Below are 57,671 nucleotides of genomic sequence, written 5' to 3' on the forward strand. Positions count from 1 at the left end.
GCGGCCACCGGACCAGCGACCATGCCACCAGCAAACGCCACACCAGCAATACCCAGCACGCTCTTACGGAAGATCGTGTTCATGATGAAAGCTCCATTCGGGGGTTGGCACACACACCGCTAGGGGGAAGCGGACGCGTGCAAGCACCGTCAGGCGCCCAAAGACAAGGGGATGAAGAGAGAAGATCCAGCCGCGTGGGGCGAGGGGCCACGTCGCGCCGCCGGAACCATGTACAACGACCGACCGGCCCGCGTCATTCCGGATCGCGTCACCCGCCTCGACGGGCCGCCCTCCACGGTCGCTCACCCGTGTTCAACGACCCCCGGCCACCCGCAATTCCATCCCCCACGACCCAGAAACCGGACACACCACCCACCGATCCCGGCTCGCCCTCGCTCCACCAAGCTGCCCGCCCACCGACAAAACCGGACCTAGGCCAGCCTGCCGCCAGATCTTGGAGATTTTCCGTCAGCAGCTGACGGAAAATCTCCAAGATCTACACGGTCCCTTCGAGCGCGAGCAGTCAGCGAGGGATAAGTCGGGCAAATCGGGTCTAGCGCGCTTTGGTGGGAGACAAGCGTGCCAATCGCAACAAGCCGCAGCCGGGCAGCCGGTCCGGGGCGTGGGTTGGGCAGCGGGTCGGGACGTGAGTCTGGGAAGCGAATTCGACGGCCGATCCGGGCACGCGGGGACGCAGCCGCAATGACTGGCGGCGATCGCCGAAATAGCCAGCGGCCGGGGACAACTGTCCCCGGCCGCTGTCCGAGTACGTGCGGCGGTTACTGCTTGAGCATGTTGTCCAGCAGCAGCGCGCAGCGGATCACGCCGAGGTGGCTGTACGCCTGCGGGTGGTTGCCCAGGCCACGTTCGGCAAGCGGGTCGTACTGCTCGGGGAGCAGCCCGGTGGGGCCGGCCGTGTCGATCATCTGAAGGAAGAGTTCCTCAGCGTCGGTGCGCCGCCCGGTGCGCAGGTACGCCTCGATCAGCCACGACGTGCAGATGTGGAAGCCGCCCTCGCGGCCGGGCAGGCCGTCGTCCCAGTGGTAGCGGTAGACGACCGGACCGCTACGCAGGTCCGCCTCGATCTTCAACACGGTCGACAGGAAGCGGGGGTCGTCGCCGGGCAACAGACCGGAGATCCCGATCCACAGCGACGAGGCGTCCATGTCCTCGTCGCCGTACGCGACGCTGTACGCCTCGGCGTGCTCGTGCCAGCCGTTCTCCAGCACGTTGGCGCCGATCCGGTCGCGCAGCTCCACCCATTCCGGGCGGTCCTCGCCGCCGTGCTGGCGCACCACCTGCAGCGCCCGGTCGACGGTCATCCAGCACATCACCTTCGAGAAGATGTGGTGCCGGGGTGGCAGGCGGGCCTCCCAGATGCCGTGATCCGGCTCGTGCCAGCGGCGACGGACCGCCTCGACCATGTTCTCCAGCACTCGCCACTCCTCGGCGCGCACCGAGCCGCGGGCGTCGGCGGTGGCGGCGATCAGGTCGGCGATCGGTCCGAAGACGTCTAGCTGAAGCTGGTGGTTGGCGAGGTTGCCGACGCGTACCGGCCGGGAGCCGGCGTAACCGGGCAGGGTGTCGATGACCGCCTCGGCACCCAGCTCGAAGCCGTCGACCGTGTAGAGCGGGTGCAGCCGCTCGGGGTGCCCGCCGGTGCGCTCCACACAGCCGTCCACCCAGCGCAGGAACGCCTCGGCCTCGCTGATCGACCCCAGGTCGACCAGGGCGCGGGCGGTCATCGCGGCATCGCGCAGCCAGCAGTAGCGGTAGTCCCAGTTGCGGACGCCGCCCAGCTCCTCCGGCAGGGAGGTGGTCGCCGCCGCCAGGATCGAACCGGTCGCCTCATGACACAGGCCGCGCAGCGTCAGCGCGCTGCGGGCGACCAGGTCGCGGGCGGTGGTCGGCAGCCGTAGCGAGGCAACCCAGTCCTTCCAGGGCCGCTCCGCAGCGGCCTGCCGCTCGTGGATGGCCAGCCGGTGGTGTTCCAGGCTGTGCGTACCGAAGCGCAGTTCCAGTACCACCTGCCCGCCGAGCGCGGCGAGGTCGACCACCGCGCGGGCGCTCTGGTAGCCGCCGTCGTTGCCGACCTCCCACTGCACGCCGGGGGAGTAGAGGGCGAGCGGCTCGTTGGAGCCGAGTACCAGCAGGCCGTCGCCGAGCGGCTGGAGCTGCACCGCGACCTGGGCGAACTCCGGCCGGGGTGCGAACTCCAGCCGGACCCGACCGGTACCGGTGAGCACCCGGATCAGGGTGGAGTCGCCGGCGATGATGGCCGGGCCGTCTGGGGTGGCCCGGGGGTCGGGCTTGTCGAGCCAGTCGGTGACGGTCAGACCGGACCAACGGGTCTCCACGGTCATGGTGCCCGAACGGTAACGCTGACCCAGTGGGATGCCGCCGCGCTCGGGAGCGATGCTGAAGTGCCCGGCCGGGCTGCCGCCGACCAGGTCGGCGAAGATGGCGGCAGAGTCGGGCTTCGGGTGACAGAGCCAGCTCACCTTGGCGTCGGGCGTGAGCAGGGCGACCGTCCGCCCGTTGGCCAGCATCGAGTGACGCTCGATCGGCACCGCGCGCTCGCCGAACAGCCAGTGCCGGCGGGTCTCCAGGAGCAGACCCAGCGCGCGAGCTGCCTCGATCGGCTCGGCCACCCGGTAGTGGGCCTGGGTGTCGCCTGGCCCGATCTTGATGCCGAGGTCTGGACCGCTGAGGTTGCCGAAGGCGTTCTCGTCGGTGACGTCGTCGCCGATGAAGAGCACCGCGCTGGCGGAGAGCTGGGTGCGGAGCTGGTCGACCGCGGTGCCCTTGTGGGTGGCCACCACGGAGAGCTCGACCACCTCCTTGCCCTGCGTGACGGTGACGTCCGGCCACTTCGCGGGGCCGTTGCGGACCGCGTCGATGGCGGCGGCGGCGACCTGGGGATCCACCCCCCGGGTGTGTACGGCGACGCTGGCCGGTTTGCGTTCCAGGCGTACCCCGGGATGGGCCGTGGCGATGTCGCGCAGCGCGTCCCGCAGTCGGGTGCGTACCGCGATCAACTCGGGCGAGAGCCGCTCGACGAAGCCGATGTCGAACTCGGAGCCGTGGCTGCCGACGAGGTGGACCTCGCTGGGTAGCCGGGAGAGCGCGGCCAGGTCGCGTAGTGCGCGGCCGGAGACGACCGCCACGGTGGTCTGCGGCAGTGCCGCCAGCGCGCGCACCGCCGCCACCGACTCCGGCAGCGGTACGGCCTTGCTCGGGTCCTCGACGATCGGCGCGAGGGTGCCGTCGTAGTCACAGGCGACCAGCAGCTGGGGCACCCGGGCGATGCGCCCGATGGCGGCGCGCAGCTCGGGGTCCAAGGTGCCGGCGGCGGGCATGACTATCTCGTTGGTGGCGGCGTTCACGCCGCCTCCATGTCGGGGACACCGAGTTCGGTGAGGAAGGACTTCGCCCAGTGCCCCACATCGTGGGTGCGCAGATGGCGTTGCATGGTACGCATACGGCGACGAGCCTCCGGCTTCTCCACATGCACGGCCCGTAGCAGAGCGTCCTTGACCGCGTCGGGGTCGTGCGGGTTGCACAGGAACGCCTGACGCAGCTCGGTGGCTGCGCCGGCGAACTCACTGAGTACGAGTGCGCCCCCGTGGTCTGCCCTCGACGCAACGTATTCCTTCGCCACGAGGTTCATTCCGTCTCGCAGCGGGGTAACCATCATCACGTCGGCGGCGGCGTACATCGCAGCCAGTTCGGTCCGACTGTACGACTGATGCAGATAATGCACCGCTGGGACGCCGACCCGGCCGAATTCGCCATTAATCCGACCAACCTCGCGCTCGACCTTGACGCGAAGTGCCTGGTAGTGCTCTACCCGCTCGCGGCTCGGCGTGGCGACCTGCACCATAACTGCATCCGGCACTGTCAACTTTCCGTCAGCCAGCAACTCGCGGAAGGCCTTGAGGCGCAGTTCGATGCCCTTGGTGTAGTCGAGCCGGTCGACGCCGAGGATGATGGTCCGCGGATTGCCCAGCTCCTCGCGGATCTCCTTGGCCCGGGCCTGGATTGCCGAGTCGGCGGCCAGCCGCTCCATCTCCTGGGTGTCGATGGAGATCGGGAAGGCGCCGGCTTTGACCTGGCGGCCGTCCACCTGGATCATCTGCCCCTCGTAGCGCAGGCCGAGCAGGTGCCGGGCCAACCGGACGAAGTTCTGCGCGGCCAGTCGCTGCTGGAACCCGACCAGGTCGGCGCCGAGCAGGCCACGCAGGATCTCGGCGCGGAACGGCATCTGCATGAACAACTCGATCGGCGGGAACGGGATGTGCAGGAAGAAGCCGATCCGCAGGTCGGGGCGCAGTTCCCGGAGCATCGCCGGCACCAGCTGCAGCTGGTAGTCCTGGACCCACACCGTGGCCCCCTCGGCCGCGACCTCCGCCGCGGCCTCCGCGAAGCGGGCGTTGACCAGGCGGTACGCCTCCCGCCAGCGTCGCTTGTAGGCGGGTGTCTCGACGGCGTCGTGGTAGAGCGGCCAGATCGTGGCGTTTGACTGGCCCTCGTAGTAGCGCTCCAGCTCCTCGGCGCTCAACGGCACCGGGTGCAGCCGGATGCCCTCCAGGTCGAACGGGTCGGGGGCGGCGCCGGTGCCGCCGGCCCAGCCGACCCAGGTGCCCTGGTGCTCGGCGAGGACGGGATGCAGCGCGGTTACCAGCCCGCCCGGGCTGCGTCGCCACTGCCGTCCCTCGGGTGTGCTCACCTCGTCGACCGGCAGTCGGTTCGCCACTACGACAAAGGAGCTACGGACGGTCACGATCGGCCACCTCCGGGTGCTTACGGGTCCACCGCGATGAGCGTACTGAGCGTAGCTGCGGCGTCTGTTTCCCTGTGCCGGTCTCACCTACCCGTCCCGAAACCGCCGAACCGCAGACGTGATCATGTTGACAGGTCAGCCGTCCGCGCCGGCGTCCGGGGGCGGCGCGGTCTGCCGGGGGTACGGCCGGGCGGGGCGATGTGGTCGCGGCCCGGCGTACCTGTCAGGATTGACGATGGCGTGCGCGCGGCCGGCTCCCGGCCGGCGGCGACGGGCGGCGGGGGCGGTGACCTGGCCCGCGCCCGCACCACGCGAATCAGCGATCGACACCGACGGAGGAGCCCGCACCGTGGCCCAGTACATCTACGTCCTGGAGAAGGCGCGCAAGGCGCACGGCGACAAGGTCGTGCTCGACAACGTGACGCTGAGCTTCCTGCCGGGGGCCAAGATCGGTGTGGTCGGCCCGAACGGCGCCGGTAAGTCCAGCCTCCTCAAGATCATGGCAGGGCTGGACCGGCCGAGCAACGGCGAGGCCCGGCTGATGCCCGGCTACACCGTGGGCATGCTCGCGCAGGAGCCCCCGCTCAACGACGCCAAGACCGTGCTCGGCAACGTCGAGGAGGCGGTGGCCGAGACGAAGGCGAAGCTGGAGCGGTTCAACAAGGTCGCCGAGCAGATGGCGACGGACTACTCCGACGAGCTGATGGAGGAGATGGGCCGACTCCAGGAGGAGCTGGACCACGCCGACGCGTGGGACGTCGACTCCAAGCTCGAACTGGCCATGGACGCGCTGCGCTGCCCGCCGCCGGACGCCGATGTCACCCAGCTCTCCGGTGGTGAACGTCGCCGGGTCGCGCTCTGCAAGCTGCTGTTGGAGGCCCCCGACCTGCTGCTGCTCGACGAGCCCACCAACCACCTGGACGCGGAGAGCGTGCAGTGGCTGGAGCAGCACCTGGCCAAGTACGCCGGCACCGTCATCGCCATCACCCACGACCGGTACTTCCTGGACAACGTGGCCGGCTGGATCCTGGAGCTGGACCGGGGCCGCGCCGTCGGGTACGAGGGCAACTACTCCACCTACCTGGAGAAGAAGGCCGCCCGGCTGGCCGTGGAGGGCCGCCGCGACGCCAAGATGAAGAAGCGCCTCTCCGAGGAGCTGGAGTGGGTCCGCTCCAACGCCAAGGCCCGGCAGACGAAGTCCAAGGCCCGCCTGGACCGGTACGACGAGATGGCCACCGAGGCGGAGAAGACCCGGAAGCTGGACTTCGAGGAGATCCAGATCCCGCCGGGCCCGCGCCTGGGCAACACGGTCATCGAGGCGCACAGCCTGGCCAAGGGCTTCGACGACCGGATCCTGATCGACAACCTGTCGTTCTCGCTGCCGCGCAACGGCATCGTCGGCATTATCGGCCCGAACGGCGTCGGCAAGACCACCCTCTTCAAGACCATCGTCGGGCTGGAGGAGCCGACCGCCGGCCAGGTCCGCGTCGGGGACACGGTCTCGCTGTCGTACGTCGACCAGAACCGGCAGGGCCTCGACGGTGACAAGACGGTCTGGGAGGTCGTCTCCGACGGCCTCGACTACCTCATGGTGGGCAAGGTCGAGATGCCGTCCCGGGCGTACATCGCCGCGTTCGGCTTCAAGGGGCCGGACCAGCAGAAGCCGACCAAGGTGCTCTCCGGCGGTGAGCGCAACCGGCTCAACCTCGCGCTGACGCTCAAGATCGGCGGGAACGTCATCCTGCTCGACGAGCCGACCAACGACCTGGACGTGGAGACCCTGTCCAGCCTGGAGAACGCGTTGCTGGAGTTCCCCGGCTGTGCCGTGGTGATCTCCCACGACCGGATGTTCCTGGACCGGGTCGCCACGCACATCCTGGCGTGGGAGGGCACCGACGAGAACCCGGCTCAGTGGTTCTGGTTCGAGGGCAACTTCGAGGCGTACGAGAAGAACAAGATCGACCGGCTCGGCGCCGAGGCGGCCCGCCCGCACCGGGTGACGTACCGCAAGCTGACCCGCGACTGACCGGAGTCGATTCCCGTGGCTGACCGGTTTGTCTATCACTGCACCCTGCGGTGGTCCGACCTGGACGCGTACGGGCATGTCAACAATGCCCGCTTCCTCACCCTCTACGAGGAGGCCCGGGTCGCGTTGATGTTCGTCGGTGCGCGAGCGCAGGGGGTCGACTCGTTCGCCGAGGGCGTGGTGATCCGCCGGCACGAGATCGACTACCTGCGCCCGGTCGACTACGCCCTGGATCGGGCCACCGAGGACGCGGCGCCCACCGTGCGGATCGAGCTGTGGGTGGAGCAGTTGCGGGCCGCGTCGTTCGTTGTCGGCTACGAGATGTTCGACGGCGATCTGCTGATCAGCCGGGCCCGCTCGATACTGGTCCCGTTCGACCTGACCCGGCAGGTGCCCCGGCGGGTCAGTGGCGCGGAGCGCGCGTTCCTCCTCGGGTACGCATCGGACGGCGGGGTGCCGGCATGACCGAGCACGGTGTCGAGCACGGCATCTCCGGGGTCGCCGACGCCGGCGCCTTCCTGGCCCGGCTCGTCCGGCTGGAGCCGTCCGCGCTGGTCCGGCTCCGTCCGGCGGGTACGTCCGCCCGTACCGCCCTCTGGGCGCGGCTGCCATGGGGGGTGCTGGTGGTGCGCACGGTGGCCGGCGCGGGCGCTGGCGACGTCACCGTGGCCGCCGGGCGGTTGCTCGCCGAACTGGCGGCCGGCGGTGCGGCACTGCCTGCCCGCCTTGACGCGCAGTGGCGGTGGGCGCTGCCGCCCGCCGCGAGTCGTCGGGTGGAGACGCTGCCGGGCGCGCAGGTACGGCGGCTGGCCGAGGCGGCGGCGGGCACGTTGCGGGAGGCGGCTGAGCACGGGGTCGGCGGCCGGGCGGTCGGGCAGCGCGCGCTGCGGGACGCCCTGCTGGACCACGTGGCGGTGGTGGTCACCCCCGACGAGGAGCCTGACCGTCCGGTGGAGGTGACCCAGCGGATGGTGCAGGGTCTGGTTCGGATGGGTTTCCTCGGCATGCTCGCGGATTCGCCGGATCAGGGTGGAGTCCAGGTTCGTGCGGCTGGCCGATGGGTCGGTCTGGTGGGACCGTATGGAGCCGTTTGGTCGCAGAAGGCCACGGATCTTGCCGTTCGGCCCGCCGTGGCTCATGCGAACGGATGACCTCCGGTCATCCTTCTGGACTGGTGCTGCCGTTGGGGGGGTGCCTCCTCCCGGCTGTCCGGGTACCGTCCATCCTCGGATCCAACCCACCGTAGGCGACTGGATCCGCTGGGGAGTGAGGTGCGCGAGCGATGCCGTGGTGGTCATGGCGCCCCGGTCCCGCCAGTGGCGGCGACCCGGAAACTCGAAGCAGGATCACGGTGGAGGGTGCCGTCCGGGTCGGACCGCCGGCCCCCCGCCAGCCCGGGGACGACTGCCCGGGCGGGGAGCATCCGTTGATCGCAGACATGCCGGCCACCGTCGAACAGGTGACCCTGCGTCGCATCTGCGACGCGCTCGACCTGCTTGACGTTCGTTACCTCGCTGACGGGGACGGCAACCTACTGGCCATGTGGGAGCGGCACGCCGTGCTGGTCACGCTGGAGGGGCCGGAGGACGAGATCCTCGTGCTGCGGGCCAGACCGCACGCGACCGTGCCTCCCGACTGGGCGGACCGGGCCTACCGGGTGGTCAACGAGTGGAACCACACCCGGCGCTTCTGCAAGGCGTACGTGGGTGACGCCACCGAGCGCGGTCAGTTGCCGATCTACGCCGAGCTGCAGGTCCCGCTCGCCGCGGGCGCCCACGACGCGCTCCTGGTCGAACTGCTCGACTGCGGCGCTGCCGTGGCCACCAGCTTCGTCGACTGGCTGCACGACGAGGGTGCCCTGCTCTGACGCCGGACGGGCGTTTCAGCGGCCGTGGAGACGATCAGCGATCCGGTCCGGCCAGTCGGTCGGACCGGAAACGTCACGCCGGCGCTCCCGGGTCCTCCACGGCGTTGACCATGAAGTAGGCCGCCCGCTCCAGGTAGTTCCAGAGCTCGGTGTCGAGCGTCGGGGGCAGGTCGAGACTGTCGACCGCGCGGCGCATGTTGCGCAGCCAGGCGTCCCGTTCGGCGGCGCCGATCCGGAACGGGGCGTGCCGCATCCGCAGCCGGGGGTGTCCCCGTTGGGCCGAGTAGGTGTTGGGACCGCCCCAGTACTGCATGAGGAAGAGCCGCATCCGGTCGGCGGCCGGAGCCAGGTCCTCCTCGGGATACATCGGGCGCAGCAGTGGGTCGGCGGCGATGCCGGCGTAGAACTCGTCGACCAGTTTGCGGAACGTGGGCTCGCCGCCGACGGCGTCGAAGAACGTGACCGCCTCGCCGCGGCCTTCGGACTCACCTGCGGGATTCACCGTTCCATCCTGCCAGGCGTCGAGGGGCCGTTGCCCGGCCGGGACGCGGCGGATGAGAGTGGTTCAGGTCACCGGGTGCCGCGGTCGGCCCGGACCCAGGTGTCCGGCTTCCGGGGGCGTCGTGGGACGGCGCCTCGGCGGCGCGTGGCCGGAATTGGCCCGGGCGGCCTCGATGGAGGCGGTCACGGTCTGCTGGTCGGGCCAGCGCAGCGCGACGAGTGACATCAGCACCACGCCGGCGGCGCTCCACACCCCGACCACGATCGGGATCGGGAAACGCTCGGAGAGCAGCCCGGTCACCAGTACCGCCGCACCCTGGATGACCTGGACACCGGTGGCCATGACACCGAAGGCCCGGGCCCGGAAGCCGTCCGGAAGGGCCTGGACGAAGAGGCCGTTGGCCACCGGCAGCATGCCGGCGACCGCGAACCCGCAGGTGGCGGCGAGCAGCGCCACCACCACCGGCGGCGGGTCGAGCAGCGCGGGCACCAGGCTGAGCGGAGCGACCACGGCCAACGGCCGCAGCAGGAGCAGTCGGCGGGCCGGTGCCACGGTTCGTCCGATCAGCAGCCCGCCGAGGATGAACCCGACCGGGGTGGCCGCCATGATGACGGCCTGCGCCAGCCCGGGGTCCATGCTCTCGCCGGCGTGTTCGTTCGCCCAGGCGGCGGCCAGCCCCTCGGGCACGATCGAGAAGAGCATGGCGCTGAAGACCAGGATGGCGATCGCCCGTAGCACCGGGGTGTAGAAGACCATCCGGAACCCGGCGGCGGTCTCCCGCAGCAGGTGGCTGCGGTGCTCGCTGGCCATCGCCGGTGGCCGGTCGCCGACGCCGAGCCGGACGAGCGCGGCCGACAATGCGAACGCGCCCGCGTTCATCAGCAGCGCGGCGGTGGGGTTGACCGTCGCCACGGCGGCACCGAGGAGATAGCCGACGACCTGGGCGGCCTGCCCCACGCTGGCGTTGACCGAGAGCCCGAGCACGAGTCGGTCTCCGGGCAGGATGAGTGGCAGCAGCGCGGATCGCGCGGCCTGGCTGGGTGGATTCGCCAGGGTGGTGGCGAACAGCAGTGCCAGGATCACCGGCACCGGCATCCCCGGGATGGCGACGAGCAGCATCAGCGCCATCCGGACGAGATCACAGACGACCATGACCTGCCGGTAGCGGTGCCGCTCGGCGATGGTGGCCAGCAGCGGCCCGCCGACCAGCCAGGGCAGGTAGCTGACCGCGAAGGCGGCGGCCGACAGTGCGACGGACTGGGTCTCCCGGTAGACCAGGAGGGTGACCGCGGCCTTGGCGACGTAGTCACCGATCCAGGTCAGCGTGCTGGCGGCGAAGACGGCGCGGTACTCACTCTGGGCGAAAACCTCACGGAAGGTGGCCGGGCCTTCCGGAGAAGGTCGCTCGTCGGACACCATCGCCTCCATCGTCCCGGTGGCGGGCCACTCGTGATGGCTGCCCGGAACCATCGTCAGGTCTGCGGATCAGCGAGGACGTGACGCGCTTGAGAGCGCGTGCACCGGATTCTGCCCGATCGTCTGACATCTAGCTAGGGCGAACGGTTGGTGGGTCGCATCTCCGACTGAACGAACGGACGATACCCGAGGGGCCGCTCGGCCGCGACCCCCGCCCGTCGGATCAGGTGGCCCCGCCCTGACCGGTCTCGGCCTCCGAACGAGTAGGTGCCCCGGGGTAGATGCGGCCGGTCGCGATCCGCGCCGTGATCCCCGAGTTCTCCAGGGCCTCGGCGAGCCGGCGGCGTAGCTCCCGGGCCACCGCGAACTGCCCGTCGGCGGTGGTCTTGACCACGGTCCGGATCAGGGTGCCCTCCACCGTGACCTGCTCGACGCCGAGCACCTCCGGCGGCTCCACGATCGACGGCGCCAGTTGCGGGTCCGCGGTGAGCGAGGCGGCGGCGGTACGCAGCACCGCCGTGGCCTCCTCGGTGCCGGCGAACCCGATCGGCAGGTCGACCACCACCAACGCCCAGCCCTGGCTCTTGTTGCCCACCCGGATGATCTCGCCGTTGCGGAGGTACCAGAGCACGCCCCGCCCGTCGCGGACGGTGGTGACCCGCAGCCCGACCGCCTCGACCACGCCGCTCGCCTCGCCGAGGTCGACGTTGTCGCCGACCCCGTACTGATCCTCGATCAGCATGAACAGGCCCGCGAGCAGGTCCTTGACCAGGCTCTGCGCGCCGAAGCCGAGAGCCACGCCGGCGATCCCCGCGCTGGCCAGCAGCGGCGCCAGGTCGAAGCTGAGCTCCTTGAGCACCATCAGCAACGCGATGCCGAAGATGAACGCGGTGCTCATGCTGCGCAGCACCGAGCCGATCGCCTCGGCACGCTGCCGGCGCCGCTCCGGGACGAACTCACCGGGTTGGCTGGCGGCGCTCGGAATCCGCTCGCGCAGCGGGCGGAGCATGGTCGGTACGCCGGCGTCGCTGGTGGTCCGCACCAGCCGGCGGATCGTGCGGTGCACCAGCCATCGGGCCGCCACCGCGAGCAGCAGGATCACGATGATCCGCAGCGGCTTGACCAGGATCCAGAAGCTGCCCTCGGCGAACCACACCGAGTCCGTGTACTTCCAGACGACGTCACACAGGAACTCGTCCAGGCACGCCGGGCTGGGTGTGTCTTCCGGTTCCGCCTCCGGGCTCGGCGGGGCGGGGGTCGGGCTGAGGCTGCTCACGGTCACCCTGATTTCGTACCGCAACCGCCCGGCGGTCCCGCCGCCGACCCACCGGACGCCGTCGCCGTCGGCCGCCTGCCGCCGGAAAAGCTCGCGCGGGTACCCAGGATTAGTGCGTGCATTCGCCGGTCCGATCAGGGACTATTGGCGCAACGGACGTCGGTGATCCGGCCGGCGTCGACATGGTGCACGGCTGTGCCCGGCACCGGTCGGCGATGGCGAATGGGGGAAGCCGCTAGACCGGGAGGGTGACGCGATGCCTGACATACGACCCACGGTGGGCTCCGGCGCGCTGGTCCTCAACGCCACCTACGAGCCGCTGTGTGTCGTGTCGGTACGCCGTGCCGCGATCCTCGTGCTCTCCGCCAAAGCGGTCTGCGTCGCCGACGGCGAAGGCATCCTGCACAGCGCCCGCAACGCGCTGCCGGTGCCCTCGGTCGTCCGGCTCACCCGATTCGTCCGGGTACCGTACCGCACCCACGTGGGCCTGTCCCGGCGGGCGATCTTCGCCCGGGACGGCTGGCGCTGCGCCTACTGCCGCGGACCGGCCGAGACCATCGACCACGTCTTCCCGCGCAGCCGGGGTGGCCGGCACGCCTGGGAGAACGTGGTCGCCGCCTGCGCCAGGTGCAACCACACCAAGGGCGACAAGACCCCGGCCGAGCTGGGCTGGCGACTGCACTCGCCGCCCTCGGCGCCCAAGGGAATCGCCTGGCGGGTACTCGGCCACCGGGCGCCTGACCCGCGTTGGGTGGACTGGCTCGACCTGCGGGAATCCGAAGCCGCCTGACGTCAGCACCCGCCCCCGGCGCATCAGCCCGCAGCGGGTCTCAGCCCTCAGCGGGCCTCGACCAGCGAGGCGAACACCACCACGTTGTCCGCGTAGCCGGTCTCGCCGCCCACCCAGGGCCCACCGCAGGTGATCAGCCGTAGCTGGGGCCGGCTGAAGTCGCCGAAGACCTCGTCCGCCGGCAGTTGCTCCTTGTCGTACCGGTCGGTCCGGTCGACCTCGAAGACCGCCACCGAGCCGTCGGAGCGGGCCACTTCGACATGGTCTCCGGCGCGTAGGTCCCGCAGGTGTTGGAAGACCGCCGGCCCGCTGGTGGTGTCGACGTGCCCCACGATGACGGCCGGCCCGTACTGCCCGGGGGTGGGGCCCTGGTCGTACCAGCCGGCCTCCTGGGCCCGCTCGGCTGGTGGGGCGGCGATGCTGCCGTCCGGGGCGATGCCCACGTTGTGCACCGGCGCCGCCAGGTCGATCTTGTTGATCTCGATGCTGACCGGCTCGCTCGCCTCCAACAGCGGGAAGTCCTTCGGCGGCGGCGCCAGCCCGGCGATGAACCGGTCCGGCAGCAGACTCAGCCCGGTCATCCGCTCGACGCCGAGCATCGTCACGATCAGTAGCATCAGCGCGCCGATCACCAGGACCGGCAGCCCCGGGCTGGCGCGGGCCCGCCGTCGGGTCCCCGCCGTCCAGGACTGACGGGGTCTCGGTCGCAGTGGCGCGGCCGACGGGTCGGGCGTGGCGACGCTGGCCGACCCGATCTGCGCGGTGACCCGGCCCAGCCGGCCCGCCGCCGAGGCCACCACCCGGCACCAGGCGCGCAGCCTACGGCGGGCGGTGGCCCGGGGCGGGCCCGGACCCGGTTCCGGCGTGGGGACGCGGTAGCCGGTCATGGTGTCGGTGGGTCAGGAGCCGGTCCGACGTCGGCTGCTCACCAGCCCGAACACGACCATCGCCGCCACCGTGGCGGCGCCGCCGAGCAGCAGCATCGACCCCGTGCTGCGACTCGCCGTGCCACCACCACCGGTCGCCGGGCCCTTGGTGGGCTGGTCCATGTTCAGCACGCTCAGCGTGGTGCTGGCCGTCTGGTCGTTGTCGCAGCGCAGGTGCACCGGATAGTCGCCGGCGGGCTTGTTGCCCGGCACAGTGACCGAACCGGTGAGGAGCCCGTTGTCGGGCCGCAGGAAGACCCGGTTGAAGGCGTCCGACGTCACCTCGGCCTGGCGGTTGTTGGCGTTGTCGCAGCTCGCGCGGATCTGCACCCGGGAGCCGGCCTGGACACTGTTCGGCGTCACCTCGACGAAAGTGTTCTCGCCCGCTCGGGCGGGTGCGGCGCCGATCAGGACGAACGCGGCGATCAGGACGAACGCCCCGAGCAGCCGGACGACGGTCGACGGCGAATGGAGTACGCCTGCGTGCGTTCGCAAACCCCGCATGATTCTCCCTCCCGGCACCGGTGAAACCGGTCCTGCTGGGGCGACCCGCGGTGCTTTCCCCCTGCTACCGGCGCTAACCCGGCGAGGGTTTGTTAAGAGGGGGCCCTTGCTCTACCTGAGGCGTTAACAGGGGGCCCTTCCTTCGTGAGCGGGGTGAGGGGCTGCCAGCCGAGTGGGGTGGACAGCACCATCGTGCTCGACGGCTGGCCGTACGGGGCGAGTCGGTCGATGACGCTCTCGAACTCCCCGATCGAGCCGGCCGAGACCTTGAGCATGCTGCACGCGTCGCCGGTGATCCGGTGGATCTCCAGGATCTCCGGCCACCCGGCGACCTCCGGGTCGTGCAGGATGCACCGGGCGCCGTAGCAGGACATCCGGATCAGCGCGACCACGGTGCGGCCGGCCCGGGCGAGGTCGACGTGGGCGTGGTAGCCGGTGATCACCCCGGTCTCCTCCAGTCGGCGTACCCGCTCGGCCACCGCCGGTGGGGAGAGATGCACCCGCCGGGACAGCTCGCTGAACGACAACCGCGCGTCGGCCTGCAACTCGCGCAGCAGGGCCCAGTCCATCTCATCCACGCCTGGACCTTACGCGCGGTAGGCCGATCCCGGCCAGCGGCTTCCGTTCCGCAGGTCGATCGGCTGAAGCGCCGTTGAACAGGCATTCCTTCCGGCCGCCCCAGCAGGAGATCATGACTGGATGGCAGCCAGGAAGGAGTGGACGCATGGAGCAGACTGAACTGCGCCCCGGGACTCGGGCGGCGGTGCGTCCGGCCACGCCACGGCAGCGGGCGGCCCGCGCCGCGCGAAACGGCGGCGAGCCGACCCTGGAGTTCGCCGAGCGGGTGCCGTACGACGCCTATGTGCAGGCCAGCACGTTGCACGGGCTACAGCAGCCGCTGAGCAGCGACCCGGGCGAGATGTCCTTCCTGATGGTCAGCCAGATCATGGAGCTGTACTTCGGGTTGACCTGCCACGAGCTGCGCGAGACGTCCCGGCTGCTGCGCGCCGACCGGGTCTGGGAGGCGCTGGCTCCGCTACGCCGGGCCGCGCTGCACCTGGAGGGGCTCAACGCCGCCTGGCGGGGCCTGCGCTGGATGACCCCGGCCGACTTCAACCGCTTCCGCAACCTGCTCGGCGAGGGCTCGGGCTTCCAGTCGGCCATGTACCGGCAGCTGGAGTTCCTGCTCGGATTGCGGGACCCGGCACTGATCCGGCCGTTCCGCCGGCAGACCGAGGTGCACACCGAACTCACCGACGCCCTGGCCACGCCGAGCGTCTGGGACGAGGTGATCGCCCTGCTCGCCCGGCACGGCCACGACCTGCCCGCCGAACTGCTGGAGCGGGACGTGGCAGCCGAGCACGAGACGCATCCCGCCGTCGAGGCGGCCTGGGTGCGGATCTACGCCGACACCGGCCCGGAGAACCAGCTGCGGCTGCTCGGCGAGGCACTGACCGAGGTGGCTGAGCAGTTCGGCGACTGGCGGCACCACCACATCAAGGCGGTGCAGCGCACTATGGGTGCCAAAGTCGGCAGCGGTGGCTCCGCCGGGTTGGCATGGCTGCAACGCAGCATGGCCCGGGTGGTGTTCCCCGAGCTCTGGTCGGCCCGTACCGCGATGTGAGGCGAGAGTGACGATGAGCAATACCGGCGCTGAGCCGACCCGCCCCGGCGAGGCCGAAGCCGTCCGCCTGGACGCCACCGACCCGGGGCACCGGCACCTGTTCCACCTGCCGCCGGCCGACGGCGGCCGCTACCCCGAGGCCGCGTACCTGGCCGGCAACTCGCTCGGACTGCAACCGAGGGCCACCCGTGGCGAGCTGCTGGCCGATCTGGACGCCTGGAGCCGGCTCGGTGTCGAGGGGCACCTGGAGGCGGACCGACCCTGGCTGCCGTACCACGAGTTGCTGACGGCGCCGGCCGCGCGACTGGTCGGCGCCCTGCCCACCGAGACCGTGGTGATGAACTCGCTGACGGTCAACCTGCACCTGCTGATGGTCAGCTTCTATCGGCCGGTCGGCGAGCGGAACCGGATCGTCATCGAGGACAGCGCCTTCCCGTCGGACAGCTACGCGGTGCGCAGCCAGGCGCGGTTCCACGGCCTCAACCCGGACCGCGCCGTCGTCCGGCTCACGCCGCGTCCTGGCGAGGACACCCTGCGGACCGAGGACGTCACCGCGTTCCTGGCGACCGAGGGGCACACCGTCGCGCTGGTACTGCTCGGCGGCGTCAACTACCTCACCGGCGAGCTGATGGACATCCCGGCGATCACCGCCGCCGGGCGGGCCGCCGGCGCGGTCGTCGGTTGGGACCTGGCGCACGCGGCGGGCAACGTCGTGCTGTCGCTGCACGACTGGGACGTCGACTTCGCCGCCTGGTGCTCGTACAAGTACCTCAACTCGGGCCCGGGCGCGCTCGCCGGGGTGTTCGTGCACGAACGGCACCACGGCGACGAGGCGCTGCCCCGCTTCGAGGGCTGGTGGAGCACGGCGGCGACGACCCGGTTCGAGATGGCCCCGGTCAGCCGGCCGCCGGCCACCGTCGATGCGTGGCAGATCTCCAACCCACCGATCTTCGCGATGGGCCCGGTCCGCACCTCGTTGGAGCTGTTCGACTCGGTCGGCATGCCGGCGCTACGCGAGCGCAGCCTGCGCCTCACCGGCTATCTGGAGCGACTGCTGGACGAGGTGACCGTTGGTCGGCCGCTGACGGTCATCACCCCGCGCGAGCCACACCGGCGCGGCAGCCAGCTCTCGGTACGCATCGGTGCGGGCAGCGCCAACGAGCTGACCAAGCGGCTGCGGCACGAGCACGGGGTGATCGCCGACGCCCGGGAACCGGACGTCGTCCGGTTCGCCCCGGTGCCGCTGTACTCGACGTACCACGATTGCTGGCGGGTAGCCGACGCGCTGGCCGCGACGGTTTCGGTTGCGGAGGTGCCCCGGTGACGCAGGAGCGGGACGAGATCGCCGTGGTGGGCGCCGGGCTGGCCGGCTGCCTGCTGGCCTGTTTCCTGGCCCGGCGGGGACATCGGGTGGCGCTGTACGAGCGGCGGCCGGACCCGCGCGCCGGGACGACCGAGCGGGGCCGCTCGATCAACCTGGCGCTCTCCGAGCGCGGCCTGGACGCGCTGCGCCGCATCGGGCTCGACGAGCAGGTGATGGTCGACGCGCTGCCGATGCGTGGCCGGATGGTGCATCCCGTGGTGGGTGAGCCGGGCTTCCAGTCGTACAGCGTCTCCGGCGACCGGGCGATCAACTCGATCAGCCGGGGCGCGTTGAACAACGCGCTGCTGGCGGCCGCCGACAAGCTGCCCGGGGTGCGGATCGCCTTCGACCACCGGCTGGTCGGGCTCGACCCGGCGGCCGGGACGATGACGTTCGAGACCCCGCGGGGCACGGTCACGGCGGGCGCGCAGGTGGTGCTCGGCACCGACGGCGCCGGTTCGGCGGTACGCGGACAGCTGCTCGAACACGGCCTGCTCACCGAGAGCGTCGACTTCCTCGACTACGGCTACAAGGAGCTGACCATCCCGCCGCTCGGCGGTGAGTTCGCGCTCGACCCCGGCGCGTTGCACATCTGGCCGCGCGGCACCTCGATGATGATCGCCCTGCCCAATCCCGACCGTTCCTTCACCTGCACCCTGTTCTGGCCCACCCACGGCACCACCAGCTTCGCCTCGCTGGGCAGTCCGGCGGCGATCGAGCGGCACTTCGCGCAGCACTACCCGGACCTGCTGCCGCTCGCCCCCGACCTGGTCGACGACTACCAGCACAACCCGGTCGGGGTGCTCGGCACCGTGCGGTGCGACCCGTGGCAGGTCGACGGGCGGGTGGGCCTGCTCGGCGACGCGGCGCACGCCATCGTGCCGTTCTACGGCCAGGGCGCCAACTGCGCCTTCGAGGACGTGGTGGAGCTGGATCGCTGCCTGGACGAGTGCGCCGACGACTGGTCGACGGCGCTGCCGCTGTTCCAGCAGCGCCGGCAGGACAACGCCGAGGCGATCGCCCGGATGGCGTTGGCCAACTTCGTGGAGATGCGGGACAAGGTCGCCTCGCCGGTCTTCCGGACCCGCAAGCGGATCGAGCACGCCCTGGAACGCGCGCTGCCCGACCGGTACGTCTCCCAGTACGAGCTGGTCTCCTTCTCCACCGTGCCCTACGCGCAGGTGCGCCGCCGGGTCCGCCGCCAGTACCAGGTGCTCGGTGTGGTGGCGGCCGGTGTGGTGGCGGCGTTGGCCGGCGCGGCGGTGGCGCTCGGGCGGGGGAGGCGCGGATGACGCTCTGGGATCCACGGCTGATGGCCGGGCAGGCACCGGACGGACCGGGTCTGTTGCGCAACTTCGTCGGCGGTGAGTTCGTCGATGCCGGCACCCGCTTCACCAAACGCTCACCGGTCACCGGCGAGCCGGTCTTCGAGGTGGTCGAGGCCAGCCGCACCACGGTGGACGACGCGGTGACCGCCGCCCGGTCGGCGCTACGCGGGCCGTGGGGCCGGATGGGGGAGCGGGAGCGCGCCGAGGTGCTGCGCCGGGTCGCCGACGAGCTGGAACGCCGCTTCGACGACCTGGTCACCGCCGAGGTCGCCGACACCGGCAAGGCCATCTCGCAGGCCCGTACCCTCGACATCCCGCGCGGTGCGGCCAATTTCCGGGCCTTCGCGGAGATCGTGGCGACCACGCCGACGGAGTCGTTCACCACGGTCGTTCCGGGCGGTGGACGGGCGTTGAACTACGCGGTACGCAAACCGGTCGGTGTCCTCGCGGTGATCGTGCCGTGGAACCTGCCGCTGCTGCTGCTCACCTGGAAGGTCGCCCCAGCCCTGGCCTGCGGCAACGCGGTGGTGGTCAAGCCCAGCGAGGAGACCCCCGCCTCGGCGACCCTGCTCGCCGAGGTGATGGCCGCGGCCGGAGTGCCCGACGGGGTGTTCAACCTGGTGCACGGCTTCGGCCCGGACTCGGCCGGCGAGTTCCTCACCCGGCATCCGGGCGTCGACGCGATCACCTTCACCGGCGAGTCCGCCACCGGCGCCGCCATCATGCGGGCCGCCGCCGACGGGGTGAAGGCGGTCAGCTTCGAGCTGGGCGGCAAGAACGCCGGGCTGGTCTTCGCCGACGCCGACCTGGACGCCGCGGTGGCCGGGTCGGTCCGCTCCAGCTTCACCAACGGCGGCCAGGTGTGCCTGTGCACCGAACGGATCTACGTGCAGCGGCCGGTGTTCGAGGAGTTCACCGCCCGGCTCGCCGAGCGCGCCGCCGAGCTGGCGTACGGCTGGCCGGCCGACGAGGCGACGGTGAACATGCCGCTGATCTCGCAGGCCCACCGGAGCAAGGTCCTCGGGCACTACGACCTGGCTCGGGCGCAGGGGGCGCAGGTGCTCGCCGGCGGCGGCGCGCCGCGCTTCGACGATGCCCGCGACGGCGGCGCGTACGTCCAGCCGACGGTGCTGACCGGGCTCGGCCCCGACGCCCGTACGAACCGGGAGGAGATCTTCGGCCCGGTGGTGCACGTGGCCCCGTTCGACGACGAGGACGAGGCGTACGCGCTGGCCAACGGCACCGAGTACGGCCTGGCGGCGGCGGTCTGGACCCGCGACGTGGGACGGGCGCACCGGGCCGGCGCGCGGCTGGACGCCGGCATCGTCTGGGTCAACACCTGGTTCCTGCGCGACCTGCGCACCCCGTTCGGCGGGGTGAAGGCCTCCGGCATCGGCCGCGAGGGCGGCGTGCACTCGCTCGACTTCTACTCCGAACTCACAAACGTCTGCGTGGACCTGTCATGATCGATTTTGAGTCGGCGGCCCAGGAGCTGACCGAGGCTCGGGAGACCGGCAAGCCCTGCCCGCCGCTGCGGGGCCGGCTGATCCCGGCGGGGGACGTCGGGTCCGCGTACCGGGTGCAGCAGCTTCAGGTCCGCGAGTGGCTGGCGGCCGGGCAACGCCGGGTGGGCGCGAAGATCGGGCTGACCTCCCGGGTGGTACAGGAGAGCTTCGGCGTCTACGAGCCGGACTTCGGGGTGCTCACCGACGCCATGGCGGTGCCCGACGGCGTCGAGGTCGACCTCGACCGGTTGCGGCAACCCCGGGTGGAGGCGGAGATCGCCTTCGTGCTCGGCACCGACCTGCCCGACGACCGGGTCACCACGGTCGACCTGCTGCGCGCGGTCGACCACCTGCTGCCGGCCATCGAGATCGTCGACTCGCGGGTGGCCGACTGGGACATCTCCATCGTGGACACCGTGGCGGACAACGCATCCAGCGGGCTGTTCGTGCTCGGCACCACGCCCCGCCGGCCGGCCGAGGTGGACCTGCGACTGGCCGGCATGGTGCTGGAACGGGCCGGCGAGCCGGTGTCGGTCGGCGCCGGGGCGGCCTGCCTCGGCAATCCGCTGCACGCGTTGGCCTGGTTGGCCGGCACGATGGCCCGTGCCGGTGACCCGCTGCGCGCCGGTGACCTGGTGCTCTCCGGCGCGCTCGGACCGATGGTGGCGGTGACGCCGGGCGCGGCCTACGAGGCCCGCATCTCCGGCCTCGGCTCGGTCCGGACCTGCTTCTCCCGACCGGAGGATTCCTGATGAGCACGGGTGTGGCGGTCATCGGGTCGGGCAACATCGGCACCGATTTGATGATCAAGGTGCTCCGGCTGTCGGACTCCCTGCGGATGGTCGCGATGGCCGGCATCGATCCGGACTCCGACGGGCTCGCCCGGGCCCGCCGGCTCGGCGTGGCGACCACGGCGCACGGGGTGGACGGGCTGGTCGCGATGCCCGAGTTCGCCGACGTGGCGCTGGTCTTCGACGCCACCTCGGCCGGCGCGCACCGGCACAACGACGCGGTGCTGCGCGCCCACGGGCGTACGGTCGTCGACCTGACCCCGGCAGCCATCGGCCCGTACGTGGTGCCGCCGGTCAACCTGGACGAGCATCTGAGCGAGACGAACCTGAACATGGTCACCTGCGGTGGGCAGGCGACCGTGCCGATCGTGGCCGCGGTACGCCGGGTCACCCCGGTCGCGTACGGCGAGATCGTCGCCTCGATCGCCTCGCGCTCGGCCGGCCCGGGGACCCGGGCCAACATCGACGAGTTCACCGAGACCACCGCCCGGGCGATCGAGGTGGTCGGCGGCGCCGACCGGGGTAAGGCGATCATCGTGCTCAACCCGGCCGACCCGCCGCTGTTGATGCGGGACACGGTCTACTGCCTCTGCCCGGACGCCGACGCCGATCGCAGCGCCATCGCCGCCTCGGTGGCGGAGATGGTGGCGACCGTGCAGGAGTACGTCCCTGGCTACCGCCTCAAGCAGGACGTGCAGTTCGACCGGGTGGACACCTACGTGCCGTCGCTGGGTGGCCGCCTGACCGGGCTGCAGGTGTCGGTCTTCCTGGAGGTCTCCGGGGCCGGCCACTACCTGCCCGCGTACGCCGGGAACCTGGACATCATGACCTCGGCCGCGCTGCGCACCGCGGAGCGGTTGGTCGCCCACCGAAAGGCGATGCTTCCATGACCGAGCTGTACATCCAGGATGTGACGCTGCGCGACGGCATGCACGCCATCGCCCACCGCTACACCGTCGACCAGGTCCGTACGATCGCCGCGGCGCTGGACGCGGCCGGGGTCGCCGCGATCGAGGTGGCGCACGGCGACGGCCTCGCCGGCTCCAGCGTCAACTACGGCCACGGCGCGGCCAGCGACGCCGAGTGGATCTCGGCGGCGGCCGAGGTGATGACGAACGCGAAGCTCACCACCCTGCTGCTGCCCGGCATCGGCACCATCGCCGACCTGAAGGCGGCCAGGGCGCTCGGGGTGACCAGCGTCCGGGTCGCCACCCACTGCACCGAGGCGGACATCTCCGCCCAGCACATCGCGTGGGCCCGCGAGCACGACATGGACGTGGCCGGTTTCCTGATGATGTCCCACATGAACGATCCGGCCGGGCTGGCCGCCCAGGCCCGGCTGATGGAGTCCTACGGCGCGCACTGCGTCTACGTCACCGACTCCGGCGGCCGGCTGCTGATGTCCGACGTCGCGCAGCGGGTCGACGCGTACCGGCAGGTGCTGGAGCCGACCACGCAGATCGGCATCCACGCCCACCACAACCTCTCGCTCGGTGTCGCCAACAGCGTGGTCGCCGTCGAGCACGGCCGGGTCGCCGGCGCCGCTCCGGTCGGCTCCGCAGCCGGCCGGACGGTCCGGGTGGACGCCTCCCTGGCCGGCATGGGCGCCGGCGCCGGCAACGCGCCGCTGGAGGTCTTCGTCGCGGTCGCCGAGCTGCACGGCTGGAAGCACGGCTGCGACGTCTTCGCGCTGATGGACGCCGCCGACGACGTCGTCCGCCCGTTGCAGGACCGGCCCGTCCAGGTCGACCGGGAAACCCTCTCCCTCGGGTACGCGGGGGTCTACTCCAGCTTCCTGCGGCACGCCGAACGCGCCTCGGAGCGTTACGGAGTGGACGTCCGCTCGATCCTGGTCGAGCTGGGTCGACGGCGGATGGTCGGCGGGCAGGAGGACATGATCGTGGACGTGGCGTTGGACCTCGCGGGCAGGGGAGAGTCATGATCGGGCCGGACATCGCGGGGATCGCGGGCACGCTGGGCACGGCGGCCGACACGGCCACCGCGGTACCGCAACTCGCCGCCGAGACCGGCCTCGACGTCGACGCCGCGTACGCGGTGCAGGCCGCCCTGGTGCAGCGTCGGCTGGACCGGGGGGAGCGGCTGGTCGGGCTCAAGATGGGGCTCACCAGCAAGGCCAAGATGGCCCAGGTCGGGGTGGACGAGGTCATCTGGGGTCGGCTCACCGACGTCATGCGGGTGCCCGACGGTGGCGCGGTGGACGTGGCCGGCTTCATCCACCCCCGGGTCGAACCGGAGGTGGCGTTCCTGCTGGACCGGCTCCCCGAGCCCGGTGAGCCGGTCGGCGACTTCACCGACGCGGTGCGCGCGGTCGCCCCGGCGATCGAGTTGATCGACTCCCGGTACGCGAACTTCACCTTCTCCCTGCCGGACGTGATCGCCGACAACACCTCGGCCGGCGCGTTCGTCGTCGGGCCGTGGTCGCCGGTGCCGGACGGGCTGGACAACCTGGGTGTGCTGCTGGAGATCGACGGGCGGGTGGCACAGGTCGGCTCGACAGCGGCGATCCTCGGTGACCCGCGCCGGGCACTCGACGAGGGCATCCGGCTGGCGGGGCGGCACGGGGTCCGGCTGCGCGAAGGCTGGGTCTTCCTGGCCGGCGCGGCGACGGCGGCAGTTCCGCTGCGTCGTGGCGCTCATGTGCGGGCGGTGGTCGAGAAGCTCGGTACCGCTTCGCTGCGGGCGCTGTCGTGAACGGTGGTGACGGGGCCCGGGTGGTCGCGGGGAAGGCGGTGCCGCGGGGGGCGTTTCCGCACGTGAAGGTGGCCGGCGGCTTCGTCTTCGTGTCGGGTACGTCGTCGCGGCGGCCGGACAACACGTTCGCCGGTGTGTCGGTGGACGAGTTCGGGACCACCGATCTGGACATCCGGGCGCAGACGCGGGCGGTGATCGAGAACCTCGCTGATCTGCTGCGGTCGGTGGGTGCCGAGCTGACCGACCTCGTCCAGGTCACCAGTTACCTGGTCAACATGAATGACTTCGGCGGGTACAACGAGGTGTGGGCGGAGTTCTTCGACGGGACCGGGCCGACCCGTACCACCGTCGCCGTGCACCAGCTGCCGCACCCGCACCTGCTGATCGAGATGCAGGCCGTCGCCCTGCGCCCAGAAGGAGGCCAGTCGTGAGTGAGATCGCCGAGCCGTTCAGCTTCCCCGGGTGGATCGCAGAGAACCAGCACCTGTTGAAGCCGCCGGTGGGCAACAAGGAGATGCTGCCGGGCTCCGACGACTTCATCGTGATGGTGGTCGGTGGGCCGAACCAGCGCACCGACTTCCACGTCGACCCGTACGAGGAGTTCTTCTACCAGGTCAAGGGCAACATGCACATCAACCTGATGCTGCCGGAGGGGCCGCGTACGGTGCACGTGCGCGAGGGGCAGATGTGGATGCTGCCGCGTAACACCCCGCACTCGCCGCAGCGGCCGGAGGCCGGCTCGATCGGAATGGTGATCGAGCGGGTACGCGAGGAGGGGACGCTGGAGAAGTTCCAGTGGTACTGCCCCGAGTGCGGACACCGGGTGCACGAGGTGGAGTTGCAGGTCCGCGACATCGCCGCCGACCTGCCCCCGGTCTTCGGCGAGTTCTACGCCGACGAGGCCGCACGCACCTGCGCCAACTGCGGCACCCTGCACCCGGGCAAGGGCTGATGACGGATCCGGTCGCCGCAGCGCCGGCAGGACCCTCGCCGGTGGTGGATGTGCACACGCACCTCGTACCCAAGGGGTGGCCGGATCTGGCCGCGGCGTGCGGCGGCTCCGGCTGGCCCTGGTTGCGGATCGACTCGGAGCGGGCAGCCATGATCATGGTTGGCGAGACCGAGTTCCGGCCGGTCGGTGCGCAGTGTTGGGACGCGGACACCCGGCTGGCGGAGATGGCCGCCGACGGCGTCGACGTGCAGGTGGTCTCGCCCACACCGGTCTTCTTCAGCTACGACCGCCCGGCCGACCAGGCGGCGAAGGTGGCCCGGATCTTCAACGACCTGACCCTGGAGGTCACCGCGGCCGGCGGCGACCGGCTGCTGCCGTTCTGCCAGGTGCCGTTGCAGGACCCGGACGCGGCCTGCGCCGAGCTGGACCGCTGCCTGGCGGCCGGCCACCTCGGCGTGGAGATCGGCAACCACGTGGGTGACCGGGACCTGGACGACGCCGGCATCGTGACGTTCCTGACCCACTGTGCCGAGGTCGGTGCCCCGGTCTTCGTCCATCCGTGGGACATGGCCGGCGGACCCCGCCTCGACCGCTGGATGGCCCGGTGGCTGACCGGAATGCCCGCCGAGACCCACCTGTCGGTGCTGGCGATGATCCTCGGTGGGGTCTTCGACCGGGTGCCGGAGACGTTACGGATCTGCTTCGCCCACGGCGGCGGCAGCTTCCCGTTCTGGCTCGGCCGTGCCGACAACGCCTGGCACCGGCGAGGTGATCTGGTACGCGGCGATTCCGCCGCCCCACCCAGCTCCTACGTCGACCGGTTCTCCGTCGACTCGGTGGTCTTCGCACCCCCGGCGCTGCGGCTGCTGGTCGACACCATGGGCGCCGACCGGGTGCTGCTGGGCAGCGACTACCCGTACCCGCTGGGCGAGCGCCCGGTCGGCCGGGTGGTCCATGAGGCCGACTTCCTCACCGACGCCCAGCGCAACCTGCTGCTCGGCGGCAACGCCCTACGGTTCCTCGGGCAGATGTCACCAGGGCGGCAGTAGCCGCCGGGTACGCGGCGACCGTTCCTGACGCCGCGCCGCTCGTGTCGACGCGGCAGCGAGTTGCCTGAGCGGGCAGGATGGCGACATGGCCGAGCCGCACGACCTGACCGCGCTGGAGCAGGCCGCCGCGCTCGCCCGTGGCGAGCTGTCCAGCCTGGACCTGGTCGAGCATCACCTGCGGCGGGTCGACGCGCTCGGTGACACCGTCGGTGCCTTCGTGACCGTCACCGCGGAGCTGGCTCGCGAGGCCGCGCGGGCCGCCGACACGACACCGGCCGATCAGCGCGGTCCGCTGCACGGCGTACCGACGGCCATCAAGGACCTGACGTTGACCGCCGGCGTACGCACCACCTTCGGCTCGGCCGCGTTCGCGGACTTCGTGCCGCCGGTCGACGCCGACGTGGTGCGATTCATCCGGGCGGCCGGACTGGTCAGTCTCGGCAAGACCACCACCTCCGAGCTGGGCTGCTCGCTCTACTGCGAGACGACGGTGGCCCCGCCGGCCCGCAACCCGTGGGAGTTGGCGTACACCGCGGGTGGTTCCAGCGGCGGCGCGGCGGCGGCCGTGGCGGCGGGGCTGGTGCCGGTGGCGCAGGGCTCCGACGGCGGCGGCTCGCTGCGCATCCCGGCGTCGCTGTGCGGCCTGATCGGGTACAAGCCCAGCCGTGGGGTGGTCTCCGGCGGTCCGCTCGGCTTCGGCGCCTTCGGCCTGCCGACCAGCGGCCCGATCGGCCGGACCGTCGCCGACGTGGCCGCGCTGCTGGACGTGCTGGCCGAGCCGGTACCCGGCGAACCGTACCTGCCGCCCCTGCCGCCACCGGGCGGCTACCTGGGCGCGGCCCGGGCCGCCGACCCCGGGCGGCTGCGGATCGGCCGGTTCACCACCCCGATGCTCGCCGACGAACCGGTCCATCCGGACTGCGTCGCCGCGGTGGACCGGGCCGCCGCCCTGCTCACCGCCGCCGGCCACGAGGTCATCGAGGTGCCGGCGCCGCTCGGCCCCCAGGTCTGGCCACTGTTCGAGATCGTCTGGCACGTCCTCGCGCTCGCGCCCGTGCCGCCGCAGCGGGAGGCCGAACTGCTGCCGCTGACCCGCTTCCTGCGCGCCCGGGCCGCCGGCATCTCCGCCGGCACGCTGACCGCGACGCTGGGCGAGATCCAGGCCCAGGTACGCCTCGGTGCGCGCCGCACCGCCGGCTGCGACCTGCTGCTCTGCCCCACCCTGGCAGCTCCACAGGCCCCGGTCGGCTGGTTCACCCAGGGACGGACCCCGGAGGAGGACTTCGACCGGCAACGTCGATTCTCCCCGTACTGCGCCGTCTTCAACGTCACGGGCGAACCGTCCGTCTCGCTGCCGGTGGGGGTGACCGCCGAGGGACTGCCGGTCGGCGTGTTGCTCACCGCTCGGTACGGCGACGACGCGAGACTGATCGCGACCGCTGCGCAACTGGAGCGCTCCAGTGGCGGATGGGATCAGCACCCCGCAATCTGGCGGAGCGTCGCCTCCGCTAACGTGAATGGCAGTGGAGTCGGGAGGTCACCGTGGTGATCGGCCACCCGACCCGGTCGAAGGTTTCTCTTTCCGCCTGGGGGCGTTGGGATTGTCTGTAACCGACACGTTGCTGGTCTTCGTCGGCATCCCGGCAGCCGTCGTGCTGGTGATCGCCGGCCTCGTCTACGCGGGCAGCCGCGGCGGTGGTGGCGGCGGTGCCAAGCGGTACCGGCCCGGCCGACCGTTCAGCTTCACACCGGTGTGGTTCCTCGGCCGTCCCGAGGAGTTGGCCGACTCCGCCGGTACCGCGCTGTCGGTGGGGGCACAGGCGCCCGCACTGACCAGCCACAAGCAGGAACAGGCCGGCGTCGAGGCACCGGCTGGTGGAACCGGAGGCGCAAGTGACCGTTGGTGAGAAGCAGGCCGAGGCCGGGACGGACACGCCGCCCGACGTGCTCGACGGGCCGTTCTCGACCCGTCAGCTGCTGCGCATCGACGAGGCGCTCCGGTTGGCCGACCGGACGACCGGCCTGGTCTTCTCGGTCTTCGTGGGCGGCCTCGACGAGCCGATCCGGGAGCACGCGGAGCGGCTGCACCGGCAGCTCGCCGAGCCCGACCGTTCGGTGCTCATCGCGGTCTCGCCGAACCAGCGGCAGCTGGAGATCGTGACCGGCCGGTACGCCCGCAAGCGCGTCCCGGACACGTACGCCAAGATCGCCGCGCTGTCGATGGTGGCCTCGTTCGGCGGCGGCGACCTCGCCGGCGGGGTCATCCAGGGGCTCGACCAGCTCTCCCGGTACGCCGGCAAGGGCTGAGCGTCTCGATCACGACAGAGCCCGGCCCCGACGCGAGGGGTCGGGCTTTCTCGTGCGGAGATCAGCGTGGCCAGACGGACGGGTCGATCCGCATCGACCACGGCTCGGTTGCCCACGCCCCGGCGGCGACGACACCGGCCCGGGAGCGTCGCGTGTCCACGACGCCCCCGGGCCGGTTGGTCCTGCGTCAGGCGCTGCGCGCGTCCCGGGCCCGGGCGGCGAGCGCCCGGACCACCCCGTCGCGGCCCTCGGCGACCAGCCGCCGCAACGGCCCCGGGTGACCCTCCTGCGCCAGCCAGGCGTCGGTGGCCTCGACCGTGTCGTCCTCGACCAGGTACGCCGGGTACATCAACATGGCGAACTCCTGTGCCGGCTCGCTGTCCCGGCTGGCCCACACCTGCCCGACGGCGGTGAAGTACCGATCCCGGTAGGGCGTGATCAACTCGACCTGCGTCGGGTGGCTGAAGCCCTGCAGCAACGCCCGGTGCCGCCAGTTCGGCAGCGCCTCCGGGCCGGTCAGCTGGGCCCAGACCGTGGCCTTGTTCTCCGCGGTCGGCACCAGCGCGTGCCCGAACGCGGCCTCCCGCTCACCGCTGGAGGTCTTGTCCGTGGCCAGCTCGGCCTCGATCTCCGCAGCGCCGGCCACCCCGTTGGCCACCAGCGCCTGCAACACGCTCCAGCGCAGCTCGGTGTCGACGGTCAGCCCGGCCGTCACCTCGGTGCCGTTCAGCCAGCCCCGCAGGACCGCCAGGTCCTCGCTGGAACGGGCCGCGGAGACGTACGCCCGGGCCCAGGCCAGCTGGAAGCCGCTGCCCGGCTCGGCCGCGGCGAGCGCGGTCTTCGCGGCGCGGGCCAACTCGGCCCAGCCGGTCGGTGCCCACTGCGGGTCGGCGTAGAAGGTGAGCGCGCTACTGACCTGGCGCAGCGTCGCGGTGACCAGATTGATGTCCGTCTCAGCCGGTAGCCCGGCGAGCACCAGCGCCACGTAGTCACGGGTGGCCAGCTCGGCGTCGCGGGTCATGTCCCAGGCGGCGGTCCAGCACAACGCCCGCGCCAGCGACGAGTCGAAGCCCGAGATGTGCTGCACCACCGTCGCCATCGACCGCTCGTCCAACCGCAGCTTGGCGTAGGTGAAGTCGTCGTCGTTGAGCAGCAGCACGTCGGCCGCGGGCACCCCGACGAGTTCGGTCAGCTCGGTCAGCTCACCGTCCACGTCGACCTCGTACCGTTCGCGGCGCACCAGCCGGCCGTCGGTGAGGTCGTAGAGGCCCACACCGATGCGGTGGGTACGCAGCGTCGGGTACCCGTCCGGCGCCTCCTGCCGGACCAGCACCTGCTGGTACGCGCCGTCCGCGCCGATGGTCAGCTCCGGCCGCAGCGTGTTGACCTGGGCGGTCTCCAGCCACTGCGACGCGAAGGTGGTCAACTTGCGACCGGAGGCGGTCTCCAGCTCCGAGAGCAGGTCGTCGAAGGTGGCGTTGCCCCAGGCGTGCCGGGCGAAGTAGGCCCGCAGACCGGCCAGGAAAGGCTCCTCACCGACGTACGCGACCAACTGCTTGAGCACGCTGGCGCCCTTGGCGTACGTGATGCCGTCGAAGTTGACCTCGACCGCCTCCAGGTCGGGCATCTCGCAGTAGACCGGGTGGGTGGAGGAGAGCTGGTCCTGCCGGTAACCCCAGTTCTTCCGGATGGACAGGAAGGTCGTCCACGCCTCGGTGAACCGGGTGGCGTGCGTGTTGCACCAGTGGCTGGCCCACTCGGCGAACGACTCGTTCAGCCACAGGTCGTTCCACCAGCGCATGGTGACCAGGTTGCCGAACCACATGTGTGCCAGCTCGTGCAGGACAGTGTTCGCCCGCTGCTCGTACTCGAAGTCGGTGACCTGCGACCGGAACAGATAGTGCGACTCGGCGTGCGTCACACAACCGAAGTTCTCCATCGCGCCGGCGTTGAAGTCCGGCACCCAGAGCTGGTCGTACTTGGGCAGCGGGTAGCGCACCCCGAACTGCGCGTGGAAGAAGTCGAAGCCCTGCGTGGTGACCAGGTTCAGGTCCTCGGAGTCGAGGTACTGCGCCATGCTCGTCCGGCAGAAGTAACCCAGGTCGATGCCGTCGTGGACGTACCTGACCTCGTGGTACGGCCCGGCGCAGAGCGCGGTGATGTAGGTGCTCATCCGCGCCGAGGTGGTGAAGTGGACGGTCTTGTGGCCCTCGCCGGCCGCCTCCTCCCGCTCCACCGGCATGTTGGAGATCACCTTCCAGTGCTCCGGGACGGTGGCGTGCCAGGTGTAGACGCTCTTCAGGTCCGGCTGGTCGAAGCAGGCGAACACGCGCTGGGCGTCGGCCGTCTCGAACTGGCTGTAGAGGTAGGTCTCACCGTCGACCGGGTCCACTGAGCGGTGCAGACCCTGCCCCGAGTTGGAGTACGCGAAGTCAGCGTCGACGACCAGCGTGTTCTCGCCGGCCAGTCCGGTCAGCGTCAGCCCCTTCTCGGCCGAGAAGTCGGCCAGGTCGACCGGGGCGCCGTTGAGCGTCGCCGAGCGTACCGAGTCGGCCGCCACCTCGATGAACGTGCTGGCTCCCGGCTCGGTGCAGCGGAAGCGCACCTCGGTCGTCGACCGGAAGGTACGGCCGTCGGCCGCGTGAACCGCGCTGGACAGATCCAGACTGATGTCGTACCCGGTCACGTCGAGCAGGCGGGCCCGCTCGGTCGCCTCGACCTGTGTCAGGTTGCGCACTCCCGGCACTATTCGTCTCCATCCCACTCTCGCCGTACGTCACGGTCGCGGTGTCCGTCGACCGTTCGTGACGGTCGGTCCCGGCCTGAGTCTTCCATGTGCAGGGTGGCGGCGGTGGGCGAGGTCACGGGTCGATCCTCGCCCGGGCCCGGCCGAGCGGAGTAAGGATCAGAGGTAGGCCGGCTGATGCGGCGCCACCGTTTCGAGGGGATCCCACCGTGAATGAGCGTGTCAACGTCGACATGTGGTTCGACCCGATCTGTCCGTGGGCCTGGCTCACCTCCCGCTGGCTGCTGGAGGTGGAACAGGTCCGCGAGGTCGACGTCCGCTTCCACGTGATGAGCCTGTCGGTGCTCAACGAGGGGCGGGACCTGTCGCCGGAGTACCAGGAACTCATGCGGACCGGGTGGGGGCCGGTGCGAATCTGCGTCGCCGTGCAGGAGCGCCACGGCCCGGACGCGGTCCGGGCGCTCTACACGGCCCTGGGTACCCGGATCCACCTCGGCAAGGAGCAGCGTGGCCCGGAGCTGTACGTCGCCGCCCTGACCGACGCCGGCCTGGACCCGGCACTGGCCGACGCGGCCGACGACACCAGTCTCGACCCGGCGCTGCGGGCCAGCCACGAGGCCGGCATGCGCCCGGTCGGCACCGACGTCGGCACCCCGGTCATCCACGCTCCCGGTCCCGGGGGCCGGCAGGTCGCCTTCTTCGGGCCGGTGGTCACTCCGGCACCCAGGGGCGAGGCCGCCGGTCGTCTCTGGGACGGCGTCCTGTTGGTCGCCGGCACGCCCGGCTTCTTCGAGCTCAAGCGCACCCGCGACCTCGACCCCATCTTCGACTGAGGTGTAAGGAAGGGCCCCTTCTTAACGCCTCACGCATAGCACGGGCCCCCTGTTAACAAAACGCTCCGGGCTCGGCGCGCTCCGGCGACCCGTCCGGTGTCGTGCGTGGCGTCTGTCGTCCGTGGCGTCACCGGTGCCTCCGCGACCTCGTTTGACCGGGTGTCCGCAGCGAACCGGCGGGCCGAAACTGTGCCCGCTGGCCGTAGTCCGCAGTTCGTGGAGGCAGCCAGATGGCCAAGCATCGTGCGCCCGGTGACGACCTTCGGCGTCGGGAGGAGGGGCCTGCTGTCGCCGCGTACCGGCCGGTGGGTGAGCGTCGCGGGCCAACACCTCGGAAGGACTGGCCCGAGAACCGGTTCGTACCCCGTCGGGACCTGTCCGACGGCCGGCCAGCGCCCCGACAGGACCGTTCCCCGAAAGCGCCCGGCAGTTCGGCCCGGTCGCGCGTTGTGGTGGGTGTCGCCCGGGTGCCGGTCACGTCACTGCTGACGCCACCCGGACAGGAACTGCGCGGCCCGCATCCGTCGTCGGCCGACCTCCCCGCTGTGCTGCCCGCGCCCGCCGGCCGCCACCGGCAGGTGGGCGGGTACGACCGTTAACAAGGGGCCCCTGCTCTACCGCCGGCGTTAACAAGGGCCCCCTCCTTTCATCTGGTGGACGAGGTGCGGGTCCGACGGCGGTGCCGGACCCGGCGCCGGTAGCGTCATCGGACATGACGGTCGTGCACCCGATCACCCGGGCCTGGATCACCACTGGCGGCACTGGCGCGCAGAACTACGACGAGTTCGCCGACGACGCGGAGATCACCGCGATCATCGACGCGAACCCGCACAGCGCCCTTGGCATCGAGATGCCGCACAAGGCTCCGGAAAGCCTCGGCAGGTCCTTCCTCGACGCCCTGCCGGACGCGGTGAGCCGACTGGCGGAGGCCAAGGCCGACGGCAGCTACACCCCGGCGGAGCAGGTGGTGGTGCTGTACCGGATCAGCGCCCCCGGCGAGGAGCCGGCGTACGGGCTGTTCGCCATGGTCGACACCGACCAGATCTCCACCCGGGCCGACGAGCCGGGCCTGGTCATCCGCAACGAGGACGTCTTCATCGCCAAGGTTCGCGAGCGGGTCGCCCTGGCCGAGGCGCTGGGGCACCTCCTCTCACCCGTACTGCTGCTGCAGACCGGGCGTGGCGACGAGTTGCACGCCGCCCTCGCGGTGGCCACCGACGCGGCCGGCGCTCCCGCCGCCACCGACATCGACCAGTCCGGCCGTACGCACGCGATCTGGCTGGTCGGTCCCGGTGCCCAGCAGGACGAGCTGACCGCGCTGGCCGGCGGTGGCGAGCTGGTGGTGGCCGACGGCAACCACCGCAGCCTGGCCGCGCAGACCGGTGGCCTGTCGCACTTCCTGGCGGTCGTCACCACGCCCGCCTCGGTGGCGATCCAGCCCTACAACCGTCTGGTCAGCGAGCTGACCACCACGCCGGAGGAGTTGCTCGACCGGCTCCGCGAAACGGGTGCGCAGGTGAGCGGCGTCGCCGGCCCGGCCGAGGTGCCGACCGCCGGCGGCACCGTCGTGCTCCAACTCCCCGGCCAGGCGTACGCGGTGACGCTGCCGCACACCGGCGCGAGCCGCCTGGAGAACCTCGACCACGCCCTGGTCGAACGGCTGCTGCTGCGGGACGCCCTCGGTCTGGATCCGGGCGACAAGCGGATCACCTACGTCGGCGGTGACTACCCGGCGAGCTGGTTGACCGGTGAGGTCGAGGCCGGGCGGGCCGAGCTGGCGATCCTGGTCGCGCCGGTGACTGTGGACGACTTCGTCGCGGTGAACCTGGCCCGGGAGAAGATGCCCCGCAAGAGCACCTGGTTCACCCCGAAGGCACGCGGCGGCCTGGTGGTCGCCGAGCTGCCCGACCGGCCGTGACCTGCGGCCCGTCCCGTCCGGTGCCGCCCCGGCGGTGTCCGGCGGGACGGGCCTGACAGACTGCCCGGTATGCGCGTCTACCTGGGATCCGATCACGCCGGTTTCGAGCTGAAGGTGCACCTGGCCAACCACCTCGCCAAGCAGGGGTACGAGGTGGTCGACATCGGCCCGCACGCATACGACCCGGAGGATGACTACCCCGCCTTCTGCCTGCACGCCGGCACCCGTGTGGTGGCCGATCCGGGCAGCCTGGGCGTGGTCATCGGTGGTTCGGGCAACGGCGAGCAGATCGCCGCGAACAAGGTGGCCGGGGTGCGGGCGGCGCTGGCCTGGAGCGTGGAGACCGCCCAGCTCGGCCGTCAGCACAACGACGCCAACGTGGTTGCCGTCGGTGCCCGCCAGCACACCCTCGACGAGGCCGCCGCCATCGTCGACGCGTTCCTGACCACCTCGTTCTCCGGCAGCGAGCGGCACGCCCGCCGCATCGCGCAGGTGGCCGAGTACGAGCGCACCCGGCAGCTACCCGAACTGCCCTGACCCACCCGGCCCGGCTCGACCCACCGGGCCCGGGCCGCGGCACAGGTCAGCGGCGGGGCAACTCCTCGCGCGGGGTCCAGTTCCGGCGCACGATCACGATCCGCGCCGCCGCCTCGGCGAGATCCTCGTCCGTCGGCCGGGCGGCGTCCCGGGCCCGCATCGCCGCGGTCACGCTCACCTGTGACGAGCCGGAGCCGACCAGCCCGCGCAGCCCGCGCTCACCATCCTCGGCGGGACTGCCGCGTCGGCCGCGGGGCGCATCGCCCCCGTCGGGTACTCCCGCCGTGGCCGCCGTCGAACCCCCACCGGCGGCCTCGTGGCCGCCGTGGTGCCGGTTCCGCCGTCGCCGCCGCTCCGCATCCGCCACCCCCCGACCGTACCCCCCACCCGTCCGCCGGCAGCCGTCGATCATGCAGTTGTGGTTGCCGTTATGCGCCTTATGGACCTTTTGTTAGGTGCCACAACTGCATGATCGACGAGTGCGGAGGGTCAGAAGATCTCCAGGGCGGAGGCGGCGCGGTGCCAGGGGAAGGCGGGGGCGGCGGTGGTGAGGGCGCCGGGGCGTAGCTCATGGAGTCGGCCGGCGTCGGCGAGCGCGACCAGCCCGGTTCCGCCGAGGAAGAGTTCGCCGAGGCAGCGTACGTCGCAGGCCAGGTCGGCCGGTCCACTCGCCGGGGTGCAGCTGGCCTCCGTCGGCCCACCGCGCAGCCGCCATCGACCGGTGTTCTCCGGCAGCAGCGGATCGGTCACCTCGATGACCACGTCGATGTCGGTGGCGTAGCGCCGGGCGGCGAGCGCGGCCGGTACGTCGACCACCCGCACCCACAGCGCGTCGACCACTCGGGCGCTGAGCCGGCGTGGCTCGTTCACCATCCGCAGCAGCGGCTCGTCCACCGCCGCGCGCATCCAGGACAGCTGCCGGGTCAGGTCGAGCGAGAGCAGCATCCGCCAGATCGCGCGGTACGCCACCGGACTGGTCGCCACCACCTCGTCGACGGTGGCCAGGCCCTTGGGGCCGGCGTCGTCCCACTCGGCCTTGGTGCGGAACAGGCCGTAGCCGTCCACGCCGTCGGGTCCCTCGTGCAGCACCGCCCGCCGCTCGGTGGCGCCACCGCGCTGGGCCTCCGGGTCGACCAGCACGTACCGCCACCACCGGTCATCCCGGGCGGACCAGCCGGGCCGCTCGGCGCGGGTCCGGTCGTACACCCGGGACAGCTCGGCCTGGCAGTCGGCCGGCCGGGCCAGACGCAGCGGGCCCTCGTCGGGCGTCGGGGCCGGCAGCCGCAGCTCGGAGGTCTCGCCGGTGACGTGCAACCGCTGCGCGGCCAGACCGTAGCCGAATCGTGGGTAGATCCGGCCCTCGCTGGCCCAGAGCACGGCGATCGGCTCCCGGCGGTCGTCGTGAATCTGACGCAGCTGCCGGTGCATCATCGCCGTGAGCAGGCCCCGGCGGCGGTGGGTGGGTGCGACGCCGACCAGGGTGACGTGCGCGGCGGGCAGTGCGCCGCCGGGAACACCCAGTTCCCGGGTGTACGCCGCGGCGCTGGCCACCAACTCCGCCCGGTCGCGTACCAGCAGGGCGCGGTCCGGTTCGAAGATCGCGCGTTCGGCTTCGTGGCTCTCGGGATCGACGCCGTGATGGAAAAGGGCACCGAGGAATCGGCCGATCTCGTCGTAGTCCTCGGCGCGGGCGGTCTCGATGGGCAGGGTGGAGGAGGTCACCGCTCGTGTCTAACCGATCGGTGGGGGTACGGCGACTGATTTGCGGGCTGGCTACCCTCGAAGTCTCCAGCGGTGACCCGGGGGTCGCCGCCGGTCCTGGGGAGGGGACGACATGCCCGAGCAGACGCAGCCGTGGGCGGAGCGCACGGTCGAGGTGCCGCCGCAGCCCGAGGCCGAGATACCGCCGCAGCGTGACCCGTACCGCCGTGGCGTCGCCTCGGTCGGCGCCCGGACGCCCCGGACCGAGCCGTTTCCGGTCGTGGACCACGAGCCCACGGGGACCGGCTGGCCGGGCGAGCCCGCACCCAAACGCCCGTTGAGCTGGCATGTGGCGCAGCTGAAGCGGGGCGGTGAGTGGAGTACGGCGGGAGCGCTGTTCGCCTTCGTGTGCTGGGGGATCTGGGCGATCTCCGGTGGCGGAGATCTCGTCGGGCCGTTTGTGATCTTCGTGGTGAGTCTGCTGGTCGCGGCCGGGCTCTTCACCCTGGCCCGGCTGCTGGGTCGGGTGGTGCTGGAGCGGCAACTGGGCCGGGTGCGACGCAGTGCCCGCGGCGCCCACCTGGTGACCGCGGTCTTCCTCACCGGTCTGGGCGTCGCCTATCTGCAGCAGACGCAGTGGATCATGGATGCGTGGAACTGGCTGACCACCTGAGGGCATCCCGTACCGGGCGGGCCGGCCCGATGGCCGGCCCGCCCGGGAGTGGTCGCGGGACACCGCGACCGAGGTCGTCACTCCACCAGGACGGCGCGCTGCTTACCCGGCTCGGCGCGATTCATCCCCGGCAGGTGCGCGACAACACTCAGGGGCCGCAGTAGAGCAGGCGGTTGGGGGTGGCACTCGGCACCGAGCCGACCACCCCGACGGTGGCCCGACCCGTCAGGTAGGCGCCGACCTGCGCCGGGGTCCAGGTGGGGTTGGCCTGTAGGGCGAGGGCGACGCAACCGGCCACGTGCGCTGCCGCCATCGAGCCGCCGCTGAGGACCACCGTGGCCGTGTCCGTGCTGTGCCAGGTCGAGGTGATGTTCGCACCCGGCGCGTACAGGTCCAGGCAGGAGCCGTAGTTGCCGGAGGGCATCCGGGCGTCGGTCGACGTGGTGCCCGCGACGGTGAGCGCGGCCGGCACCCGGGCGGGGGAGCCGCTGCAGGCGTTACCGTTCGAGCTGCCGGCGGTCACCACGTAGCTGACGCCCGAGTTGATCGAGTTGGTCACCGCCGCGTCCAGCGCGGTACTCGCGCCGCCGCCGATCGCCATCAGCGCCACCGCCGGGCGGACCGCGTTGGCCCGCACCCAGTCCACCCCGGCGATCACCTGGGCGATGCTGCCGCTGCCGGAGCAGTTGAGCACCCGTACCGGATGTACCCGCACCCGCTTGGCCACCCCGTGCAGCGTGCCGCCGACGGTGCCGGCGACGTGCGTACCGTGCCCGTTGCAGTCGTCCGCCGGCAGCCCGTCGACCAGGTCCACGCCGGCACCGACCCGGCCGCCGAAGTCACCGTGGGTGCCCCGCACGCCGGTGTCGATGACGTACGCGTTCACGTTCGGCGCGGTGTTCGGGTACGCGTACCGGCGGTCCAGGGGCAGGTACCGCTGGTCGATCCGGTCCAGCCCCCAGGAGGGCGGATTCAGCTGCACCCCGGGCACGGTCAGTGCCACCGTCCGGTTCTGCTCGACATGGGCGACCGCCGGATCGGCGGCCAGCCGACGGGCGGCCCGCTCGGTCAGGCGTACCTCGAATCCGCGCAGCGCGGCGCTGAACACCCGATCGACGTGGCCCGCGTACCGCCTGGCCAGTCGGTCGGCGGTGGCCCGGCTGCCGGTGGTCGCGTCGTCGCGAAGGACCACCAGGTAGCTGCCGGCGAGGGCGGTCGGCGCGCCGGCGTACCGGATCTCGCCGGCGGCCGGAGCGGCGGCGGCCGGAGCGGCGGCCAGCGCGGTCACGACGGCGGCGGTGAGCAGGGCGGCGAGCGGCGCGCGGGTGGCGGACGGGAATCGCCGGTACGGACGGGGGAGTGGCATCGGTTCCTCCTCCTGGCTGCCTCTGCCACAGGCGGTGGCCCGGGCGGAGGTGTTGACGGTTGCCAGGATGGTAGTCGCCCTATCCAGATCGATCGATGTTATCCGGTTCGTCGGGTGCGTTGTCGCTCTCGGCCGGGTCGCCGTCGGTTGCGTCCGTCGTTGCCTCGTCGTTCGTCGCCTGCTCCATCGCGTACACGCACAACTCCTCGAAGGAGACGTTGTTCTCGAGTGCGATCGCGAAGAGTTTTGCGAACGAGTCCATCACCTCCACCGGTACCGTTCCGCCGCGTACCCGCCCCAACCAGGCGGACTGCTGTTCCATCGGATGGGTGCCGGCCGCCGGCTCGCCGGCGTACAGCGGAAACGGGGCGCGTGCCGCCCCGAACTGGCACGGGATGAGAAAGGGCCTCACCAGTTGGTCCCCCCGTCGGTCCGGACCTCGGCCCGGCCGATGGTGCCGGTGTTCGCGATGTTGACGCCGCCGCTGTTGCGTTGCTGGACATCGCCGGTGCGCTGGATCGGTTCGTGGCGCTGGTGGTCGTCGCCGCCGTCGGCAGGTGACGGAGCATCCGGTGCGGCGGATGACGCGGACGGCAGGGGATCGGTCGAGGACTGCCGCACCCGGGCGCGCGTCACGGCGACCGCGGCACTGACCACTGTGACCAGGAATGCGCCCAGGCCGGCCCACCAGCTCGCGCGTTCGAGCCCCTCCCGTGCCAGGAAGACCACGCCGGCGGTCAGCAGCATGGCGCCCCCCACCGCGGAGATCACGACCCACCTGACGGCCCACCGACTACCCCACATGGCTCCATCGTGGCCCGTCGCTTCCCGAGCCGGCTAAACCGTTCGGTCAGTAATGGCCGCGCCACGTACGGTTGTGCGCCTCCCGCCAGCCGGGTTTCCTGGTTCGGTGACACCGCCGCCGGACGACGTGCCACCCATCGGTCGACCACCTCAACCGCCTGCCGACGTGCTCGCCGGATTGCTCGGCACCCTGCCCGGCGGTACGACCGGCGCCGCCGGACAGGCGAACACGGGCGGCACGAACATCGCCAACAGCGGCGTCATCGAACGTCTCACGGTGGCGCTGTCGGCCGCGCATCCGCAGCCATCGACCACCGCCTTCGTCTGCTACCCGGAAAGCGACCGGGACTGGGTCGAGCAGACACTGCTCGTGGCGCTGGACCCGTTGCCCATGCAGCTCTTCTACTCCGGCGGGCACCTGCACCAGCCCGACGACTGGGAAATGGTGTACGCCGTCATGGACAAGGCGGCACTTCTCGTCGTGGTCGGTCGGGACAGCTCGGTGGTGCGCGACCGGCGGGTGCGCGACCAGGTCGCCTACTGGCTCGACAACCATCCGGACCGCAGTGGCCTGGTGCTGCTCGGCCAGCCGGACAACTGGCCCGAGGCGATCGATCGACGACTCGCCGGAATGCCGGTGGTCGCCGTCGGCGAGGTCGCCGCGACCGACCGGCTGGTCCGGGCTGTGCGGTTGACGCCGCGCGCCGAGCCGATCGCCGCCCGGGACCAGGCGGCCGACGAGGACGTGCTCGCCCCGGTACGCGAGGCATACCTGCGCTGGGTACAGCGGACGCACAGCGGCATCGACAGCGTGATCGCCGGGGTGCCCGTGACGATGTCGTTGGCCCAGTGCCCGCCACCGGGGCCACTGGTCCGCGACGGTTCGACCGGTCGCGCCCGGGTCACCGAACTCGACCATCTGCGCAGTCGTGCCCGTCAGACCGCCGGTGGCGGCGGCCCGACACCGAACAGCGACGCCGAGTTCGCGGCGCTCGCCGACCGACCGCTGCCGACGTATCTGTCCTCGGCACGCTCCATCGATCGGCTCGACCTTGCCGGGCTGCCGGATCTGTCCCCGGACCAGCTGGCCGGCACGGTCTGGCGGGCCATCGTGCTCGGCGAGCCCGGCAGCGGAAAGAGCAGCATGGTCCGTCGGCTCGCGCACGACACTGCCGCACGGCAACTCGCCGACGACGGTGAGCGCGACGTGCTGCGGCGGCTGCCGGTGCTCTGCCGCGCCGCCGATCTCGCCGTCGGCCTGGCCGGGGCGGAGGAGTCGGCGGAGGGACTGGCTGCCCTGGCCATCCAGCTCGGCTGGGCCGGTGCGGCCCCCGCCGACCCGGCCAGCGGCGACCGGTTGCCACCTGACGAACTGGCCAGGATGGCCCGGGTGGCACTGCGCAGCCGGCGGCTGGTTCTCATCGTCGACGGGCTCGACGAGGTACCCACCCTGGCCGACCGCCGCTCCATGGCCGCCGCGCTGGACGTCTTCGCCGCGTCCGGCGGTGCCCGGCTCGACCATCCCGTCCGGGCCCGCGGCAACCAGACGATCATCACCAGCCGGATCGCGGGCTACTACGCGGCGGCGCTCAACGAGCGGTTCGAGCAGTTGCTGATCGGCCCGCTCGACCGCGACGGGGGCAGCGCGGTCATCGACTTCTGGCTCGGCGGCTACTTCGCCGCCGCCAACGTCCCCGAGGGCAGCCAGGCAGCGAGACGGACCGAGATCGACCAGGTGATCAGCGGTGGAGGTGCCGCCGTAGGGCAGCTTGCCGCCAACCCGTACCTGCTGGTGTCGTTGATCTCGGCGGTCCTGTCCGGACTCGCCGGACGTCCCGGTACGCGTCGTGACCGGTGGTTGCGGGCAGATCTCTACACCGCGATGGTCGAGTACGCGGTGCGGCGGGGTGGGCTGCGGTTCCCGGACACGTCGGTCGACACCCTGATCCGGCTGCAGGCCGCGGTCGCGTACCAGATACACGACGTGTCGCGAAGTGGGCTCGTCGACCGTCCGACGCTCATCGAGTTGTGCGATCGGGCGCTGGGCCTGCTGGGCGAGCCGGTTCCGCCGGCCGTGGCCGAGCAGGTGGACGTGGTGATCGCCGGCATCGACCTGCTCACCGACCGGGGGCAGGGGCTGTACGGGTTCCGGCACCTGACGGTGCAGGAGTACTTCGCCGGCCGGTGGTTGATCGACGCCGACACGGTGGACGCGGTCGTCGCCGGCATCAGCGACCGTCTCGGCGATCCGCGTTGGCTGGAAGCGGTCCGGCTCGCCCTCGGTCAGCTCAGCCGAGCCTCGGAGAGCGTCTTCACCTCGGTCCTCGACGTCCTGCTCGCCGGGCCCGGCCGGCGACTCGCCGCCGAGATGCTCAGCCACAGCCTGGCTGACGTCGCCGGGCTGCGGCGGCAGCACCTGCGTGCCCTGGTCCGGGTGGCGGTGGAGACCGAGGCCGAGCTCACCGGCGCCGTCGACACGCTGCACCCGGACGGTGCCCGGATGCTGGAGCCGCTGCTGCGCTGGACCGCCAACGTGGAGGGCGACACCCCACCTCGACTGATCTGCGAAGCGCTCTGCGAGCACCTGCGTGATCCGGCACCGGCGACGATGGTCGCCGCCGCCCGCCTGATCGACGCGCTACGTCTGGACGACCGGTCGGTGGTGCAGGCGCTCCTGCAGGCGCAGTACCGCGACGGCGCGGACCATGGCTGGCAGGTGACCCGCGCACTGCTCACCGTGCTGCACCGACGGATGACCGCGACCGGGGGCGGTGATCCAGAGGCGGTCCGGGCCGGGCTGGACGCCCCGCAGCAGGCGCTGGTCGACGCGATGGTCAGCGTCGTACCGTCGACCGCCGGCGCCGGCGGTGGCAGACGTCGGGCCGGCATCCGCAGCACCACCACGATCGGCGTACGCAACCAGATGCGTACCGCCCTGACGAGTGAGGCTTCGCTGCGCGACCGGGTCCGCGGCGACATCGGATGGCTCCGACTCGTCCTCTGCCTCTACGGCGGTATCCCCTTCCTCGACATGATCCATTGGCTGCGTCGCCGGGACGAGGCCGTGTCGGTGTTCTCCGCGCCGACCAGCGAACCGGCCGAGCGCTACCGCGCCGCGGTCCTGCTCGACACCCTCATCGAGCCGGCGATCGCGGCCCGTGGCCCCCAACCGGTGGCGTTTCGGCCGGAACAGATCGCGGTCGACAGTCCACTGACGGATCGGCTGTTGGCCTGGTTGCGTGCGGCCGTGCCCGGCACCGACCTGCCGGACCTGCTCGCCGAGCTGCTCGCTGACCGGCAGCTCGATCCCGAGGCACGCGGCGACGCCCTGGCGGCCTGGCTGGTACTGGACATCGGCGAGCAGTCGGCTCCGCTCATGGCGCCGGCAGGTGACCCGACCGAGGACACCGCCACAGTGGAGGCGGTCCGGCGGCGAGCCCGGTGGCGGCTGGGCCGAACCGAGATGCTGCTCGGCGACGCGCTCGCCGGCCTCGGACCGCTGGCAGCCGGAGCCCGACCGGCCGGGGACGAAGCCGGGGCGGCCGAGCTTTCCCGGGACACCTTCACCGACGTGGTGCGCGCACTCTGGGTCGTCGGACACCCCCGAGTCGACGGCGGTACAACGATCGGGCGGTACCTGCCCGAGGAGTTGGCGCTCCTGGTCTGCGGGTTCAGCGACGACAAGGAGTACGGGACTGCCGTCATGCTCGATGTCGCAGGTAGGGACATCGCCGCGGCTGCGGGTGGCCTGGCCTCGGCGGTCGCCAGGGTGGCGCAGACCGAGTCCGTCGTCGCCGCTGGCACTGACGACTGGCTGCTGGACCCGCTCTCACCGCCCACCGGTGACCTCGCGGAGGCACTCACGGTGCTCGCGGGGCTGCACCCCCGCTGGGGATTCCTCCGATGCTGGTTCCTTGACCGGCTCGCCGAGCAGATCATCGCCGCGGGATTCCGGACCGAGGCGGCCTGCCTCGCCATGGAAGTGCTGGTCACCGATCCGACCAGCGCCCGACGTACCCTCGAACGGCTGGGTGCGGCCGGCTCCGCGGAGCCGGCCGGCGAGGGCGCGGCGGATAGCCCGGATCAGCACGACATGGCCGAAGACGTCGAGCAGTCGGCCGGCGACGCACCGCTGGTCGGGGACGGCTTACCGGGCGATCCGACGGCGCTTGCCCGCCTCGACCGGCGCAACGGACAGCCCGGATCCGGATACCCCGCGCTTCGCGCGCAGATCCGGCTCGCGGCGCTGCTCGGCGACCGGTGGACCGTGCGCACACTCGACCGGGCACTCGGTGGCCTGACCGATGGACACCAACGGTTGCGGGCGATCGAACTCGCCGTGCAGGAGCGGTTGGTCGCACCCGGCCCCGACCTGCTGGAGCGGGCGGTGACCGCCGCCCGGCAGCTCGACGATCCGGCCGCCCGCGCCAGCGCGCTCGCCCGGACAGCCCGGTGGATGGACCAGGAGGCCGAGGAGAGCCTGTTACGCGAGGCACTCGTCGCACTGCGGGACGCCCCGCCGGACGAGATCGCCCGCGTGCTGTCGGTCCTCCCCCCGCTGACCGGTGACGAGACGCAGGCCCTGCGCCGACGGTGCGAGGCGATGCTGACCTCACGCCGCGAGCGCAGCATCGCCCGGGGAGACGCCGCTGGTGCGCTGCTCAGCCACGAGAACCTCGGCCGGGACGCGGATGCGACGCAGGGCTGGGCAGCGCTCACCACGGCAGTGCTGTGCCGTCGTGGGCTCGACCTGTTGCGGGACACGATCAGCCGGTTCACATCGGAACGTACCGCCTGGTCCGCGCTGTCTGACGCCGAACTACGACCGGCCGCGCTGGCCGCCCTGCTCGCGCGGGCGGCAGCCGGGGTGACACCGCTTCGACTGGACGAGCCAGCTGCCGCCGGCATCGACGCGATTGTCGCGGCGCAGCAGGTCGCCGATGCCGTCGACCTGCTGGCCGCCGGGCGGGCCAGCGCACGGCTGACGAGTCTGCGCCGGTGGCGCGAGCATCCCCATGCCGACCTGTCGGGCGTCGCAACGCTGCTGGCGATCGAGTCCGGTGAGCTGGACCCGCCGGCGGTGGCCCGCCTGCCGGAGCTGCTCAGCAGCGCTGACGACCGAGTCCGGCTGAGGACGCGGACGGCCATCGCCTCGGTGTCCCGAGGCGGGCAGGGCCCACCGAAACTGCGGGCCAGTACGCTCGGTGCGGCAACGGTCGTGGAACTCGTCCGGTTGGTCTGCGCCACCCGCGAACGGCACCACAACCTCTACAGCGACCTCTCGTGGGCGCTGACCGACGTCGTGCACGACTCGCCCGTCGTCCTGAGGTCGGCGCTGGAGTTGCTGTCGCAGGAGCCGGAGGGTCGGCGTCGGCTGCTCGTGACGCTGGGCCACCTACGCCTGCCGGTCTTCGACATGCTGCTGGCGGAGCTGCCCCGGCTCTCCGATGAGGAACAGGTGCGGGCCCTGTGGGCGCTGCGCGGCGTCGCCTGGTCGCCGAGCCGGTTCGGGATGGAGGCCCCCCGGCTGCGGCGGGCAGTTGCCCCCGCCCGTCAGTGCGTCAACGAGAGCGGCGACGAAGCGGCGGCGGAGGCGCTGCGACTGCTCGGCCAGATCCTTCCCGTGACCGCTCTCTCCCTCGACTCGCTGCTCGGTGAGGCGCTCTCCGGTGACGTGCTCGCCGAGGCCGCCTGCGACGGGCTCGGGTTCCTGCTGCACCGGGTGCCGTGGGAGGCACCCCAACTGGACACCACGGAGGCCGTGGCGGAGCTGTGGATGCTCGCCCGCGATCCTGGCGATTCGATCGCGGTCGCCGCGTTGACCGCCCTCGCCCGGGCCGGCGTGACGATCGAGGACGACGGCGTCATCGCGCCTGACCTCGTGTTGCGTGGCCTCGTCGGGGCGGTGGACCCGTTTCTGATCGGCGACCCGTGGCTGGCCGATCTGCGGCGGGCCGCACGGTTCGTGCTTCGCGGTGTCCCGGCGGGCGACAGCGCTCCGCTGGCTGCCCCGGACCCGCTGCTCGCTCTGCTGCTCGACCGTGTCGTCGAGCAGCTCTCAAGCCTGCTTGAGGCGTCCAGTTCGTGGCGGTCGGACATGGCCGCCGACTACCTGTCGGTGCTGTACGCGGTGGCCACGCAACAACCGGCAGCCCTGCGGGAGGCGGTGGCCGGTGAGCCGCGCGACGTGCCGGACCTGCTGCTGACCCTGCTGCGAAACGAACCACGGTGGCACACCCGCAGCGTGGCGGGTGCGTTGCTGGCCATCCTGGGCGACGGTGACGCGCCGTCGCTGCGGGCGCTGCTGGACCTGGCCTGGGACACCGACTCGGTCGGTGAGCGGGTCCTCGGATCCTTCCGCTGGCTGGACCGGGTCACGGAGGCGGGCCTTGCGGAACTCGTCCGGGCCGCTGCCGACCCGTTCGCCGCCCGGGCCTACTTCGCCGTGCAGATGCTCGCCGCGCTCGCGAAGCAGGGTGCCCTCGGGCCCGAGGAGCAACGGACCGCCCTGGCCGCGGTGGCCGGCGTGGTCCGTCGCCCGGACGCGACCCGGCAGGTCCTGCTCGAACGTGACGGCCGGATCAGCAGCCTGGGATCCCTGGCGGACGCCTCCCGGCAGGCAGTCGCATGGCTCGAATCGGACCGGCGGTCGCGCGAGACGGAGGCCGCGCACACCGGTCTGGTGCTACCTGCCTCAGGCATCGGCGGGGAGCCCGTGACCCTCCGACTGACCGGCGACGTGCCGACTGCCGAGCCGATCCACTACCAGGTCGAGTATCTCCGGCAGACGGAGAACATCGAGCTACCGACGCTCCTGGCCCAGCAGCTCGGCGAGCTGACCGGCGCCGCGGCGACGGCCGCGGTGCCGCTGCGTGCCCTGCTGCCGTCGGTCACCGCCGGCCGGCCGAACACGGAACACGGCTCGTCGTGGCTGGCCGGCCGCCGGGCCCAGGGCGGCCCGCCGGCTGCCGAGGCCACGTCGGGGGTACGGGAGGACGAGTCGTCGAAGCTGGCGCTGCTGCTGATCCTCGGTGTGAACATGGCCGGCGACGAGATCTACAGCTATCTACGGGTGACGGAGCAGCAGATCGAGGACGTCCGGGCGGCTCTCGCCACTGGTGCCCCGTTCACTCCGGCGGACTTCGGCACGGTGGTCATCAGCGGCCAGGACAAGCCCAGCCCCGAGGTTACCGAACTCGTCGGCGTCCCCGACTTCCTGATCCACTTCAACAAGCCCTCACCGGCGGCTCCAGGAGGAACGAGCCCAGCGGGCGAGGCGCACCCCACCGACCCGGCCGGAAACGACTGACCTCGGCTGGCAGGACGCCCGATGCGACGCGTACCGCATCAGCCGAGAATGTGGCGGGCGGCCTCACCCATCGGGTCGTCCCGGGTGGGCAGCTGCCGCACGGCCAGCGCCATCTCCTCGTGGAAGACGTCGTATAGCCGGCGCAGCTCCTTCGCCGGATGGTCGTGGTCGTCGACCCGCAGGTCCCACCGGGGGTACGGCTGATCGCCGATCACCGTCACGGTCGCTGACCGCGCCCCGTGCCGGTCGCCGCCGGCGTCCTCACCGAGTTCGATCGAGAGCAGGAGCCGCTCGGCGAGGTCGAGCGCATCGCTCACCAGTTTGCCCACCCCGGGCTTTGGCGGTGAGCGCGGCCACGCCCAGCTCGCCGGTACGTCGGCAGCGGGCGACGATCGAGAAGGTCACCACCGCCTGCTACCCCGGCGACGCGTCGCGTATACCTCCGCCGTACCGGATCGGGCGCGTTCCGGATCAGGCGTTGAGGTACGCCAGTACGGCGAGTACGCGCCGGTTGTCGTCGTCGGAAGGCGGCATGTCCAGTTTGGTGAGGATGTTGTTGATGTGTTTGCTCACCGCCTTCTCGGTGATGCGGAGCTTGGTGGCGATGGCGGCGTTGGAGCGGCCCTCGGCCATTTCGCCGAGCACCTCCCGCTCGCGGGCGGTGAGCACCGCCAGCGGCTCCCGGCGGGCGAGGAGCTGTGAGATCACCTCCGGGTCCATGGCGCTGCCGCCGGCGGCGACCCGGCGGACGGCGTCGACGAACTCACCGACATCGAAGACGCGATCCTTGAGGAGGTAGCCCACCCCACCATGCGGGGTGCTGAGCAGCTCGCGGGCGTACATGGGCTCGACGTGCTGGGAGAGCACGAGGATCGGCAGCCCGGGTATCTGGGTGCGGGCCGCGATCGCGGCCTGCAAGCCCTCGTCGGTGAACGTCGGGGGCAGGCGTACGTCGATCACCGCCACCTGGGGCCGGTGGGTGACCAGGGTGGGCAGCAGTGCCGGGCCGTTGTCGACGGACGCGACGACGTCGAAGTCGAAGGCACGCAGGAGCCGGGTCAGTCCGTCGCGAAGGAGTGCGTGGTCCTCGGCGATGACAACGCGCACGGCAACTCCATGGTGATGACGGTGGGCCCACCGGGTGGGCTCGACAGCGTCATCGTGCCATCGAAGGCGGCGAGGCGGCGTTCGATACCGCGCAGGCCGGTACCGGCGGCGGAGTCGGCGCCTCCCGCCCCGTCGTCGGTGACCACCATGGCCAACCGCCCCGCGTCGTGGCACAGCGACACCCACGCGTGCTGCGCGCGACTGTGCCGGACCACGTTGGTCAGGGTCTCGGCCACGGCGAAGTACGCCGCCGACTCGACGGGAGTGTCGAGCCGGCCAGAAAGATCGGCGTCGACCGTGATCGGCACCGGCAGGCTGAGCGCCAGTGCCCGCACCGCGCCGACCAGCCCGCGTTCCGCCAGTACGGGCGGGTGGATGCCGCGGACGAGATGCCGCAGCTCGACCAGCGCCGTGCCGCTGGACTTACGCGCCTCGGCGAGCATCTCGTGAGCCGCTGCCGGGTTCCGGTCGATCAGCTCGTCGGCGAGACCGATCATCATGCCCAGCGAGACGAGCCGCGCCTGGATGCCGTCGTGCAGGTCGCGCTCGATGCGGCGCAGCTCCGCGGCCTGGGCGTCCACCGTGTCGGCACGGGTCACGGTCAGCTGGGTGACCCGCAATCGGAGTTCGGCGGCTCTGGTCGGGGCGAGCAGGAGCCGGTCGAAGGAGGCGTCGACCCGCCGTAGCCACGGCGCCACCCACAGCCCACCGGCCAGGATGGCGGCACCCTGCGGCACGCAGAGCACAGCCTCGCCGAACGTGTCGACGGACCAGACGGTGCCGTAGCCGTACCAGTCGGTACCCATCCAGATCCACACCGGCGTCAGCGTCAGACCCGCCAGCCCGTACAGCGGAATGGCCACAACGATCGCGCCGACGGCGATCCCGACTACGGCGCCCGGCACGAGCCAGGCGAGGTCCCGCCAGGTGGCCGGGTCGGTCAGGGTCCACCGGAAGCGTCGCCAGCCGCCGGGCACGCCGCGTTCCGGAGGCGGGTGGTACGGACGTGCCACCGGGACACCGGCCCGGGAGGCGAGCCGCCGCTCAAGATCAGTGCGCTTCCTGACCAAGTTCGTCGTCCAGGGCACGAGCGCCATGCCGAGGAAGGGCACCGGCACCAGCGCCAACGAGGCGATCGACAGGACGAGCAGCGGAAGGTTCGTCAGCGCCAGACCGATCCCGGCCGCGCCGGCCAGCACGGAGCGTCCACCTCGCCGGACCCACGGGGGCACCCGCTCACCAGCTCCGGCCACGTCCACAGGTCATATTGTGCCCACGACGGCCGCCGCTTGTCGGTGGTGCCAGCACCCCTTCGCAGCGGGGGGTTAGCGCTCCTGACGGCACGGGGTCGCGGGCGGTCTGCTGAAGCCATGACAACCACGACGACCGGCAGTGACTTCGCCGTACTCTCCCGCCGGATCACCGGCGCCGGACTGATGCGACGCCGGCCCGCCTACTACGCCGTCCGGCTGGGCGTCGTCGCGCTCATGTATCTCGGCGGCTGGACGGCGTTCCTCCTGGTCGGCTCCTCCTGGTGGCAGATGATCACGGCGGTCTTCCTCGCCGTCACGTTCGCCCAGGTCGCACTCGTGGCGCACGACCTGGCGCACCGCCAGGTGTTTCGCACCAGACGGCCCAGTGAACTCGCCGGACTGCTCGCCGGCAATCTCTGCGTCGGAATGAGCTACGGCTGGTGGATGGACAAGCACACCCGTCACCACAACAACCCCAACCATGACGACCTGGACCCGGACGTGGCCCCCGAGGTGCTGATCTGGGCCGCGCAGTCAGCCGTCGGCCGGCGCGGGCTGAAAGGCTTCATCACCCGGCACCAGGCCGTCCTGTTCTTTCCCCTGCTGACGCTGCTCGCCGCGAGCCTGAAGGTGTCCAGCGTCAAGGCCCTGCGCGACGGCACGGTGCGGCGGCGCGGCGTCGAGAGCGCCCTGCTGATCCTGCACGCCGTCGGCTACCTCGCGGCGCTGCTGGCGGTCCTCGCGCCGCTCCAGGCCATCGCCTTCCTGCTGCTGCACCAGGCTCTGTTCGGCGTCTACCTGGGCATGACGTTCGCCCCCAACCACAAGGGCATGCCACACCCGACCGGCGACGAGGACTTCCTCCGCAAACAGGTACTGACCTCCCGCAACATCCACGGCAACTGGCTGACCGACGTGGCGCTCGGCGGACTGAACTACCAGATCGAGCACCACCTGTTCCCCGGCATGCCGACGCCCAACCTGCGCCGGGCCCAACCGATCGTGCAGGCGTACTGCGCCGAGATCGGCGTCGCCTACGAACAGACCGGTCTCCTCGCCTCCTATCGGCAGGCCCTGCGACACCTGCACGAGGTGGGCGCATCCGCCCGCGCCGAACACGCGGCACGCTGAGCCCGGCCCCGTCGGTCCCACCCGTGCAGCCCTCGTCCAGCGCGGGCTGGAAAGTACTCGCTCGGATCGGGTTCACCGTCGTACCGTCGCCGCATGAAGGTGCTCACAGTCAACGTCGGCCGCCCGCGACCCAACCCGTGGAAGGAGACCGCGTTGACCGGCATCGACAAACGTCCGGTCGAGGGTCCGGTGGCCGTCGTGGTCCCCGGCCCCAAGGGCACCGGCGAGGTCGGCCTGGTGGGCGACCGGGTCTACGACGTGAAACACCACGGCGGCACCGACCAGGCCGTCTACGCCTACGCCCGGGAAGACCTGGACCGCTGGGAAACCGAACTGGGCACCACGCTCGGCAACGGCGGCTTCGGAGAGAACCTGACAACCGCCGGCCTCGATGTCAACCGTGCCCTGATCGGCGAGCGCTGGCGGATCGGGCCCGACGTCATCCTGGAAGTCTCGTGCCCGAGAATCCCGTGCGGGACGTTTCAGGGCTGGCTGCGACAGCAAGGCTGGATCAAGCGATTCACCCGGGCCGCCGTGCCCGGCGCGTACCTGCGGGTGATCGTGCCCGGCCAGCTCCGCGCCACCGACCCGATCGAGATCGTGCAGCGGCCCGACCACCAGGTGACCATCGAGCTGGCCTTCCGCGCGCTGACCCTCGAACCGGAGCTGTTGCCGCAGCTGCTGGCCGCCGAGGCCCTGCCCGAGGAGGATCGGAAACTGGTCCTCCGGCGCACGTCCACCGGATAGCCGGAGGACCGCCCATCCCCGTTGGCGGGGATGAATGGATATCTTGGCGACGTGTTGTTCGAGCCGGTGTCGACGGAGCTGTCGTTCCGGCACGACGGCGACGACCTGGTCGGCGACCTGGTCCGACCGCCCTGGCCGGGCCCGTACCCGGCGGTGGTCTTCGTGGAAGGCTCCGGGCCGGGCGGCCGTGACCTGGGCGCCTGGCCGACCCGCCTGGCCGCCGCCGGCTTCGCCAGCCTCGCCTACGACAAGCCCGGCTCTGGCTCCTCGACCGGCGACTGGACCCGCCAGACCCTCACCGACCGGGCCGACGAGACGCTGGTCGCGGTCCGCACCCTGCGAGACCGGCCGGACATCCGAGCCGACGCGGTCGCGCTGATCGGTGGCAGCCAGGGCGGCTGGGTGGCCCAACTCGCGGCCTCCCGGAGTGACACCGTCGCGGCGGTGGTCTGCGTGTCGGGCCCGGGGGTGGGCGTACTGGCCCAGGAGGAGCACCGGCTGCGCCACCAGCTACCCGCCGAGGGCCACCGCGACGCGGACGTCCAGCAGGCGGTGGCGCTGCTTCACGACCAGGTCCGTCGGGTGCGCTCCGGCGAGGATCCGGTACGCGTCCACGCCGGGCAGGCGCGGTGGGAGAGCGCCCCGTGGTACCCCAGGCTGGCCGGAACGACACCCCGGTCGATCGCCTTCCTGGCCGGCATCGCCGACCACGACCCGACCGCCGCGCTCACGGAACTCACCTGCCCGTTGCTGGCCATCTTCGGCGCCGACGACCTGCTCGTACCAGTGCCGGCGAGCGTGCGGGCCATCACCAGCATCCTTCGCGAGGCAGGCCACACCGACCACGAGATCGTGGTCTTCCCCGGCGCCGACCACAACATCCGGACGTACGCCGGTGCGGCCCGAGCCCCGGGCTTCGACGAACTGGTCGTCACCTGGCTACAGCGCCGCCTCCGCCTTCCGTGACCGGTCCGGCCCGGCCCTCGGCCTCCGGTACGGTCCTCCGGTGAACCCTGCTTCGAGGCGTGCTTCCACGGTCCGCATCCTCGGGAACCTGGCCCTGGTCGCCGGCTTCCTCGTCTCGGCCATCACGCTGTCGAGCGACAACGGGTCGACCGAGCCGCACATCCTGGCGGGTCTCCTCGTCGCCACCGGGATCGGACTGCGCATCGAAGCCGCGATCAGCGAACCTCGGGTGTGACCTCGAAGAAGAGCGTTAGGCGGCGCCGATCGCTCTGCGATCGTCAGCAGGTCTGCGTGTCGTACAGCTTTGCTCGTGCCCGCTCATGACCGCTGGGGCTCCACGGTTACTGGCTCGTGGATGGCCCGCGTCGGTACGAGCGGGTTACCTGCCCATCAGGGCACTTGCCCTATGCCCGTCATCGATCTGAGCGCGCCGGTCCGCCACCGTCGCCCCGCGGGACGACAAACCCGCGGCTCGTGGCGGCGCTGGCAGTCTTGGTGCTCGGGTGCCTCGGCGGGGAGCCGGTGAACCCGCCGCAGCTTGCCCCTGAGGTGCGGTGCGAGGAACGGGAACGGCCCAGGCTCGGCGATCACGCCGTTGACCTGGGCCGGTGTTGCTGGAGCGGGCGACGAGAATCGAACTCGCACCGTCAGTTTGGAAGACTGAAGCTCTGCCATTGAGCTACGCCCGCGTACGCCCCGAACGAGGGACGTGCCCGACAGCCTACCCAATGCCCGTGGCGCCCGCGCGGCCGTATCCGCGTGCCGCGCCGTTCATGATCCACACAACTTCCGGCCTGTCGTGGTCTCGCGCCGTCCGGAGACCGCAACATCCCGCAAAGTGTGGCCTCCGCCGGGTGGGACGGCACAGAGGGGCGACCCCGTGCCGCCGGTGTCTGTTTTGTGGGCGTTCGGCGGGTTGGGTGACGCCCCGGCATCCCGTTGTCGGACCGACGGCATAGACTGCTCGTCGCCACGGGGTGTGGCGCAGCTTGGTAGCGCACTCGCTTTGGGAGCGAGGGGCCGTGGGTTCAAATCCCGCCACCCCGACTGCCGCTCGCGGCCGGGTCGTCCCGGGCGCCGGTCGTCGCCGGTCTCCGCCGTTGCTGCGGTGCCTGGGCGCTGCCGGTCCGCCGGGTCGGCTCGCCTACACTCGATGGGCCGAAAGAGCGCCCAGACTCAAACCGAGATCCGTCAAGGAGTACGCCTGTGAAGAGCACCGTCGAGACTCTGAGCCCGACGCGCGTGCGGCTCGCCATCGAGGTGCCGTTCGTCGAGCTCGAGCCGAGCCTCAAGAAGGCGTACCGGGAGATCGGCCAGCAGATCCAGATTCCTGGCTTCCGTAAGGGCAAGGTGCCGGCCGCGATCATCGACCAGCGGGTCGGTCGGGGCACCGTGCTCAACGAGGCGGTGCAGGAGGCCATCCCGCAGAACATCCTCTCGGCGGTGCGTGAGCACGACCTGAAGACCCTGGGTCGCCCCGAGGTGGAGATCACCGAGTTCAACGACGGCGACTCGCTCAACTTCACCGCCGAGGTCGACGTGCGGCCGGAGATCACCGTGCCCGAGTTGGCCTCCATCGAGGTGACGGTCGACGAGCTGCAGGTGGACGACACCGAGATCGACGAGCAGGTGAAGAACCTGCGTGAGCGCTTCGCCACCCTGAAGACCGTCGAACGCGCGGCGGCGGAGGGCGACTACGTCCAGATCGATCTGCGCGCGACGGTGGACGGCGAGGAGGTGCCGGGCGGCTCGGCCAGCAACATCTCCCACGAGGTGGGCAGCAAGCAGCTCCTGCCGGGTCTGGACGAGGCGGTTGTGGGTCTCGCCGCGGGTGACGACACCACGTTCACCACGCAGCTCGTCGGCGGGGACTTCGCCGGCCGTGACGCCGACGTGGTGGTGACCGTGCGCACGGTCAAGGAGAAGGAGCTGCCGGCGCTGGACGACGACTTCGCCCAGCTCGCCAGCGAGTTCGACACCATCGAGGAGCTGCGCGGCGACCTGCGGGAGCGGGTCACCCGGGGCAAGCGGGTCGAGCAGATCTACGCCGCCCGGGACAAGGCCCTCGAGCAGCTTGTCGAGGCGGCCGAGGTGCCGGCGCCGGAGGGCGTCATCCGCGACGAGGTGGAGAGCCGCAAGCAGGCGATGGTGGATCAGCTGGAGCGCATCGGCGCCTCCCTGGAGGACTACCTCGCCGCCGAGGAGAAGACCGAGGAGCAGATCGACACCGAGCTGACCGAGGCCGCCACCCAGGGCGTCAAGGTCCAGCTGCTGCTCGACACGCTCGCCGACGCCGAGGACGTGCAGGTCTCCGACGACGAGTTCGGCCACGAGATCGTCCACCGCGCCCAGCGCGCCGGCATGGCCCCCCAGCAGTACTACGACCAGCTGGTCCGCTCCGGCACGGCCGGCGCGGTCTACGGCGACGTCCGGCGGGGCAAGGCGCTGTCGACCGTCATGGAGCGCATCACGATCAAGGACGCGGCCGGCAACGTGGTCACCCTGGACGCGCTGCGCGAGGCCAGCGAGCAGGAGCACTCGCACGAGCACTGATCGCCGGGTGGGGCCACCGTCCGCCGGTCGCGGTGGGTGGTGGCCCGATCCCATTTCCGGGTACGCCTCGCGGTGCTGCGCTGAGAGCGAACAGTGCCCGGACCGGGACTCTGCCGGCCGGCCCAGCGGTTAGTGTCGGACACGACGGTACGGAAAGCGAAGGGCTGCCATGACCGACATGCACATCCCAGCGAAGCCACTGCGGGCTATTGACGCCCGTGGCGGTGACACCATTGGCAACCTCGACGACTCGGTCTACAACCGGCTGCTCAAGGAGCGGATCATCTTCCTTGGCAGCGAGGTGACCGACCAGGTCGCCAACCGCATCTGCGCGCAGCTGCTGCTGCTCGCCGCGGAGGATCCGGACCGCGACATCAACCTCTGGATCAACTCGCCCGGTGGCTCGGTCTACTCCGGCATGGCCATCTACGACACGATGCAGTTCATCGACAACGACGTGTCGACCGTGGCGATGGGCATGGCCGCCTCAATGGGCCAGCTGCTGCTCTGTGCGGGCACCAAGGGCAAGCGTTACGCCCTGCCGCACGCCCGGATCATGATGCACCAGCCGTCCGGCGGCATGGGCGGCACCGCCGCCGACATCGCGATCCAGGCCGAGCAGATGCTGTACACCAAGCGGATGTTCCAGGAGCGGGTCGCCTTCCACACCGGTCAGCAGCCGACGCAGATCGAGGCGGATTCGGACCGGGACCGTTGGTTCACCGCCCAGGAGGGCGTGGACTACGGCTTCATCGACAAGGTGATCACCGGGGCCGCCCAGGTTCCCGAGGGCGCCGGGACCCTGAGCTGATCGAGGAGCAGACGATGACCGACCTGAGCCTGCCGCCCCAGTTCGCGGCCGTGCACAACCGCTATGTCCTGCCGTCGTTCGTCGAGCGCACGTCGTACGGGGTCAAGGAGTCCAACCCGTACAACAAGCTCTTCGAGGACCGCATCATCTTCCTCGGTGTCCAGGTGGACGACGCGTCGGCCAACGACGTGATGGCCCAGCTGCTCACCCTGGAGGGGACGGACCCCGACCGGGACATCATCATGTACATCAACTCGCCGGGTGGCTCGTTCACCGCGATGACGGCGATCTACGACACCATGCAGTACGTCCGCCCGGACATCTCCACGGTCTGCCTCGGCCAGGCCGCCTCCGCTGCTGCGGTGCTGCTCTCCGCGGGCACCCCGGGCAAGCGGATGGCGCTGCCGAACTCGCGGATCATCATCCACCAGCCGGCCACCGAGGGCGGCTACGGGCAGGGCTCGGACATCGAGATCCAGGCCCGGGAGATCCTGCGGATGCGTACGCAGCTGGAGGAGATGCTCTCCCGGCACTGCAACCGCGCGGTCGACCTGGTTCGCAAGGACATCGACCGGGACAAGATCATGACGGCCGAGGAGGCCCGCGAGTACGGGCTGGTCGACACGATCCTCAGCAGCCGCAAGAAGGGCCTGCTGGCCGCCAACGCCGCCAGCTGACCAGTTTGGGGACGGAGGTCGGCCGGGCCGGTTGCCGGCCGACCTCTGACACACCCGTTTTGGGGGTCGGAGAAACCTCCGTCAGCGGGTAACGTCGGGGCCGTACCGCTGCGCCGGGCGACCGGCGGGGTGAGAAGAAGACGGGCGGAGCGTCAGACCTCCGCAGGTCGTGGCCGGAGCTCCGGTCGATGAGTGCAGGGAGAACGTAGGTGGCACGGATCGGTGACGGCGGCGACCTACTCAAATGCTCCTTCTGCGGCAAGTCGCAGAAGCAGGTCAAGAAGCTCATCGCGGGCCCCGGGGTCTACATCTGCGACGAGTGCATCGATCTCTGCAACGAGATCATCGAAGAGGAGTTGGCCGAGTCCGGCGAGGTGAAGTGGGAAGAGCTTCCCAAGCCGATGGAGATCTGCCAGTTCCTCGACAACTACGTCGTGGGGCAGGAGCAGGCCAAGAAGGCCCTCGCCGTCGCGGTCTACAACCACTACAAGCGGATCCAGGCCGAGGCGGCCGGCGCGCCGGGCTCCGGCAACGACGGCGTCGAGCTGGCCAAGTCGAACATCCTGCTGCTCGGCCCGACCGGGTGCGGCAAGACCCACCTGGCGCAGACCCTGGCGCGGATGTTGAACGTGCCGTTCGCCATCGCCGACGCCACCGCCCTGACGGAGGCGGGCTACGTCGGTGAGGACGTGGAGAACATCCTCCTCAAGCTGATCCAGGCCGCCGACTACGACATCAAGCGGGCCGAGACCGGCATCATCTACATCGACGAGGTCGACAAGATCGCCCGGAAGTCGGAGAACCCGTCGATCACTCGGGACGTCTCCGGTGAGGGCGTCCAGCAGGCGCTGCTGAAGATGCTCGAAGGCACCGTGGCCAACGTGCCGCCGCAGGGCGGACGCAAACACCCGCACCAGGAGTTCATCCAGATCGACACCACCAACGTGCTGTTCATCTGCGGTGGCGCCTTCGCCGGGCTGGATCAGATCATCGAGGCGCGTACGGGGCACGGCGGCACCGGCTTCGGCGCCCGCCTACGCGCCGTCTCCGACCGTTCCACCGACGACATCTTCGGCCAGGTGATGCCGGAGGACATGCTGAAGTTCGGGTTGATCCCGGAGTTCATCGGCCGCCTCCCGGTGATCACCAGTGTGCGCAGCCTCGACCGCCCGGCACTGGTGCGGATCCTCACCGAGCCGCGCAATGCCCTGGTTCGGCAGTACCAGCGCCTGTTCGAGCTGGACGGCGTCGAGCTGGAGTTCGAGCGGCCGGCGCTGGAGGCGATTGCCGACCAGGCGATGCTTCGCGGCACGGGTGCCCGTGGCCTACGCGCGATCATGGAGGAGGTCCTGCTCTCCGTGATGTACGAGGTGCCCAGCAACCCCGACGCCGCCCGGGTGCTCATCAGCCGCGAGGCGGTACTGGAGAACGTGAACCCGACCATCGTCCCGCGGGAATTCACCGGGCGCCGTGCTCGGCGTGACCGCGAGGAGAAGTCAGCCTGACGCGGCCTCCCGCTGCGCGGGTCTGCCGTTCGGCCGTACGCTGGCAGGCATGCGTGTCGCCGTCTGCCAGCTGAACTCTCGCGACGACCGGAAGGCGAATCTCGCCGCGGCGGAAGCCGCGGTCGAACGCGCGGCAGACGCTGGCGCGGACCTGGTGCTCCTCCCGGAGTACGTCGACTACCTGGGTCCCGGCGCCAGCATGCCAGCGCCGGAGCCGGCCGACGGCGAGGTCGGGCAGTTCTTCGCCGCCGCCGCACAACGACGGTCTGTCTGGCTGATCGCCGGCTCCTTCCACGAGGCCGGCCCCGACCCGCAGCGCACCTGGAACACCACGCTGGTCTTCGACCGCTCCGGCACGCTTGCCGGCAGCTACCGCAAGATCCACCTGTACGACGTGGAGATCCCCGGTCGGGTGTCGTATCGGGAATCCGCCACGGTGGCACCCGGCGACCAACCGGTGGTGGTCGACGTCGAGGGGCTCCAGGTCGGTCTGTCCATCTGCTATGACCTGCGCTTCCCGGAGCTGTACCGCCAACTGGCCACGGATGGGGGCGCACAGCTGTTGGTGGTGCCGGCGGCCTTCATGATGCACACCGGGCGGGACCACTGGGAGGTGCTGCTGCGGGCCCGCGCGATCGAGAACCAGTGCTTCGTCGCGGCGGCCGGGCAGACGGGGGATCACGAGCCCGGCCGCACCTGTTACGGGCGGAGCATGGTGGTAGACCCGTGGGGGACGGTGCTGGCCCAGGTGCCCGACGGCCCCGGGGTCGCGGTGGCCGACATCGACCTGGCCCGTCTGGAGCGCATCCGCGCCGAGCTACCCAGTCTGGCCAACCGCCGGCTCTGATCTTGCGTCAGGTGGGGTCCAGCAACGCCGACCATCCGCGCCGGTCCGGACGGAGCCCGGCGACGCTGGCGTCGGAGTGGAACGTGCAACCGGTGTCCAGGCCCTAGCCTTGAAGCAGTACGCCGACCAGTGCCAGCCCGGCGATAGCGGCGGCGGTGATCAGGAGCGCCGTGCTCATCCGCGACGGGCCCCGGCGCGCCAGCCTTCCGATGGAGACCACCACGGCGAACAGCACGAACGCGCCGATGATCAACTGCCAGAACGGCAGCAGGAGGCCGAGCAGCGCGTCCTCGGCGAGGACCGGACTGGCGAGCCGGGACACGTCATCCATGTCAGACACTCTGGCACGTCGGCGCCGTCTGTGGTCCGCCGCACGACCAAGCCTGACGCCCCGGCGGTCGGCGGCTGTGGCCGTTGGCGCATGAAGCAGCCGCCCGACGGCACGAGGCAGCCGCCACCGGTTACG

The 57,671-nt window shown here is 71.3% G+C and carries 51 protein-coding genes and 2 tRNA genes; 34 read left to right on the top strand and 19 right to left on the bottom strand.

Annotated features, from left to right (window positions below; genetic code table 11):
- Nucleotides 1-779: 779 nt before the first annotated feature.
- Together otsB and BMY89_RS28280 are read right to left on the bottom strand one after the other, a co-directional pair.
- Nucleotides 780-3,359, bottom strand: a complete 2,580-nt coding sequence (gene otsB / locus BMY89_RS28275; RefSeq protein WP_092383427.1) for a trehalose-phosphatase — start codon at nt 3,357-3,359, stop codon at nt 780-782.
- A 23-nt stretch (nt 3,360-3,382) separates the two neighbouring features.
- Nucleotides 3,383-4,783, bottom strand: coding sequence for an alpha,alpha-trehalose-phosphate synthase (UDP-forming) (locus BMY89_RS28280; RefSeq protein WP_092383338.1), 1,401 nt, complete (start codon nt 4,781-4,783; stop codon nt 3,383-3,385).
- Nucleotides 4,784-5,132: 349 nt separating this feature from the next.
- Between BMY89_RS28280 and ettA the strand changes: the two genes are divergently transcribed.
- The 4 genes from ettA (at nt 5,133) to BMY89_RS28300 (ending at nt 8,676) form a co-directional block, all read left to right on the top strand.
- Nucleotides 5,133-6,809, top strand: coding sequence for an energy-dependent translational throttle protein EttA (gene ettA, locus BMY89_RS28285; RefSeq protein ID WP_092383340.1), 1,677 nt, complete (start codon nt 5,133-5,135; stop codon nt 6,807-6,809).
- A 15-nt stretch (nt 6,810-6,824) separates the two neighbouring features.
- Entirely contained in the window at nt 6,825-7,274 is a 450-nt protein-coding gene (locus BMY89_RS28290; RefSeq protein ID WP_092383342.1) for an acyl-CoA thioesterase, read from the top strand.
- Nucleotides 7,271-7,960, top strand: a complete 690-nt coding sequence (locus tag BMY89_RS28295; protein WP_092383344.1) for a DUF8185 domain-containing protein — start codon at nt 7,271-7,273, stop codon at nt 7,958-7,960. The genes BMY89_RS28290 and BMY89_RS28295 overlap by 4 nt, the downstream gene beginning before the upstream one ends.
- A gap of 131 nt (nt 7,961-8,091) precedes the next feature.
- A complete protein-coding gene (locus BMY89_RS28300) occupies nt 8,092-8,676 on the top strand; it encodes a type III secretion system chaperone family protein (protein ID WP_092383346.1) in 585 nt (194 codons plus the stop codon).
- A 73-nt stretch (nt 8,677-8,749) separates the two neighbouring features.
- Here the strand turns inward: BMY89_RS28300 and BMY89_RS28305 are convergent, their stop codons facing one another.
- From BMY89_RS28305 to BMY89_RS28315, 3 genes are all read right to left on the bottom strand, one after another.
- Entirely contained in the window at nt 8,750-9,178 is a 429-nt protein-coding gene (locus BMY89_RS28305; RefSeq protein ID WP_092383348.1) for a globin, read from the bottom strand.
- A 63-nt stretch (nt 9,179-9,241) separates the two neighbouring features.
- On the bottom strand, nt 9,242-10,597 hold the full coding sequence (locus tag BMY89_RS28310; protein ID WP_092383429.1) for an MFS transporter: 1,356 nt from the start codon (nt 10,595-10,597) through the stop codon (nt 9,242-9,244).
- A gap of 220 nt (nt 10,598-10,817) precedes the next feature.
- On the bottom strand, nt 10,818-11,876 hold the full coding sequence (locus tag BMY89_RS28315) for a mechanosensitive ion channel family protein (RefSeq protein WP_092383350.1): 1,059 nt from the start codon (nt 11,874-11,876) through the stop codon (nt 10,818-10,820).
- Nucleotides 11,877-12,126: 250 nt separating this feature from the next.
- On the opposite strand from BMY89_RS28315, the gene BMY89_RS28320 reads away from it, so the two are divergent.
- Nucleotides 12,127-12,660 carry an HNH endonuclease gene (locus tag BMY89_RS28320; protein WP_092383352.1) on the top strand — a complete coding sequence of 178 codons (534 nt, stop codon included), beginning with the start codon at nt 12,127-12,129 and terminating at the stop codon, nt 12,658-12,660.
- A 47-nt stretch (nt 12,661-12,707) separates the two neighbouring features.
- On the opposite strand, the gene BMY89_RS28325 is transcribed toward BMY89_RS28320, so the two are convergent.
- From BMY89_RS28325 to BMY89_RS28335, 3 genes are all read right to left on the bottom strand, one after another.
- The gene (locus BMY89_RS28325) at nt 12,708-13,547 is read right to left on the bottom strand and encodes a class F sortase (RefSeq protein ID WP_092383354.1); all 840 of its coding nucleotides are present in this window, start codon (nt 13,545-13,547) and stop codon (nt 12,708-12,710) included.
- A 12-nt stretch (nt 13,548-13,559) separates the two neighbouring features.
- Nucleotides 13,560-14,090 carry a hypothetical protein gene (locus BMY89_RS28330; protein ID WP_232521597.1) on the bottom strand — a complete coding sequence of 177 codons (531 nt, stop codon included), beginning with the start codon at nt 14,088-14,090 and terminating at the stop codon, nt 13,560-13,562.
- Between the two features lie 92 nt (nt 14,091-14,182).
- Nucleotides 14,183-14,668 (bottom strand): Lrp/AsnC family transcriptional regulator, encoded by a 486-nt coding sequence (locus BMY89_RS28335; RefSeq protein WP_092383356.1) that lies wholly within the window; start codon nt 14,666-14,668, stop codon nt 14,183-14,185.
- Nucleotides 14,669-14,814: 146 nt separating this feature from the next.
- On the opposite strand from BMY89_RS28335, the gene BMY89_RS28340 reads away from it, so the two are divergent.
- From BMY89_RS28340 to BMY89_RS28405, 14 genes are all read left to right on the top strand, one after another.
- Nucleotides 14,815-15,714, top strand: coding sequence for a tryptophan 2,3-dioxygenase (locus BMY89_RS28340; protein WP_092383358.1), 900 nt, complete (start codon nt 14,815-14,817; stop codon nt 15,712-15,714).
- 13 nt (nt 15,715-15,727) lie between these two features.
- Nucleotides 15,728-17,038: a kynureninase gene (kynU, locus tag BMY89_RS28345; RefSeq protein ID WP_092383360.1), complete on the top strand. Its 1,311-nt coding sequence runs from the start codon at nt 15,728-15,730 to the stop codon at nt 17,036-17,038.
- On the top strand, nt 17,035-18,369 hold the full coding sequence (locus BMY89_RS28350; protein ID WP_092383362.1) for an FAD-dependent oxidoreductase: 1,335 nt from the start codon (nt 17,035-17,037) through the stop codon (nt 18,367-18,369). Before kynU ends, BMY89_RS28350 begins: the two co-directional genes overlap by 4 nt.
- Nucleotides 18,370-18,389: 20 nt before the next feature.
- On the top strand, nt 18,390-19,871 hold the full coding sequence (locus tag BMY89_RS28355; protein ID WP_092383433.1) for a 2-hydroxymuconic semialdehyde dehydrogenase: 1,482 nt from the start codon (nt 18,390-18,392) through the stop codon (nt 19,869-19,871).
- Nucleotides 19,868-20,662 carry a 2-keto-4-pentenoate hydratase gene (locus BMY89_RS28360; protein WP_092383364.1) on the top strand — a complete coding sequence of 265 codons (795 nt, stop codon included), beginning with the start codon at nt 19,868-19,870 and terminating at the stop codon, nt 20,660-20,662. Before BMY89_RS28355 ends, BMY89_RS28360 begins: the two co-directional genes overlap by 4 nt.
- Nucleotides 20,662-21,591 (top strand): acetaldehyde dehydrogenase (acetylating), encoded by a 930-nt coding sequence (locus BMY89_RS28365; RefSeq protein WP_092383366.1) that lies wholly within the window; start codon nt 20,662-20,664, stop codon nt 21,589-21,591. The genes BMY89_RS28360 and BMY89_RS28365 overlap by 1 nt, the downstream gene beginning before the upstream one ends.
- Complete coding sequence (dmpG, locus tag BMY89_RS28370; RefSeq protein ID WP_092383368.1) at nt 21,588-22,643, top strand: 4-hydroxy-2-oxovalerate aldolase; 1,056 nt, start codon at nt 21,588-21,590, stop codon at nt 22,641-22,643. Before BMY89_RS28365 ends, dmpG begins: the two co-directional genes overlap by 4 nt.
- Nucleotides 22,640-23,413 carry a 2-keto-4-pentenoate hydratase gene (locus BMY89_RS28375; RefSeq protein ID WP_092383369.1) on the top strand — a complete coding sequence of 258 codons (774 nt, stop codon included), beginning with the start codon at nt 22,640-22,642 and terminating at the stop codon, nt 23,411-23,413. The genes dmpG and BMY89_RS28375 overlap by 4 nt, the downstream gene beginning before the upstream one ends.
- The gene (locus BMY89_RS28380) at nt 23,410-23,844 is read left to right on the top strand and encodes a RidA family protein (RefSeq protein ID WP_092383371.1); all 435 of its coding nucleotides are present in this window, start codon (nt 23,410-23,412) and stop codon (nt 23,842-23,844) included. Before BMY89_RS28375 ends, BMY89_RS28380 begins: the two co-directional genes overlap by 4 nt.
- Nucleotides 23,841-24,365 carry a 3-hydroxyanthranilate 3,4-dioxygenase gene (locus tag BMY89_RS28385; RefSeq protein ID WP_092383373.1) on the top strand — a complete coding sequence of 175 codons (525 nt, stop codon included), beginning with the start codon at nt 23,841-23,843 and terminating at the stop codon, nt 24,363-24,365. The genes BMY89_RS28380 and BMY89_RS28385 overlap by 4 nt, the downstream gene beginning before the upstream one ends.
- Nucleotides 24,365-25,414, top strand: a complete 1,050-nt coding sequence (locus BMY89_RS28390) for an amidohydrolase family protein (protein WP_092383375.1) — start codon at nt 24,365-24,367, stop codon at nt 25,412-25,414. Before BMY89_RS28385 ends, BMY89_RS28390 begins: the two co-directional genes overlap by 1 nt.
- An 85-nt stretch (nt 25,415-25,499) precedes the next feature.
- A complete protein-coding gene (locus tag BMY89_RS28395; protein WP_092383377.1) occupies nt 25,500-26,963 on the top strand; it encodes an amidase in 1,464 nt (487 codons plus the stop codon).
- A gap of 46 nt (nt 26,964-27,009) precedes the next feature.
- The gene (gene ctaJ / locus BMY89_RS28400; protein ID WP_443673923.1) at nt 27,010-27,321 is read left to right on the top strand and encodes an aa3-type cytochrome oxidase subunit CtaJ; all 312 of its coding nucleotides are present in this window, start codon (nt 27,010-27,012) and stop codon (nt 27,319-27,321) included.
- Nucleotides 27,308-27,721 (top strand): DUF5130 family protein, encoded by a 414-nt coding sequence (locus tag BMY89_RS28405; protein WP_092383381.1) that lies wholly within the window; start codon nt 27,308-27,310, stop codon nt 27,719-27,721. Before ctaJ ends, BMY89_RS28405 begins: the two co-directional genes overlap by 14 nt.
- A gap of 187 nt (nt 27,722-27,908) precedes the next feature.
- Here BMY89_RS28405 and pepN read toward each other — a convergent pair whose 3' ends face one another.
- Nucleotides 27,909-30,458 carry an aminopeptidase N gene (pepN, locus tag BMY89_RS28410; RefSeq protein WP_092383383.1) on the bottom strand — a complete coding sequence of 850 codons (2,550 nt, stop codon included), beginning with the start codon at nt 30,456-30,458 and terminating at the stop codon, nt 27,909-27,911.
- Between the two features lie 218 nt (nt 30,459-30,676).
- On the opposite strand from pepN, the gene BMY89_RS28415 reads away from it, so the two are divergent.
- The 3 genes from BMY89_RS28415 (at nt 30,677) to BMY89_RS28425 (ending at nt 33,755) form a co-directional block, all read left to right on the top strand.
- Nucleotides 30,677-31,300 (top strand): mycothiol-dependent nitroreductase Rv2466c family protein, encoded by a 624-nt coding sequence (locus tag BMY89_RS28415; protein WP_092383385.1) that lies wholly within the window; start codon nt 30,677-30,679, stop codon nt 31,298-31,300.
- 712 nt (nt 31,301-32,012) lie between these two features.
- Complete coding sequence (locus BMY89_RS28420) at nt 32,013-33,218, top strand: DUF1015 family protein (RefSeq protein ID WP_092383387.1); 1,206 nt, start codon at nt 32,013-32,015, stop codon at nt 33,216-33,218.
- A gap of 69 nt (nt 33,219-33,287) precedes the next feature.
- Nucleotides 33,288-33,755: a ribose-5-phosphate isomerase gene (locus BMY89_RS28425; RefSeq protein ID WP_092383389.1), complete on the top strand. Its 468-nt coding sequence runs from the start codon at nt 33,288-33,290 to the stop codon at nt 33,753-33,755.
- A gap of 46 nt (nt 33,756-33,801) precedes the next feature.
- On the opposite strand, the gene BMY89_RS28430 is transcribed toward BMY89_RS28425, so the two are convergent.
- The gene (locus tag BMY89_RS28430; RefSeq protein WP_092383435.1) at nt 33,802-34,122 is read right to left on the bottom strand and encodes a hypothetical protein; all 321 of its coding nucleotides are present in this window, start codon (nt 34,120-34,122) and stop codon (nt 33,802-33,804) included.
- A 122-nt stretch (nt 34,123-34,244) separates the two neighbouring features.
- Nucleotides 34,245-35,477 (bottom strand): GNAT family N-acetyltransferase, encoded by a 1,233-nt coding sequence (locus tag BMY89_RS28435; RefSeq protein WP_092383391.1) that lies wholly within the window; start codon nt 35,475-35,477, stop codon nt 34,245-34,247.
- A 112-nt stretch (nt 35,478-35,589) separates the two neighbouring features.
- Here BMY89_RS28435 and BMY89_RS28440 point away from each other — a divergent pair, with 112 nt between their 5' ends.
- Nucleotides 35,590-36,129, top strand: coding sequence for a hypothetical protein (locus BMY89_RS28440; RefSeq protein ID WP_092383393.1), 540 nt, complete (start codon nt 35,590-35,592; stop codon nt 36,127-36,129).
- 148 nt (nt 36,130-36,277) lie between these two features.
- On the opposite strand, the gene BMY89_RS28445 is transcribed toward BMY89_RS28440, so the two are convergent.
- From BMY89_RS28445 to BMY89_RS28455, 3 genes are all read right to left on the bottom strand, one after another.
- Nucleotides 36,278-37,495: a S8 family peptidase gene (locus tag BMY89_RS28445; protein ID WP_092383395.1), complete on the bottom strand. Its 1,218-nt coding sequence runs from the start codon at nt 37,493-37,495 to the stop codon at nt 36,278-36,280.
- Between the two features lie 79 nt (nt 37,496-37,574).
- Nucleotides 37,575-37,907 (bottom strand): DUF2610 domain-containing protein, encoded by a 333-nt coding sequence (locus tag BMY89_RS28450; RefSeq protein WP_092383397.1) that lies wholly within the window; start codon nt 37,905-37,907, stop codon nt 37,575-37,577.
- Nucleotides 37,904-38,242, bottom strand: coding sequence for a hypothetical protein (locus BMY89_RS28455; protein ID WP_139218037.1), 339 nt, complete (start codon nt 38,240-38,242; stop codon nt 37,904-37,906). Before BMY89_RS28455 ends, BMY89_RS28450 begins: the two co-directional genes overlap by 4 nt.
- A gap of 163 nt (nt 38,243-38,405) precedes the next feature.
- On the opposite strand from BMY89_RS28455, the gene BMY89_RS28460 reads away from it, so the two are divergent.
- Nucleotides 38,406-45,608: an NACHT domain-containing protein gene (locus tag BMY89_RS28460; protein WP_170147796.1), complete on the top strand. Its 7,203-nt coding sequence runs from the start codon at nt 38,406-38,408 to the stop codon at nt 45,606-45,608.
- A gap of 38 nt (nt 45,609-45,646) precedes the next feature.
- Here BMY89_RS28460 and BMY89_RS28465 read toward each other — a convergent pair whose 3' ends face one another.
- From BMY89_RS28465 to BMY89_RS28475, 3 genes are all read right to left on the bottom strand, one after another.
- Nucleotides 45,647-45,925, bottom strand: a complete 279-nt coding sequence (locus BMY89_RS28465) for a DUF1028 domain-containing protein (protein WP_170147795.1) — start codon at nt 45,923-45,925, stop codon at nt 45,647-45,649.
- A 154-nt stretch (nt 45,926-46,079) separates the two neighbouring features.
- Entirely contained in the window at nt 46,080-46,715 is a 636-nt protein-coding gene (locus BMY89_RS28470; RefSeq protein ID WP_092383405.1) for a response regulator transcription factor, read from the bottom strand.
- Entirely contained in the window at nt 46,667-47,974 is a 1,308-nt protein-coding gene (locus BMY89_RS28475; RefSeq protein ID WP_232521598.1) for a sensor histidine kinase, read from the bottom strand. The genes BMY89_RS28470 and BMY89_RS28475 overlap by 49 nt, the downstream gene beginning before the upstream one ends.
- Nucleotides 47,975-48,085: 111 nt before the next feature.
- Between BMY89_RS28475 and BMY89_RS28480 the strand changes: the two genes are divergently transcribed.
- The 4 genes from BMY89_RS28480 (at nt 48,086) to BMY89_RS28495 (ending at nt 51,047) form a co-directional block, all read left to right on the top strand.
- Nucleotides 48,086-49,099, top strand: coding sequence for a fatty acid desaturase family protein (locus tag BMY89_RS28480; protein WP_092383407.1), 1,014 nt, complete (start codon nt 48,086-48,088; stop codon nt 49,097-49,099).
- Nucleotides 49,100-49,192: 93 nt separating this feature from the next.
- Nucleotides 49,193-49,846, top strand: coding sequence for an MOSC domain-containing protein (locus BMY89_RS28485; protein ID WP_092383409.1), 654 nt, complete (start codon nt 49,193-49,195; stop codon nt 49,844-49,846).
- A 51-nt stretch (nt 49,847-49,897) separates the two neighbouring features.
- Nucleotides 49,898-50,812: an alpha/beta hydrolase family protein gene (locus BMY89_RS28490; protein ID WP_170147794.1), complete on the top strand. Its 915-nt coding sequence runs from the start codon at nt 49,898-49,900 to the stop codon at nt 50,810-50,812.
- Between the two features lie 40 nt (nt 50,813-50,852).
- On the top strand, nt 50,853-51,047 hold the full coding sequence (locus tag BMY89_RS28495; RefSeq protein WP_092383413.1) for a hypothetical protein: 195 nt from the start codon (nt 50,853-50,855) through the stop codon (nt 51,045-51,047).
- 380 nt (nt 51,048-51,427) lie between these two features.
- Here BMY89_RS28495 and BMY89_RS28500 read toward each other — a convergent pair.
- Nucleotides 51,428-51,501: transfer RNA gene (locus BMY89_RS28500), tRNA-Gly, on the bottom strand.
- Between the two features lie 284 nt (nt 51,502-51,785).
- Between BMY89_RS28500 and BMY89_RS28505 the strand changes: the two genes are divergently transcribed.
- From BMY89_RS28505 to BMY89_RS28530, 6 genes are all read left to right on the top strand, one after another.
- A tRNA-Pro gene (locus BMY89_RS28505) sits at nt 51,786-51,859 on the top strand.
- 159 nt (nt 51,860-52,018) lie between these two features.
- Complete coding sequence (gene tig, locus BMY89_RS28510; RefSeq protein WP_092383415.1) at nt 52,019-53,365, top strand: trigger factor; 1,347 nt, start codon at nt 52,019-52,021, stop codon at nt 53,363-53,365.
- A gap of 169 nt (nt 53,366-53,534) precedes the next feature.
- Nucleotides 53,535-54,176: an ATP-dependent Clp protease proteolytic subunit gene (locus tag BMY89_RS28515; RefSeq protein ID WP_092383417.1), complete on the top strand. Its 642-nt coding sequence runs from the start codon at nt 53,535-53,537 to the stop codon at nt 54,174-54,176.
- 14 nt (nt 54,177-54,190) lie between these two features.
- Complete coding sequence (locus BMY89_RS28520) at nt 54,191-54,853, top strand: ATP-dependent Clp protease proteolytic subunit (RefSeq protein ID WP_092383419.1); 663 nt, start codon at nt 54,191-54,193, stop codon at nt 54,851-54,853.
- A 209-nt stretch (nt 54,854-55,062) separates the two neighbouring features.
- Complete coding sequence (clpX, locus tag BMY89_RS28525; protein ID WP_092383421.1) at nt 55,063-56,358, top strand: ATP-dependent Clp protease ATP-binding subunit ClpX; 1,296 nt, start codon at nt 55,063-55,065, stop codon at nt 56,356-56,358.
- 49 nt (nt 56,359-56,407) lie between these two features.
- Entirely contained in the window at nt 56,408-57,205 is a 798-nt protein-coding gene (locus BMY89_RS28530; RefSeq protein WP_092383423.1) for a carbon-nitrogen hydrolase family protein, read from the top strand.
- Nucleotides 57,206-57,308: 103 nt separating this feature from the next.
- Here BMY89_RS28530 and BMY89_RS28535 read toward each other — a convergent pair whose 3' ends face one another.
- The gene (locus BMY89_RS28535) at nt 57,309-57,536 is read right to left on the bottom strand and encodes a hypothetical protein (protein WP_092383425.1); all 228 of its coding nucleotides are present in this window, start codon (nt 57,534-57,536) and stop codon (nt 57,309-57,311) included.
- Nucleotides 57,537-57,671: the final 135 nt, after the last annotated feature.

It is taken from the genome of Micromonospora phaseoli (assembly GCF_900109115.1).
Lineage (GTDB): Bacteria > Actinomycetota > Actinomycetes > Mycobacteriales > Micromonosporaceae > Micromonospora > Micromonospora phaseoli.

Excerpts from the sequence above, each read along its gene's own strand:
- otsB (WP_092383427.1), bottom strand. The coding sequence starts at position 3,359 with ATGCCCGCCGCCGGCACCTTGGACCCCGAGCTGCGCGCCGCCATCGGG.
- BMY89_RS28295 (WP_092383344.1), top strand. The coding sequence starts at position 7,271 with ATGACCGAGCACGGTGTCGAGCACGGCATCTCCGGGGTCGCCGACGCC.
- BMY89_RS28300 (WP_092383346.1), top strand. The coding sequence starts at position 8,092 with ATGCCGTGGTGGTCATGGCGCCCCGGTCCCGCCAGTGGCGGCGACCCG.
- BMY89_RS28310 (WP_092383429.1), bottom strand. The coding sequence starts at position 10,597 with ATGGTGTCCGACGAGCGACCTTCTCCGGAAGGCCCGGCCACCTTCCGT.
- BMY89_RS28320 (WP_092383352.1), top strand. The coding sequence starts at position 12,127 with ATGCCTGACATACGACCCACGGTGGGCTCCGGCGCGCTGGTCCTCAAC.
- BMY89_RS28325 (WP_092383354.1), bottom strand. The coding sequence starts at position 13,547 with ATGACCGGCTACCGCGTCCCCACGCCGGAACCGGGTCCGGGCCCGCCC.
- BMY89_RS28330 (WP_232521597.1), bottom strand. The coding sequence starts at position 14,090 with ATGCGGGGTTTGCGAACGCACGCAGGCGTACTCCATTCGCCGTCGACC.
- BMY89_RS28340 (WP_092383358.1), top strand. The coding sequence starts at position 14,815 with ATGGAGCAGACTGAACTGCGCCCCGGGACTCGGGCGGCGGTGCGTCCG.
- kynU (WP_092383360.1), top strand. The coding sequence starts at position 15,728 with ATGAGCAATACCGGCGCTGAGCCGACCCGCCCCGGCGAGGCCGAAGCC.
- BMY89_RS28355 (WP_092383433.1), top strand. The coding sequence starts at position 18,390 with ATGGCCGGGCAGGCACCGGACGGACCGGGTCTGTTGCGCAACTTCGTC.
- BMY89_RS28360 (WP_092383364.1), top strand. The coding sequence starts at position 19,868 with ATGATCGATTTTGAGTCGGCGGCCCAGGAGCTGACCGAGGCTCGGGAG.
- BMY89_RS28365 (WP_092383366.1), top strand. The coding sequence starts at position 20,662 with ATGAGCACGGGTGTGGCGGTCATCGGGTCGGGCAACATCGGCACCGAT.
- dmpG (WP_092383368.1), top strand. The coding sequence starts at position 21,588 with ATGACCGAGCTGTACATCCAGGATGTGACGCTGCGCGACGGCATGCAC.
- BMY89_RS28375 (WP_092383369.1), top strand. The coding sequence starts at position 22,640 with ATGATCGGGCCGGACATCGCGGGGATCGCGGGCACGCTGGGCACGGCG.
- BMY89_RS28390 (WP_092383375.1), top strand. The coding sequence starts at position 24,365 with ATGACGGATCCGGTCGCCGCAGCGCCGGCAGGACCCTCGCCGGTGGTG.
- BMY89_RS28395 (WP_092383377.1), top strand. The coding sequence starts at position 25,500 with ATGGCCGAGCCGCACGACCTGACCGCGCTGGAGCAGGCCGCCGCGCTC.
- BMY89_RS28420 (WP_092383387.1), top strand. The coding sequence starts at position 32,013 with ATGACGGTCGTGCACCCGATCACCCGGGCCTGGATCACCACTGGCGGC.
- BMY89_RS28425 (WP_092383389.1), top strand. The coding sequence starts at position 33,288 with ATGCGCGTCTACCTGGGATCCGATCACGCCGGTTTCGAGCTGAAGGTG.
- BMY89_RS28440 (WP_092383393.1), top strand. The coding sequence starts at position 35,590 with ATGCCCGAGCAGACGCAGCCGTGGGCGGAGCGCACGGTCGAGGTGCCG.
- BMY89_RS28445 (WP_092383395.1), bottom strand. The coding sequence starts at position 37,495 with ATGCCACTCCCCCGTCCGTACCGGCGATTCCCGTCCGCCACCCGCGCG.
- BMY89_RS28455 (WP_139218037.1), bottom strand. The coding sequence starts at position 38,242 with ATGCTGCTGACCGCCGGCGTGGTCTTCCTGGCACGGGAGGGGCTCGAA.
- BMY89_RS28480 (WP_092383407.1), top strand. The coding sequence starts at position 48,086 with ATGACAACCACGACGACCGGCAGTGACTTCGCCGTACTCTCCCGCCGG.
- BMY89_RS28485 (WP_092383409.1), top strand. The coding sequence starts at position 49,193 with ATGAAGGTGCTCACAGTCAACGTCGGCCGCCCGCGACCCAACCCGTGG.
- BMY89_RS28515 (WP_092383417.1), top strand. The coding sequence starts at position 53,535 with ATGACCGACATGCACATCCCAGCGAAGCCACTGCGGGCTATTGACGCC.
- BMY89_RS28520 (WP_092383419.1), top strand. The coding sequence starts at position 54,191 with ATGACCGACCTGAGCCTGCCGCCCCAGTTCGCGGCCGTGCACAACCGC.
- BMY89_RS28530 (WP_092383423.1), top strand. The coding sequence starts at position 56,408 with ATGCGTGTCGCCGTCTGCCAGCTGAACTCTCGCGACGACCGGAAGGCG.
- BMY89_RS28535 (WP_092383425.1), bottom strand. The coding sequence starts at position 57,536 with ATGGATGACGTGTCCCGGCTCGCCAGTCCGGTCCTCGCCGAGGACGCG.